The sequence below is a fragment of the Pilosibacter fragilis genome (assembly GCF_032490495.1).
Classification (GTDB): domain Bacteria; phylum Bacillota; class Clostridia; order Lachnospirales; family Lachnospiraceae; genus Pilosibacter; species Pilosibacter fragilis.
In genome coordinates this window covers 1-57,671 of record NZ_JAVYJB010000002.1, presented here as the reverse complement: position 1 = coordinate 57,671, position 57,671 = coordinate 1, and the positions used below count along the sequence as shown (strand labels likewise).

At 44.1% G+C, this 57,671-nt stretch carries 44 protein-coding genes (1 of these 44 running past the window's edge); 37 read left to right on the top strand and 7 right to left on the bottom strand.

The window, feature by feature from the left end; all coding sequences use genetic code 11:
* Together ABCW45_RS01585 and ABCW45_RS01580 are read left to right on the top strand one after the other, a co-directional pair.
* Positions 1–301 carry the 3' portion of a hypothetical protein gene (locus ABCW45_RS01585; RefSeq protein ID WP_343220108.1) on the top strand. Its footprint begins 89 nt before the window's first position, so only the last 301 of its 390 coding nucleotides appear in the window; its start codon lies beyond the left edge, outside the window; its stop codon occupies positions 299–301.
* A 425-nt stretch (positions 302–726) separates the two neighbouring features.
* Positions 727–1,764: a hypothetical protein gene (locus ABCW45_RS01580; protein WP_343220107.1), complete on the top strand. Its 1,038-nt coding sequence runs from the start codon at positions 727–729 to the stop codon at positions 1,762–1,764.
* Between the two features lie 84 nt (positions 1,765–1,848).
* Here ABCW45_RS01580 and ABCW45_RS01575 read toward each other — a convergent pair whose 3' ends face one another.
* The 3 genes from ABCW45_RS01575 to ABCW45_RS01565 all read right to left on the bottom strand — a co-directional run bounded on the left by ABCW45_RS01575 (position 1,849) and on the right by ABCW45_RS01565 (position 3,693).
* Entirely contained in the window at positions 1,849–2,499 is a 651-nt protein-coding gene (locus ABCW45_RS01575) for a hypothetical protein (RefSeq protein ID WP_343220106.1), read from the bottom strand.
* A gap of 226 nt (positions 2,500–2,725) precedes the next feature.
* Complete coding sequence (locus tag ABCW45_RS01570; RefSeq protein ID WP_343220105.1) at positions 2,726–3,298, bottom strand: hypothetical protein; 573 nt, start codon at positions 3,296–3,298, stop codon at positions 2,726–2,728.
* A gap of 65 nt (positions 3,299–3,363) precedes the next feature.
* Positions 3,364–3,693: a hypothetical protein gene (locus tag ABCW45_RS01565; protein ID WP_343220104.1), complete on the bottom strand. Its 330-nt coding sequence runs from the start codon at positions 3,691–3,693 to the stop codon at positions 3,364–3,366.
* A 222-nt stretch (positions 3,694–3,915) separates the two neighbouring features.
* On the opposite strand from ABCW45_RS01565, the gene ABCW45_RS01560 reads away from it, so the two are divergent.
* The 3 genes from ABCW45_RS01560 to ABCW45_RS01550 are packed head-to-tail and all read left to right on the top strand — an operon-like array spanning position 3,916 to position 7,453.
* Positions 3,916–5,616 carry a single-stranded-DNA-specific exonuclease RecJ gene (locus ABCW45_RS01560; RefSeq protein WP_343220103.1) on the top strand — a complete coding sequence of 567 codons (1,701 nt, stop codon included), beginning with the start codon at positions 3,916–3,918 and terminating at the stop codon, positions 5,614–5,616.
* Positions 5,617–5,633: 17 nt separating this feature from the next.
* Positions 5,634–6,365 (top strand): hypothetical protein, encoded by a 732-nt coding sequence (locus ABCW45_RS01555; protein ID WP_215630837.1) that lies wholly within the window; start codon positions 5,634–5,636, stop codon positions 6,363–6,365.
* A gap of 14 nt (positions 6,366–6,379) precedes the next feature.
* The gene (locus ABCW45_RS01550; RefSeq protein ID WP_215630838.1) at positions 6,380–7,453 is read left to right on the top strand and encodes a hypothetical protein; all 1,074 of its coding nucleotides are present in this window, start codon (positions 6,380–6,382) and stop codon (positions 7,451–7,453) included.
* A gap of 320 nt (positions 7,454–7,773) precedes the next feature.
* Here the strand turns inward: ABCW45_RS01550 and ABCW45_RS01545 are convergent, their stop codons facing one another.
* Positions 7,774–9,288: a hypothetical protein gene (locus ABCW45_RS01545; RefSeq protein ID WP_343220102.1), complete on the bottom strand. Its 1,515-nt coding sequence runs from the start codon at positions 9,286–9,288 to the stop codon at positions 7,774–7,776.
* A 200-nt stretch (positions 9,289–9,488) separates the two neighbouring features.
* Here ABCW45_RS01545 and ABCW45_RS01540 point away from each other — a divergent pair, with 200 nt between their 5' ends.
* The 9 genes from ABCW45_RS01540 to ABCW45_RS01500 all read left to right on the top strand — a co-directional run bounded on the left by ABCW45_RS01540 (position 9,489) and on the right by ABCW45_RS01500 (position 25,236).
* Positions 9,489–13,529: a zinc ribbon domain-containing protein gene (locus ABCW45_RS01540; protein WP_215630840.1), complete on the top strand. Its 4,041-nt coding sequence runs from the start codon at positions 9,489–9,491 to the stop codon at positions 13,527–13,529.
* Positions 13,530–13,591: 62 nt separating this feature from the next.
* Entirely contained in the window at positions 13,592–16,726 is a 3,135-nt protein-coding gene (locus tag ABCW45_RS01535) for a phage tail tip lysozyme (RefSeq protein WP_343220101.1), read from the top strand.
* A gap of 98 nt (positions 16,727–16,824) precedes the next feature.
* Positions 16,825–17,904, top strand: a complete 1,080-nt coding sequence (locus ABCW45_RS01530; RefSeq protein ID WP_343220100.1) for a hypothetical protein — start codon at positions 16,825–16,827, stop codon at positions 17,902–17,904.
* A gap of 154 nt (positions 17,905–18,058) precedes the next feature.
* Complete coding sequence (gene mobV / locus ABCW45_RS01525; protein WP_215630843.1) at positions 18,059–19,036, top strand: MobV family relaxase; 978 nt, start codon at positions 18,059–18,061, stop codon at positions 19,034–19,036.
* Positions 19,037–19,117: 81 nt separating this feature from the next.
* Entirely contained in the window at positions 19,118–19,843 is a 726-nt protein-coding gene (locus tag ABCW45_RS01520; protein ID WP_215630844.1) for a hypothetical protein, read from the top strand.
* A 169-nt stretch (positions 19,844–20,012) separates the two neighbouring features.
* Positions 20,013–22,442 carry a type IA DNA topoisomerase gene (locus tag ABCW45_RS01515; protein ID WP_215630845.1) on the top strand — a complete coding sequence of 810 codons (2,430 nt, stop codon included), beginning with the start codon at positions 20,013–20,015 and terminating at the stop codon, positions 22,440–22,442.
* A gap of 47 nt (positions 22,443–22,489) precedes the next feature.
* Positions 22,490–22,909, top strand: a complete 420-nt coding sequence (locus ABCW45_RS01510) for a hypothetical protein (protein WP_343220099.1) — start codon at positions 22,490–22,492, stop codon at positions 22,907–22,909.
* Positions 22,902–24,578: a hypothetical protein gene (locus ABCW45_RS01505; RefSeq protein ID WP_343220098.1), complete on the top strand. Its 1,677-nt coding sequence runs from the start codon at positions 22,902–22,904 to the stop codon at positions 24,576–24,578. Before ABCW45_RS01510 ends, ABCW45_RS01505 begins: the two co-directional genes overlap by 8 nt.
* A gap of 52 nt (positions 24,579–24,630) precedes the next feature.
* Entirely contained in the window at positions 24,631–25,236 is a 606-nt protein-coding gene (locus tag ABCW45_RS01500) for a hypothetical protein (protein WP_343220097.1), read from the top strand.
* A 54-nt stretch (positions 25,237–25,290) separates the two neighbouring features.
* On the opposite strand, the gene ABCW45_RS01495 is transcribed toward ABCW45_RS01500, so the two are convergent.
* A complete protein-coding gene (locus ABCW45_RS01495; RefSeq protein WP_343220096.1) occupies positions 25,291–27,423 on the bottom strand; it encodes an ATP-dependent helicase in 2,133 nt (710 codons plus the stop codon).
* 153 nt (positions 27,424–27,576) lie between these two features.
* On the opposite strand from ABCW45_RS01495, the gene ABCW45_RS01490 reads away from it, so the two are divergent.
* From ABCW45_RS01490 to ABCW45_RS01450, 9 genes are all read left to right on the top strand, one after another.
* A complete protein-coding gene (locus tag ABCW45_RS01490; protein WP_215630850.1) occupies positions 27,577–28,869 on the top strand; it encodes a hypothetical protein in 1,293 nt (430 codons plus the stop codon).
* Positions 28,870–28,900: 31 nt separating this feature from the next.
* Positions 28,901–31,693: an ATP-dependent helicase gene (locus ABCW45_RS01485; protein ID WP_343220095.1), complete on the top strand. Its 2,793-nt coding sequence runs from the start codon at positions 28,901–28,903 to the stop codon at positions 31,691–31,693.
* A 155-nt stretch (positions 31,694–31,848) separates the two neighbouring features.
* Positions 31,849–32,394, top strand: coding sequence for a hypothetical protein (locus tag ABCW45_RS01480; RefSeq protein WP_343220094.1), 546 nt, complete (start codon positions 31,849–31,851; stop codon positions 32,392–32,394).
* Between the two features lie 41 nt (positions 32,395–32,435).
* Positions 32,436–32,585 carry a hypothetical protein gene (locus ABCW45_RS01475; protein WP_215704212.1) on the top strand — a complete coding sequence of 50 codons (150 nt, stop codon included), beginning with the start codon at positions 32,436–32,438 and terminating at the stop codon, positions 32,583–32,585.
* A gap of 101 nt (positions 32,586–32,686) precedes the next feature.
* On the top strand, positions 32,687–33,337 hold the full coding sequence (locus ABCW45_RS01470; protein ID WP_215704213.1) for a hypothetical protein: 651 nt from the start codon (positions 32,687–32,689) through the stop codon (positions 33,335–33,337).
* A 10-nt stretch (positions 33,338–33,347) separates the two neighbouring features.
* Positions 33,348–34,919 (top strand): hypothetical protein, encoded by a 1,572-nt coding sequence (locus ABCW45_RS01465; RefSeq protein WP_343220093.1) that lies wholly within the window; start codon positions 33,348–33,350, stop codon positions 34,917–34,919.
* A complete protein-coding gene (locus ABCW45_RS01460; RefSeq protein WP_215704215.1) occupies positions 34,907–35,707 on the top strand; it encodes a mechanosensitive ion channel family protein in 801 nt (266 codons plus the stop codon). The genes ABCW45_RS01465 and ABCW45_RS01460 overlap by 13 nt, the downstream gene beginning before the upstream one ends.
* Positions 35,708–35,860: 153 nt before the next feature.
* Positions 35,861–36,709: a replication initiation protein gene (locus tag ABCW45_RS01455; RefSeq protein ID WP_215630856.1), complete on the top strand. Its 849-nt coding sequence runs from the start codon at positions 35,861–35,863 to the stop codon at positions 36,707–36,709.
* A gap of 165 nt (positions 36,710–36,874) precedes the next feature.
* Complete coding sequence (locus ABCW45_RS01450; RefSeq protein WP_215630857.1) at positions 36,875–37,777, top strand: single-stranded DNA-binding protein; 903 nt, start codon at positions 36,875–36,877, stop codon at positions 37,775–37,777.
* Between the two features lie 605 nt (positions 37,778–38,382).
* Here the strand turns inward: ABCW45_RS01450 and ABCW45_RS01445 are convergent.
* Positions 38,383–39,138: a class B sortase gene (locus tag ABCW45_RS01445; RefSeq protein ID WP_343220092.1), complete on the bottom strand. Its 756-nt coding sequence runs from the start codon at positions 39,136–39,138 to the stop codon at positions 38,383–38,385.
* A 190-nt stretch (positions 39,139–39,328) separates the two neighbouring features.
* On the opposite strand from ABCW45_RS01445, the gene ABCW45_RS01440 reads away from it, so the two are divergent.
* The 9 genes from ABCW45_RS01440 (at position 39,329) to ABCW45_RS01400 (ending at position 51,323) form a co-directional block, all read left to right on the top strand.
* Positions 39,329–41,731, top strand: coding sequence for a DEAD/DEAH box helicase (locus ABCW45_RS01440; protein WP_343220091.1), 2,403 nt, complete (start codon positions 39,329–39,331; stop codon positions 41,729–41,731).
* A gap of 124 nt (positions 41,732–41,855) precedes the next feature.
* Positions 41,856–44,312 (top strand): hypothetical protein, encoded by a 2,457-nt coding sequence (locus tag ABCW45_RS01435; RefSeq protein WP_343220090.1) that lies wholly within the window; start codon positions 41,856–41,858, stop codon positions 44,310–44,312.
* A 238-nt stretch (positions 44,313–44,550) separates the two neighbouring features.
* Positions 44,551–44,754, top strand: a complete 204-nt coding sequence (locus ABCW45_RS01430; protein WP_343220089.1) for a hypothetical protein — start codon at positions 44,551–44,553, stop codon at positions 44,752–44,754.
* Positions 44,738–45,826, top strand: a complete 1,089-nt coding sequence (locus ABCW45_RS01425; RefSeq protein WP_343220088.1) for a sigma-70 family RNA polymerase sigma factor — start codon at positions 44,738–44,740, stop codon at positions 45,824–45,826. Before ABCW45_RS01430 ends, ABCW45_RS01425 begins: the two co-directional genes overlap by 17 nt.
* Before the next feature lie 108 nt (positions 45,827–45,934).
* Positions 45,935–47,968 (top strand): PhoH family protein, encoded by a 2,034-nt coding sequence (locus ABCW45_RS01420; protein ID WP_343220087.1) that lies wholly within the window; start codon positions 45,935–45,937, stop codon positions 47,966–47,968.
* A gap of 50 nt (positions 47,969–48,018) precedes the next feature.
* On the top strand, positions 48,019–48,723 hold the full coding sequence (locus ABCW45_RS01415) for a hypothetical protein (RefSeq protein ID WP_215630579.1): 705 nt from the start codon (positions 48,019–48,021) through the stop codon (positions 48,721–48,723).
* Between the two features lie 126 nt (positions 48,724–48,849).
* Positions 48,850–49,563, top strand: a complete 714-nt coding sequence (locus ABCW45_RS01410) for a hypothetical protein (protein ID WP_343220086.1) — start codon at positions 48,850–48,852, stop codon at positions 49,561–49,563.
* A gap of 112 nt (positions 49,564–49,675) precedes the next feature.
* Positions 49,676–50,602 carry a sigma-70 family RNA polymerase sigma factor gene (locus tag ABCW45_RS01405; protein ID WP_343220085.1) on the top strand — a complete coding sequence of 309 codons (927 nt, stop codon included), beginning with the start codon at positions 49,676–49,678 and terminating at the stop codon, positions 50,600–50,602.
* 61 nt (positions 50,603–50,663) lie between these two features.
* Positions 50,664–51,323, top strand: a complete 660-nt coding sequence (locus tag ABCW45_RS01400) for a hypothetical protein (RefSeq protein ID WP_343220084.1) — start codon at positions 50,664–50,666, stop codon at positions 51,321–51,323.
* A gap of 421 nt (positions 51,324–51,744) precedes the next feature.
* Here ABCW45_RS01400 and ABCW45_RS01395 read toward each other — a convergent pair whose 3' ends face one another.
* Entirely contained in the window at positions 51,745–52,200 is a 456-nt protein-coding gene (locus ABCW45_RS01395; protein ID WP_215630573.1) for a helix-turn-helix domain-containing protein, read from the bottom strand.
* Between the two features lie 120 nt (positions 52,201–52,320).
* Here ABCW45_RS01395 and ABCW45_RS01390 point away from each other — a divergent pair, with 120 nt between their 5' ends.
* The 5 genes from ABCW45_RS01390 to ABCW45_RS01370 all read left to right on the top strand — a co-directional run bounded on the left by ABCW45_RS01390 (position 52,321) and on the right by ABCW45_RS01370 (position 57,027).
* Positions 52,321–53,007, top strand: coding sequence for a glycosyltransferase (locus tag ABCW45_RS01390; RefSeq protein WP_343220176.1), 687 nt, complete (start codon positions 52,321–52,323; stop codon positions 53,005–53,007).
* Positions 53,001–54,491: a hypothetical protein gene (locus ABCW45_RS01385; RefSeq protein WP_343220083.1), complete on the top strand. Its 1,491-nt coding sequence runs from the start codon at positions 53,001–53,003 to the stop codon at positions 54,489–54,491. Before ABCW45_RS01390 ends, ABCW45_RS01385 begins: the two co-directional genes overlap by 7 nt.
* A 402-nt stretch (positions 54,492–54,893) precedes the next feature.
* Entirely contained in the window at positions 54,894–56,264 is a 1,371-nt protein-coding gene (locus tag ABCW45_RS01380) for an O-antigen ligase family protein (protein WP_343220082.1), read from the top strand.
* A 34-nt stretch (positions 56,265–56,298) separates the two neighbouring features.
* Complete coding sequence (locus tag ABCW45_RS01375; protein ID WP_343220081.1) at positions 56,299–56,424, top strand: hypothetical protein; 126 nt, start codon at positions 56,299–56,301, stop codon at positions 56,422–56,424.
* Between the two features lie 54 nt (positions 56,425–56,478).
* A complete protein-coding gene (locus ABCW45_RS01370; protein ID WP_215630569.1) occupies positions 56,479–57,027 on the top strand; it encodes a signal peptidase I in 549 nt (182 codons plus the stop codon).
* The last annotated feature ends 644 nt before the right edge of the window (positions 57,028–57,671 follow it).

Genomic DNA, 57,671 nt, shown 5'->3' with positions numbered 1-57,671 from the left:
GAATAATGACCTTGGAGAGTCAGAAATTACAGTTGAAAATGATGCTGGATTTAGAGCAATTATTATTGGTAATACAAGTGGTGTAAAAAAATCAAGAGGTTACATGTATTTGTTTTATACCAATGATGACACAGAATTATTTCCGACTATTAAAGAAATAGAACATAGATTAAAAGTAGTTGCAAATCAAGAAATTTTAACAGATAAAAATGCGGGTTATTTTGATTGGAAACAGTATGGTTCTTTAGAAGAACAGAGAAAATATTTTTCAGAAATAATTTTAAATACAATGAAACGATGATTTCGTCAGAAGAATGGAGGAACATATATAAAAAGCCTGTTGGAATTAAGTTATATGTGTGTGATTTAAAAGAAACGAATATAAAGTGATAAATCATGCGTGACGACAGAAAAAGAGACCTCATAATGGTCTCTTTTTTATGCAAAATAAGGAGAGCTGTAAACTGTTCGAGCATTTAGGGTAAATCTAGTAGAACCAAATCGCACCTTATATTGATGGGTTTGCATTTCTTGACGGCACCCGGTATTTTGGAGCTGGGTTAGCACCCGACGCGCTCCATCGTTTTGCGAATGCATCCGGCACCATAATTACAACGTAACAATTATTAAGGCACTGAGAAAAGCAAGCTGTCACACAAAAAAATGCTTTCCTTTGCGTAAATCATGCGCCGATGTGCCAAATACATCAAAAAAGGAGAAAACAATATGAGAATCAACAGAATGAGAACTGGAATCATTGTCGCAAACAAGGTAGATGGCAAGTATTATAAGGTAACCAACGTGTCCGTTCAGGATGGCAACCAGGTTGGTACCGCATATAAGTTATGCGACAATCCGGACAATCCGGGCACTCCGTTTGGCTGTGACGAGGAACTCGGTGAGGACTGTGTGTTCATTACTGAAAAAAACGCTTTGGCATTTCGCTTGGTCAGCGATCCAGAGCCCTACCCGGTACCGGAAGGATACGGTGTATCCAATGGCAAGATCGTGAAAAACGGAACGCCGATCTGTGAGCAGGGTACAATCGTGGTAGACAGTATCCTGGCAACACAGCCGGATCACCTGATTTTAGCCTGCAATAAGACTGAGAATGGACATGTGGATGTAATGTCCTACCAGTTATCCAGAGACCGTTTTGTAGAGCTGTGCAAGGACTTTCCAGTACCGAAGTACGTAGGCAATGTTGCGGACAAAGCATTCCTGGCATATTCTGAAGTCCTTGAGAAAGAAACAGAAACTGATGGCGGCAAGACCACAGTCAGAGAATTCCAGGAGGCCGGCCTGCTGACCATCAAGGATGGCAAAGTATTTGACAGCAGACACTTCGACGAGCCGGTATGCGTAGAGAACATTAAAGTGATTGCATGCCCGGACGGATACGAAGTCTTTGTACCGTCGGACGAAATCAGAGATGCCGATGATCTCGTTGAAAAGCGCGATGTGCGCAAGTGGTACGCCGTTAGATCTGATGAGGAGTTCCAGATGGATGGCGAGCTTCAGATTTCCTGGAGCCACGCGGAAAAAGACTGGGTAATCTGTAACGATAAGGAGCTGCTTGTTCTGAACAAGAATTTCCATGTTACCAGCCCGGAGATTGCAAAGCTGAAGGGATATAATCATCTGATCGATATCACCAAAGGCGAGTATCGGTATACTCTGACTTTTAGCAATGACAATTATGAGTTCAAGACACTCGTAAGCAAGTCCACGAAAGACAGAGGCTACATTATCACCGTGGAATAATCAATCAATGTGTGACAGCAGGAAAGGGAGATCGCTTAGCGGTCTCTTTTTTTTGCGCAAAAATAAGGAGCCATCAAAGGCTCCTTATAAACCGGATTCATCAAAAAATGCATCCAACGCATCAGCGTAATACTGAGATATGGCATCGACTGTTTCCGATGTCACGTTCTTACACCATTTTGCAATATCCGCAGACTGCATGTAGTGATCCGCAACCTGTTGAATTGCTTCTTTATTCCAACGCTGACCAGCAACAATCTTGCTGCGGAACGATCTGGATGGATGCGTGGTCCCGTCATGCATAGCGTTTTTCTCAAAAGTTTCACGATCCGCCATCATGTCACCAATTTCTTCTCGCGTTACACCAAGTAACATCAGATCTTTTGTCGCCATCATGTCACAGTAGCATTCTTCACAATGCCGTACAAACCATGCGTTCGGCCAATACCATTTGTGACAGTAATCCCACTTGCCGATATCCAAATGATGCTTCTCATGCAGGAGCGTAAACAGGATATGAAGACGGTTATAGCGCAGGGATTTATCTGGAAACAGTTTTCCTGCGGCAGCAATCCAGTAAAGGCCGGAGAGAGTAATATGTTTGCCATTCCGACCGCCATTTGGTTTTGCCGCGTCTGCTGGGTCAATGCGAAGATCATATCCATCCGGCAGCACACTGGCAACCTCAGGCCCATGCATATAGGCGTCAGCCATAGCAAATTCTTCCGGAGTCATGTTTTCCGGTTCCGTTTGCAGCGGGAAGCACCACTTTTTTCTCCATTTTCTGTAATACCGTGTTCTGATAAATTTTTTCCACATTTTTTCAGTTGTATACATATGTTCCTCCATATTCTTGATCCGGTATGTAAACTCGGATGCCTGTATTCGTTGCAAAGAAATTATGGAAGCGGATTTTAGACAAAAAAGAAGAGGACTCAAAACGAATCCCCTCCTATCAGTGTTACTGGTTGTTATTGGCTTCACACCATGTTTTATAGCCTGTTTTTTCCTCTTCGGAAAAACCAAGCGCCTCCATTGCTGATGTTTCAGAAATATTCTGATTTTTCATCAGCATTTTTAATGACTGGTATCTGCCATGTGCAGTACCCTCTGCCATGCCCTTTTTGATTCCATTTTTTTCAAATTCATCCAATAAAGTACACATCATAACCTCTCCTTTCTTGGACGCCTCAACCATGAATTGTTTGTATTTTTCAAAACGATGGTCATTCGTAAATGTTTTGAAAAATTCCATCAGTTCTTCGACGTGTTTCCATTGCTTACGATAATTATACATCACTTCCTTTTCTTTGCCAACAGCAAGCGCGCAGAAATATTCCGCAACAATCCTGAAATCGCTTTTGAGTCTGGCGCGTTCCTTCTCATCGAGAAAAGCAACCTCTATCAGATTGATTTTGTAATCTGACACAAGCGGTTCCAGTTCTTTTGGAAGGTTCAGCATCTCATGCAATGTCTGTGGACCATCCCAACGTTTGGTGCCGAAATATAACACCACAGTGACAACCGGATACAATTTCTGGTCCGCTCGGATTTCTTCCGCAAACGGTACCTTGATACCATTTGCGTCATTCTCTGCCTTTAGGTCGCGTACCGCCTTTTCATAGGTTGCATAGTCATAACCCATGCTTCTGACCGGCAATTCACTGCAGTCTGGTTTTCCACACCATACAAGGCATAAATTATGCCACGACGCTCATCAATTTTGACGACATCGCGCTCTTTCTGACGGAAATTCCCTTCTGCAGCTTTATACATACTTGCAGTTGACCCGTCCTTCAGATCTTCCGGCTTGACCACGTTTTCTCCGCGGTAAACAAACGCATTAATGATATCCGCAAAAACATCCGCGTGATCTTCCAGAAGTTTTTCGACCTTATCAGGCTGGCTCTTTTTTACCTTTCTCCTCATGTTTTTTGCACCTCCTTTCTGACGGAGATGCATGTGGCACCTCCGCTATTGTCGCAGAGGCTTTGTGCCTCACATAAACCAGATTCTCTGATTACTCGGATTCCTCTGTGTTTACAAAAGAATTATGGAGCCGAATGTGCAGTGGACTAATCGGAACTGATTCCATTCCATAATTTTTCCGAAAATATATCAGGCATTTATGAGAATGCAGAAAGGAAAACTATGTTGAGACAGAAAAATGCAGAGCTGCACAGCATCGCTGATGTTGTATGCAGCAATACAGGAATGACAAAAGAAGCTCTGCTTCACGACACACACACATACCGCATTGACGGTCTTGAAACAGCGGCGCAGATCATCCGCGACGGAATCAGAGCAGGCAAAATCTTTTACATCATGGGAGATTTTGATGTGGATGGTATCATGGCATCCGCCGGCATGGTGATGGGACTGGGCCGATTACATGCAAAGAAAATGGTCCGCCTGCCAAGACGTTTTACGGAGGGGTACGGACTGCAAAGAGAAACTGTAATGGACTGCCGGGACGGGCAGATCCTGATTACTGTGGATAACGGCATCAGCTCGATTGATGCAGTGGCACTGGCCAAAGAAAAGAATATGACCGTCATCATTATTGATCACCACCTGGCGTCAAAAGATCCAGATACCAAAAAACCGGTGTATCCGGCGGCAGATTGCATCATTGACCCCAATGCCATCCCGGGCAGTGCCGATTTTAATGGGTATTGCGGAGCTGGTTTGGTATTCAAGCTGTGTCAGGTACTACTGGGGAATGACCCTGCAATCAGAAAGATTCAGTCATTGGCCGCTGTGGCGACCGTAGCAGATTCTGTTCCGTTAACGCATGAAAACAGACGGATCGTCAAACAGGGAATGAAGGACATGATCACACAGCAAGGTTCCACGATCGGACTCTATGCGTTGCTGACGGAACTCGGATTGGAAAATCAGATTGACGAGATCAAAATCGGGTATAAACTCGCTCCGGTTTTAAATGCTCCGGGGCGTATGCAGGATAACGGTGCTATGAAGGCGCTCGTTTTGATGATCTATGAGGGCAGCTACGGAAAGGCGCAGGAGATGGCAAAACAGCTGGTAGACATCAACCAGATCCGTAAAGACGAATGTGCCAAGTGGACTCCGTTGACGGAGGAGTATATCCGTGAACATGACATGACTATGGATTATCCGCTGGTCGTACATATGTCCGGAATCCCGGAGGGTATCATCGGTATCATTGCCGGAAGAATGTCGGAAACTTTTCAGACACCATGTATTCTGTTGGGAGACAATGAAGAAACCGGGCAGTTAAAAGGTTCCTGTCGTTCAGACGGATACACGGATTTGGAAGACCTGTTGAATCACACGCAGGAATTTCTGACAAGGTACGGCGGTCATGCCATGGCTGCCGGCGTTGCGCTCAAAGAAGAAAATCTGGGTGCGTTCCGAACAGCGGCAAAACGCTGGCTGGATGGAAAAAGGCCGGTAAAAAGCGATGAAACCCTGTACGATCTTGAGGTAGTTCCAAAAGATGCAAAGAATTTTGCATACGAAGTGGAGCAGTATGCACCATACGGTATTGGAAACCCGGTGCCGACCTTTTTCATGAAAGATTTGACACTGACGCCAAACGGATCGGAATATTACAAATTCATATCCGGAGAGGAAGGGGTCAAGCTGTTCGGAGAGGATTTTGACGCGGTTTCCTTCCACGGCGGACAGGAGTACCGCGACCTTGACTGCCCAAGACACGTTTCGCTATACGGAACACTGTCTGTAAACCGTTATCTTGGTTATGAAAAGGCCCAGTTTGTCTATTCCATGATCAAACCGGTGGAACAGACGGGATGCCGCAGCGGTCTGCTTGCCGCATTATCAGAAAGCGCGCAGTCCAGGCAGTGATCAGAAAGGAGATATTTATGCAAACAGAAGAAAATATCTATGCCAACCCAGTGCCGTTGCCAGACGAACCCATTTTGGAATCTTTCAAAAAGTTCATTAAAAAAGATGATTCTGATGAGCGGCTCCTTGCGTTTCTGGCAAAGGAAAGCGAAATAGTTTTAAGAAAGCGCGAACTTCGTGGCCTTACAGCAGAAGATGAGAAAGAACTTGCAGCGTTTTATCAATGCTTCACGGAACATTACGGGGAGAAAACAGAAGGACTCATGTTGCGTCTTTGCGAAAAGAAAGAGACTCTGGTCCTCTGGATGGGTGAAGTATTTTATCATAAGGAATGCGAACGCAAAACTATCGAGCAGATCATGAACAGTGCTCGCCAGGAAGCAGAAAACCTTTTTGCGATGCTTTCGAGATATTTTTACGGGAATCGGGAAATATGTTTTCAGTTCAATGTCCCGTATGATGACTGGGGACTTTCTATTTTCGGAAAAATGTCACACAGGCAAAGGGCAGAATTTAGACGATGCTGTATCACGTCTTTTGTCAATGTCATTTTATATAGCGGAATGATGACAATACTCATAATCAATCAACACACGAAGAGCAAAAAGATGATCGGAGTCAGAGGAAACGGAACCACATGGCTACCTGTTTCCAAGACTGAAATGCTGCAGGAAGCCGCTTGCATGCCGTATAGAAGATCACCTGCGGATCGCTTCGCGGAGTATATCGAAATCAGCAAGGAACAATAAGGAGATTAAAAAACATGGAAGAGAAGAAAAACAAAACATATGCTGGACAGGTGGCGGATATCGCAAGAAAAGACGTGCATCTGTCATTCACAGACCGTTTGAGCAGAATGACGGAAGAAGAGGGTGATCCCTTCCTGAATATTTTTTCTGCAAAATCAATTTATCTGGCCAGGATTTCCCATTTTGACCAGGGTGATAATAACAAGCCTGCCGGACTGAAACAGAGCCTGGTGGCCAATATTCCGCTCAAGGATCTGCCGATGATTAAAAAGCGGACAGACTGCGCAGAGGATCTGATGTTTCGGGCATCGTTTGAAAAAGTTGAGATGCCGAAGCAGGCACAGTCGCAGAGCGCGGGACAAAGTGTTTCGCCAGCCTTCACTCCATTGAGAATGGGAGGAGAACACCTGAAAGGGAAAGCGCCGGGAGACATTTTGCTATCTGCGCAGAACCTGGGACAGGCCATAGGAATGTTGCAGAAGCAGCTACAGTGGCTGAAAAGTCACCTGGGACAATATCCGCAGAATCAGAGCGATGTTGACGCGATCGAGGATGCCCTGAACTGCCAGAGTATGGGGGTACTCGCCTCCATGAAACCGGATGCCGATGCTGTTCCTGAAATGGATAGTGTGCCGGCGGGCCAGTATATTATTTATAAAACACCGGTAAAGCACCAGAAATCGGTGGATAAAAGAACCGGAAAGAATAACTGTTACTCAATCGAGATCAGTTGCCTGCCGGACAAGGACCAGCCGTACCGCGTACAGATCATGAACTGCCTTGCGCCGTTAAAGCAGATGGCGAACGGACTGAAACCGATCGACATGAAAAATGCGGAGGATATTAAAAAGGAGTATGTGGATCTGACAGAAGCGGAGTGGTTGTATGTTCTGGACCGTTTGGATGAAAACATGCGGATGACCAGGGCAATGTGGTATCCGACGCTGAGAAAACTGGATGAGGCAAACCGCTGGTCTCCAAATAACGGGAATCAGAATGGAAACCAGGCCGGCAATATGCCGGGACAAGCGTATGGGAATGGATATCGCGGACCGCAGTCCGGTGTCATGCCGCCGTATGGAAGATAAACTCAATGTGAATACTTTCAAAAGAAAACCGCCGTTCCTGTAATGGGAATAGCGGTTTTTGCGTTGAGGGGGTGGTAGCGTTCCCACATGCGTGGAATAAACCGTGGAGCGGGTACGCAGAGTTCAGCAACCGTCGAATCATTCCCACATACGTGGGATAAACTCTATAAATTGCATGTGTGAAACCATACATATACTATATCTTGATAGGTTTCGGGGCTCTGAATGATTCCGCGATTTTTTTGTACCACCTCGATGAGATAATTATGGAAATATTTTTCTGTAAAATCGTACAACAATTCAACGATTCTAGCGTTTTGTCAATGACGCAGTTCCGGGCGTACAATCATGAGTTTTTTTTCAACTGCTTCATCGATCGGAATGCAACGAGGCGTTAAGGATGGATCAATATCGGCACTGACAAACTCTTTCGTCGATAAAGTACCATCCATAGATAATATATGGCCGCGAAAATTTTTCTTACCGCCATATGCCGGTTGATCGGACGTGACATATAGACTCTGCATATGATCAGCGGGATATCCCATTTTTGCGTATTGGCGAGTCTCCTGAGTTGAATCCCAATCGAGTCCATACCAGTGAACATGATAGTAAGTGGACTGAGCAAGATGCACTAGCGGTAAAACGCGCGGCATTTCGTTGATATCTGTGCACAGCCAGATATAATTAACTGTCACTAGATTTTTTGGGTAATCGCAAGGATAGCCGAATTGAATATTGTGGTTGCGCAAAATATCTATTACCGATTCCAGGGCATTGCTGGACACACAGAACATATATGTCGCTTTTTCAGGTTGATAATATAATTTTGCACCCAATGCAGTTTCAGAACCTGAAAATTGAGCGGTTATAAACTGCTTTTGCCAATAGATAAATGCACCGATATCTCCTGAATTTAGCAATAAACTAACTGTCTCGCCAGCATTTGCGCGCAATCCCGTCTGACGAAAAAAACGATTTTCTTTTTGCATGGTTTGTGAATAGCCACGCACAGTGGAAATCGAGCACGGAATGTGCATCAAACTCATCCCATGCATAATAAAGTTTGCTTCTTCCTTAGAATTTACAGTGCGAACGATCCAGGGACGCATATAATGATGCGCATCAAAATCATCTTCATTAAGGTTATTTTTCCACCAGCGTGGTGAATTGTAAAGGCTCCGTGCTTCAGAAACAGTCTGGCACTGATATGCATAACGGGACTCCTGAAATCCAATAAATCCCGGACGCATTCCATTAGGCTGAATCGGCCATTCTGGGATTAAGCGATCTTTGTAATATTGTGCTTCCTGTGCATCAAACGATCTTCTTCCAGGAGAATCAATCACCCGCTCATTATCTAACAATGCTACAAAATTTTCAGTTACATCATTATCTGCATCAAAAACACAATACATTGGCGTGACAATCCCGTGTTTCATGCAACGAGCTGTAAATCGGTCCATCCAAATCATCAAACGTATAATTTTATCCAAGCTTTCAAATGAATTATTTGTTAATTTGCGCGTTTCACAAAACAGACATACAACTTTTGCATCTATTTCTGGCACAAAATATCCACATTTCTTAACGACCGACTCGGGGATCATTGTTCCTCGTGCCTCAATGAACTCCCCGTATACCATCGCTTCATCATAACCGAAGGCTACATACACGTCTTCCTCACCAACAATAAAACGGCAGTACATGCCACGTAACGCCGCCATATCTGGAAGATCGCGGATAAACGGATTCTGAAAAATCTGATCAACAATAGAACGATTTTGCGTCTGCTGTTTCTGCATATCCTGCAATATTACTTTTTCTCTATTCATAAAAAACCTCGCAATCTTAATAGTCCAAATGTATCTGTTTTCTATATTCATCATATCGCATTCAACCATAAATGACAAATAGGAGTTTTTGCGGATAACCAAAAACTTATTATTTCTGTGTTTGCGTATGTTGTTCAATTACCCGTTTTGCCTGTTTTTCTTTCCATAATTAAACAAATCATGGAAAGGAGACTGTTTTGATGAAAGAAATGAGTGGCGTCCAGATCACAATGGCATTCTGGAAAAGCATTATGAGTACCATCCCAGATTTCTTTGAGGTGATGGAACGCTTTAAAAATTATTCCTATTATTATGATACCGTCATGCGCGATTTGAAACATACTGATGAAATGATTGTCATTACTCCGCCGGATGAGTTGAACCAGACGTTGGAGCTGGCATTACAGGAGAAAAAAATCCCGTTTGTAAAGGGAACAGCAGAAACTGCGACAAATGATATCAAAGCATCAGGTTTTTTTGTGTATTATGCTAGAACAGTAGATTATGATCGTATCTACAAAGTTGTACAGGAAATTAATGAAAAGATTCTCGCTGATGCAGAACAGACAAAAGAACAGTCAGAAGAAGATATAGACGCTGATGCGCCTGAGCATTCCAGGGATGAGGAAGAACCCAAGGGAATCAATAATGAAGAAAAAAACTCCGGCTCCGAAAAAAATCCAGAGCAGGAAACCACGGAAGAATCAGAAGATACAGACGAATTAGAAGATGAGTCAGAGTCTGACACTAAAAATAAAAAGAAACGGAAAAAGACATCTAGCGAGGAGCGCGCTTCAAATCACGAAAGGCAGGAGCAGCAGCGGTATAGAGAGCGTGAATCATATGAGCCATTAGAACGGGAACGCACTGCCGATACAGAATCTCGTGAGGCGATAAAAAGACAGGAACACAGAAATCAGGAATCAGAACGTTATTCCAGGTTCGAATCTGAGCGTCTGAAACATGCCGAACACGAAAAAGCTCGCCAGCAACCGGAACGCGGCGACAGGGCAAAACGCTCGGACGGCGCCGAATCCAATGCCAATATTTCTGCCGGCTTTGGCAGTCATGGAGGATTTTATCATACAGATGAAAATATTCAGAAGAATGAATCAATTCGGGAGAGTAATCGAGAAATCAGAAGATCGAATACCGACACACATACGCAGAATAGTTCTTCACCAATCTTGCATACATCTGAAAATTTTGAGACCAAAGAGAGTTATGCGATTGGCGCTCAACGCCCCTCCAGAGGATATGAAAGCCAAGGGTATACAGAAATTTCTGACGTATCTCACGAAAATCATGATTTTGAACATCAGACTCCATGGGCACCCACAGAACAAAAGGATGCGCGAGATGATAGACAAGAAACGCGACGTGATGCTGAATCACGAGGCTATGTAGAACGCTCGGCTTTAGCAGGCGGGAATCGAAATGCGGAGGTGGATTTTACCCATCGCAATGCGGAAACTGCGCAATCTGTTTCGGATCGTGGCCCTTCTGGCGGTGTACAGATTCTTGGCACAGCAACGACATGCAGCAATGAGATTCCGACTCATACGCATAGCGGAATTATTCGGCAGCCGTATGAACTGAACACAAGTAACGATGCCATTGCAAATAACGCCACTTATTCACATACATATACCCCGCTATCAGAGACTAACGTAATCGGCATGACCAAGATAGCTGAGGACCAGGGCCTTTCTGACGAAAAAGGCAGAGAGATTCTGCGCAACCGAACCATCAACGATGCTAAAAATATCCTTTCTCCAAAACATTTCAAGCAACTACAGAAAGCGACGCGGCGTGTAGTTACCCAGACCGTCATCAGCCGTGAAACAGACGGCGGCCGCGTTGCCAACCAGGTGATTGACAACACTTCCCCAGTCGCAGCCGCCATGTTTGCCACTATGCTGTCGAACGGTGCCATGAATCTGACCAGGGAAACTAGGATCAGCAATGACACTCTGATTGCGTTCCATATGGCCGCAACCGGCTGCAGCAGGCAGGATGCGGAAGGAGCGCTGCGTTTCCTGACCAAGGCAACCATTGACGGCGAAAATGCCGGAACCACCGCGATCAGCATGTATGCTTTTGACCAGGCATTCCACGGAAACGCGGAAGAACTTGGGGAGCGCATCTCCATGTTAAACGAACGAATCGCACACCTGCAGGATAAGCGGACACTGACGGATGCGGATAAGGATACGATTGCCGAACTGACCCAGGAGCTTGACCGGTTGAAGGGACAGCAGTTCCTTGCGCAATTCCAGAAGAATTTCCTTGCCGACGGCCCGGATGGTTTCGGTCTCCGTCAAGGGGAGTCCTTTTCAGACTGGTTCGGGCGGGCTTCTACAGAAGATATTCTAAAACTGACCGCAAACTTAAATATTTCAGACGGGTTACAAAAGGATCTTGCCGAAATTAATATGTCTTCGGAAGATATTCTGTCCAAACTTGCGCAGCTCAAGAAAAAATACGGCGGGAATCCGGCGGATGCCGCGCTGCTTGACAACCTCACGGCCGGCATCACCCAGAAAAAATTCCATGTCGGACCCGGAGGCGTTGCTCGGATGATCCGCAAGGGCTTCCAGAAGAACCTGTTAAAGACAATGGCGGGGCAGTCCGATGCAGGCCGGGCGCTGGGAGAAGTCAATATGTTTGTCACCAGCACCTACATGGCATACCGCGCCGGTATGAAGCTGTTCCTGCATACGCTCAGACAGTTCGGAGCCATCCGCGTGGATGCCGCCGGAATGGCGTCCATGTTTGGAAAACAGGTATCACTGGATACGATCGTCAATCCGTTTGGCGCAGCAAACAAAAAAGCACGGGAGCAGACCGCCAAAGCCATCGGTAAAGCACTGGATAAAATTGGAGTGAAAAATTCCCTGGTACAGACCAGAAGAGCAATCATCAACCATGCGTCCAGCGCATTGAAATTCCTGACGAAACCGATCACCAAACCGGTTCAGAAACTGATTGTGAAACTGGGACTTGATAAGGTGGCTGCAACAGCCAGCAAGGCCATGATGTCCTTTGCGGCAAAAGCTGGTGCAGTTCTTGGCTGGGTCCTGGTTATTGTCCTTATCATCCTGCTTCTCGGCGAAGCAGTGGACAGTCAGCGTAAAGTAGAAGATAGCGGGCCGGCAAACGGAATTTATACCGAAAATGAAATCCTCCAGGAAATCACCACAGAACTGACGCAGAAAAACAATCAATTCATGGCAGATATCAATGACGCTGCAAACCACCGTGGAGAATACAGCGTGACCACAGGCCTTGTAACAAACGAAAACGCAACAACCTACGAATCCTATAACGTCATTTTCCGCGATGCCATGACAGGTGTGGAACTGACCCCGGAACACGTGGACTTAAATAACACCAAGGCGATCCTTGCCATGGCCCAGAAATTTATGCCTTATCCGCTTACCAAACCGGGAGAAAATGCCACGGCAGAAGCCAAAAAAGAATATGAGGACATGGCTCAGCATTTCAAGGATTACTGCTATTATCTGTGGGCTGCCACCCACCAGATTTCGATTGAAGAGTATCATCCGGGCAACAGCACCATTGATGTATGGATCTGTAAAAACTGTGGTACCAGCAATGCTTCGGACGCAAGCACCTGTACCGGCTGCGGAGCAGAACATACCGACGAGGCAATTGTAACGAAAGTGGTAGAGGGAGCTGTGGATACATCGGAGATGCAGACTACCTATGACAAAGGTAAATGTGATAAGGATGGCACAACCATTTGGCTGACAGATGGATTTGAAAAAAACATCATTCACTGGGGTGATACGGACTGGATTTGTGATTCCTGTGATGATGTACCTTCCAGTGGATACGGGGAAGATGGCAGCGATCTTTGCAATAATGGTAAAAACAACGAGCATGGCGGCTGGAAGCGGACGGGTAATAAGCGGAAGGTATACAACTGCCAGGCAGATCATAACAAAATCAAACATGATGATGAGGTGGAATATTATGACTGCGAGGAATTGCAGAAGGATAACCACTGGCATTACGAATACGAATGGAAATATGAATGTGCTGGACATATGGCAGCGGTTGTATACGTCACAATCGGAGATCTTTCCAGAGATCCGAACTTCCCGGCGGCAAAAGACGTAAATTACGACAAGGTTGGCAACTATGATTCCGTTAGCGACAGCGAAACCACAGAATCCATGGAGAACCAGGAGGAAACGGAAACAGCTGCGGAATAAGTCACAAAAGTATTGCGTGGCTCAGGTTTGATGCCTGAGCCATGGCAAAGAGAGGAGAACATATGGGCGCTATAAAGAATAAGACTACCACTGTCATCTGCTTTATCGCTGCATTATTCTGTTTCTGGTGCATCTTTTTTTCAAAAACAGTTTATGCGGACAGCAGTGATCTTACTAAAACTGCTTATCTCTACTTTTACACGGTGGATGGAGAAGAAATTACGAAGCTGCAAAAACAGGTGGGCTCCAAAAAGACATACACGTTCAAAAACCCGGACGAGTGGAAATACCTTCCGGTTGACTCGGATAGCAAGGAAAAAGTCTATCCAGAACTGTATTACCAGGTCACCGGTATTCATTGGGCGGAAGTGAATGAAAATGGAGACACGATCAAAGAGTACAAGCAGGGAGATACGTTCCAATGGTCGGCGGGGAACCATTATTTCTATGTAAAAACGGATAATCCGGTACTGACTGGTGAGAATACCGTGACCATATCTTTTGACCACCAGGTACACCTGTATTTTCAGAATGTAAATGGCGATGAAATCTATTCCCTGACCAAATCCATTGCACCAAAGGATGAATATACCTTTGAGGATCCAGCGGATTATGCCTACCTTTTTGAATCCGGTGACGATGCGGACGCAACCAGTGAAATCATCGAGTCCAATGAAGGGTTGACCGGAAACGGAATCGGATGGTACTGTATGGATGAAAATGACAAGGAATATTTCTTCAAGGAAGGCATGAAGGCCAGATTCAAAGAAGGAGAATATTATTTCACATCCGTAACGGATGATCCAGTGACGATCACACAATATTATCCGATTGACGTGCCGACCTACTATGTGACGGAACAGGAAGGCGGTGTGTATTCCACGGAGACCGTTATTCCGGGCGAAACCGTTACATTGAAAAAGTCCCTGGGAGCGCTGATCTGGGAAGCGACCATGAAGGGCTGGGAAGAAGAGGAAACAGGAGAGCTTTATGACTGTGGTGATACTTATAAGGTAATGCGGAACAAAAATGTCAATTTTTACGCATATTATGAGTATGATGAAGACTGGGATCCGAACGCAGTGGATGAAAATACCGGTGAAAAGGCCGGTATGAAAGAGGAAATCAATGTTGCGGATATCGGTGCCATCAACGAAGCTGCTGGTGCAGGATACAATGTAACGATCGATGCGGCGGGACTCTTAAAACGGACGGGAAACCGTACAAAAGTTAATTCCGATGTGGCAATCGAGGGGATTCCTGGCAAGATCAAAAAAAGAAGTGCAAATTCTTCCTTGAAATATGGAGGAGATGAGAAAAACCCGGAAGACTATACAAAGGACAAATACGGAAACAATATAGAGGATTCCAACCTTCCGGTTGAAATTAACAGCGTGTTAAAACAGGATGACTCCGCACTGTATATGGACGTATATGGCAATTCCATGGTATACTATTCAGACCTGACAAGAAAAAATAACCTGCTCCTAGCTCTTGATCGGTTATCGCTTGGTAAAACAGATTCCTGGGTCAATAATGTTTCCAACTGGGACAGTGAATCCATAAAACGGTTTGAGGCAGTGGAGTTTGCCTTGTTGTGCGGAGCTTACCCAGATACGCAGGAAGTAAAAGATGCACTGGCAGAAGTAGGAATTGAATGGAACGATTCCTATTGTTCTAAATCCGCCTTCAATAAAATGCTCCCATTTAAGAAAATATGGACCGGATGGTATGATACTTATACAGATGGACTGCATGAAAAATACAAATCACAGGATGAGAATGGTACCGTTATAGTCGGCTCTGCAAAAACAGTTCCTTCCTCCAAACCTTCTCATGGTCTGTTTGGTATCACGGCTTATGCAGGACAGCAACAGACATTCGCTAAGGCAAAGGAACCACAAAGTCTGAAGGATCGGATTCTTAGTCTGTTTTGTGTGAAGGCCTACGCTAAGAAATCTGAACAGAAAAACCCAGTGGGAGAAGCGTTTCAGGTCAAGGGAAGGGTGAACGTAAGTCTTGATGTAAACGGCATCACGTTTACGCCACAGTACTATGATCCAAGCAGGATGACAACTTTCGGAACGTATTCGTTTGGTGGATTGACGGGACTGACGGAGGAACAGATCACGGTCATGACGAAAGTATACAACGCCTTAACCGGAGCCGGATATTCCCCTGAATTTGCAGCAGGTGCCTGCGGAAACCTTTGGCAGGAGTCTCATTTTAATACATCACTTGTCAGTAGTGCCGGATATATTGGACTGGTACAATGGGATTCAAAGAGCAGAGGGCCAAAGCTTAAAAGTCATGCCATAAATATGTGGAAGGACTGGACAGATCCGGATGCACAGATTTCATTCATGTTAACGGAGCTTGAGGGCTATTCAGGATATTTTTCTTCAGCCTTAAAGAAATACAACGGCAAAACCGATTATAAATCCGTTGATGACGTACAGCTGGCCTGTGATTTATGGGCAGCTGTATATGAGGGATGTGTTTGCAGCAACGCAGCCCATTCCATGGATGTGTGCCCTGCGTTTAACGGCAAGAGATATCAGGAGCTTGCGCAGAGAAGAAAATATGCACAGCAGATCTATCAGGCAAAAAGAGGAAACGGACTTTTAAGTATCGATCCAAACGGATACAGTGTACCGAACAACCAGAGCAACAACAAAGTGCCGTATTATGCACAGAGCGGTGGCCAGCCGTGGTCCGACCTGCCTTTTGGAGATGGAACAATCGCAACCAGTGGATGTTCCTTAACATCCTTGTCCATGCTGATTTCTTATCAGCTTGGCAGCTGGGTCTATCCAAGTGATGTGTATAATAAGCTGATCGAAGTGAAGGGTGACTACAATGCCTTCCACGTCAAAGGAACTGGACAGAACTGCTCAGGGCTTTACAGCACAATGGCTTCGGCCTACGGACTCAAATATAAGTCATTGCCTTCGATGGACGCTGTGTTGACAGAACTGAGAAAAGGCAATCCGGTTGCCATGTCCACTAAAAAGGGCACAGACGGTTATTTCACAAAGAGTGCGCATATTATCGTTCTGACCGGTGTGGATGCCGCCGGAAACATTTATGTGAATGATCCGAACAGCAGTCACCAGGCATACAGCTATCAGGCGTATTCTTCTGCGTTTATCAGCAAGTACCTAAACTCGGGTTATTACACTGTATACAAGGATTAATGACTATGCCGCCACAGGGAATGCGGCGGCACAATCTATACAATCCAATCCCATAATTGACAAAAGAAAAAATATTAAGACAAAAAGGAGAGAGAATCATGAAGAAAATAAAGATTGGACTAATCAGCTGTGCAGCACTGGTCCTGATCATGTGCGTTCCATGCTATGCTAGAAGCACGGATGATTATTTAAAGGAGATCACAGAAATCAATGAGCAGGCCAAAAACGTTACCATTCAGGTAAATGTGCCGGAAGACTTTGATCAAAGAGTGGATGTATATCTGAATAAAGAAGCTCACGGGATCACCGCAGGCGACGGCTATTCCATTACCATTCCTGTGGACGCAGGTACTTATGCGATTCATGTGATTTTGCCCAAGGATGCGATGGAGCAGTATGTGGCAACCGCCCAGGAAGCTCTGAATGTCCGCACTGATACAACGCTCATTGTAAACGTATCTGCAAACCCGGATTATGGGAAAAACTCCGACGGCCAGGTGGAAGAACCGGACAGTGCGGAGACAAATGAAGTGTATGAGAATTTTGAACTGGAAGATGAGCCGGCCGTATACGATTATTCAGATGGCAAAGAGAGCGGCACAATCCATATCCAGGCAAAAAATTACGGGGTCTTTGAAAGCCTGACCTATCATCTTGTGGGGAAAGATGTGTATGATATTGTTCTCGATATGGATCATGACTTTGAAGCCATCGTCACGCTGCCGGTCGGGGAGTATTATGAAACTGGAACCATGGAATACAAAACTTGTGACTGGGTGCCGGAGAGTCTTGACGTGACTTTTAAGTGGGAGCATAAAGATAATATTGGCGCATTCGGTCAGTACTTTACAATTAAGGACAGCACAACAGTCGAGGATACAGATCTTATCGTTTATATGGTAAATAGCGCAGAAACCACAGAGGTGGATGCCAATCAGATCAATAGTGGGCGTGTGATCGAGGATCAAATCGATGCGGAACAGAAACATGAAAATGAACAGCTGAAAAAAGCGTTCCCAGATGAGTTCCCTTCCGAGACTGCTACAGCGGAAACCATCCCAACCGTTGAAATAACGGAAAAGGAATCTTTTGATTTTGCGAAGGCAGCAAAAATCGCAGGTGCTGTTATCATCGGCGCTGCTATTGGAGTCTGTGTGTATTACAGAAAAAAGAAATAAGTTCTTCCAGGTTTTGAAAGGTCATCCATAAGGGTGGCCTTTTTCTTATGATTTTCTATATATGCATGTAAATGCTATCTATTAGCAATCTGTGATGTCTGCATACATCCCCATCCATAATTTTATCGCCGAAAATGTGGAAAGGAGGAAAAAGATGGGGAAACAGATCATGAGAGTGGAGCCGATTCATTCCATGCAGGCGTTCTCTGCAAAATTCAAGCATAACTATCGAATCGGCGCCATTCCAAATGCTAACGAAGCATACAGTCACATGAATGAACAGATTATCCGTCTACCGGCAGGTGAGACTTATAATACATTTTTTGAAAAAAAACTCATGGAACTTCCGTATTACGAGACGCACAAAATAAGAAAAAATGCGACTCTTGGGCTGGAGTTCATGTTGTCTTATGGAACAAGCGGTCTTCCCAAGGATTTTTCCGTGAAAGAATGGATGGAGAAATCCAAGCAGTTTCTTATGGACCAGTTTGGCAAGGAAAATATCGCATCCGCCGTACTCCATATGGATGAAGGAACGCCGCATATTCATGCAGTAATTATACCAATCAAGGACGGAAAACTGAGCGCGCGCGCCTTTCTTCCGGATCGGCAGGCCATGCGAGATCTCCATACCAAATATTACCAGTATACAAAAGAAGTTGGACTGGAACCGGAAAACCGTTACATGCATATCCAGCACCAGAAAGTCGGTATGTTTTATTCCAACATTAACCTGGCGCTTGAAAAAACGCTTCCGGGCCCGAGGGATGATGAGACTTTGTATGATTATTCAAAGCGAGCAAATGAGTTTTATCAGCAGCAATGCCTGCGCATGTTAGGTAAGGACTATCAGATCGACCAGTTGACCAAGGAAAATAAAGCCTTAACGAAAGCTAATCAGACCCTGGAAGCGGCAATTGAAAAACGTTACCAGCAGTATGTGGATGAAATTATGGATGAAATCGGAAGTGTAGAGAACGCCGTACATGCAATCCATTACCGTGATAACTTGCAAAAAGGCATCGAATGGACGGCGCAGACGAATCCGGAACTTGCTGAGAATGTGACGGAGATCATTGATAATGTTCAGCGCAATTATGAAAGGGTCATGTTGCAGGAAAAAGAAAAGTAGGTCGACATCGTTCATACAGGAAAATGACGGAAAAATTCCATAATTCCAGTATCACAAGCAATCATCAGAGGAGGAATGATTTTGAAAAGAAAAATTGTAAAAACCGCGGCACTTGCACTTTGTTTGATGTGCATTGGAGGTCAGGTTTATGCCGCACCAGTAGAACAGGAAACGGAGACAGTAACATCAGAAGTCCTTGCGCAGGAGTCTGTTGCCGAATCAGAGCCTGGCACCGTTCCGGGTGAAACCGCCCAGGAAACAGAAACAGGAACTGAAACAACAGAAGATCTTGAAGCAGAAAGTGAAGAGGAAGCTGCAGAATCCGAGACAATGTCGGAAAAATCAGAAGAGTCGGAGTCAGAGCCTGCAACAGAGGAGGAAACCAAAAAACAGGATGACGAAAAAGAAGATATGATTGATATTCTGACACCGGATAACGGGCCGGATGAGGAAGGCTATGTGACCATGACGATGCGGACGGCAGATGATGTTGCGCTTCCGGTCAAGATTACCATGAAGAAAAATGATGAGGAAACAACTATGTCAATCACATACCAGGGGCAGCAGATCCGCATCAAGCCAGGCACTTACCGCCTGACCAGTGTTGTGGATGGCAACGGTAAGAAGCTGGATGACGGAGCAAGACTGACGATTCCGGAAGAAAATGGAAATGTTTATCTGGATTTTAAAAAGCCGGACGGAACGGATGATAATATGTTTCTGCAGTTTTTGAGATCTAATTTTTTATTCATTCCGATTGCCGGACTGATTTATCTGTTGTATCAGTATCTGATGAAAAGGCGCTAAATAGGTGTATTTTACATATCCGCAGAACCATGGAAATCGTAGATTTATCACGGATGAGGTAAAATCTGCATAAGAACTGGCGTAGACCGGTTGGTTTCACGTCTCTGTAAGTATCTGGCCCGTTTCATATACGGGCCTCGAATTGAAATGAATAGAAATGAGGAAAGACATGCTAAAATACCTGTTTATCGCCGAGAAGCCATCCGTAATGAACGCGGTGAAGGATACCTATCACCGCCACAAAGCAGACATTGCAAATAAAATCGGCGAAATTGAATTCACCGCCTTGTCCGGTCATGTATGCAGATACCTTGATCCGGACGAATATTCAAAATGGAAGGGACAGCGGTGGGATGAAATCGACCTGCCAATGATCCCGGATCCGTTCCTGATCACAAACATCAGTCAGCCTACTCAGAAGAAGCGTGTGTTTAATGACATTCGTGACACTTTAAAGAATGGAAATTTCGACGGTATCATCGTTGGCACGGACTCGGATGTGGAAGGCAACGGAATCTATTATCTTTTAAGTGAATGTTTAAAACTGGGACAGTACAAAACACTGCGCTATTTTGAAGCCTCCCTGACCGATGCGGAAATTTTGAAATCACTGTATTCCATGACGGAATTTTGGAAGGATCCAAGGGATGTCCATATGACACAGGCGTATCTGGTGCGTTCCCATGGGGACTGGCTGGTTGGAATGAACGCGACCCGTTCCCTGACTGTCAAAATGGGAACTTTGATGCGTGTCGGAAGAGTCAAAGCGCCAACTCTAAGGCTGGTATACTTAAATTCCAGGGCGATTGATGAGTTTAAACCGCATTCCGATTTCCTGGCGCAGGTCGTGTATCAGGAAGGATTTACCGGTATCTATGTGACAAAGGATGGCCCGGTTTTATATGACACCAAAGAAAAGGCAGAAGCATTTCTTGTAACTCTGAGAGGTGCATCAACAGCGACTGTGACCGACATCAATCGAAAAGCCGTAAAAACAGCAGCGCCGAGACTGTATAAACTTTCCACGATTCAGGGAGAGGCCGGAAGTAAATACAATTATAGCCCACAGAAAACCTTGGACACGATACAGACATTGTACGAAAAGAAACTGGTGTCTTATCCACGTACGGACGGCGAGTATGTTTCAACGGATAAAGCCAAAGAGTTTGAAGCACTGTTAACATCCGCTTCCTTCGTGCCAGCACTTGCACCTTATATTGCAAATATCACAGCGTCAGACATTGCGCGTGTCCGTGGCAACAAGAATGTGGTAAATGATGCGGAAGTACAGAAGAAATCGCATGATGCGCTCCTCCCTACGGAGAATCATCCTGATTTCGATTCTTTAAGTGATGCCGAAAAAAACATTTATGACATGATCTGCAGAAGACTGACAGCGCAGTTCCTGCCGGAGCTGTTAGAAGAGAAAACAGTTCTAATTACGGATATCAAAAACTGTATTTTCAAATCCAACGGAACATCCATAAAGGAAAAGGGATGGTCGGAATTATACGATCGTCAGACCAAAGGGGAAACCATTCCGGCTAATATTAACCGCGGCACCGTCCTGAATATTAAAAATATGCAGGTTCATGAAAAGAAAAGCACTCCGCCGAAGCGTTTAACAGAAGCATCCCTGATTACCGCCATGGAAAACATCGGAAAATATATTGACGATAAAATGCTGAAACAGACCATGGACAAGGCGCAGGGACTTGGGCAGCCGTCCACAAGAGCTGCGATCATCAAAGCCCTGCTGGATACCGGGTATATGGAATCCAAAGGAAAAACAAACCAGCTTTTCATTACGGAGCTTGGCATCCGGTATGTGGAGGCCATTGCAAACTTTACCATTTCCGATCCGGTACAGGCGGCACAGTGGGAAAACCTGTTCCAGAATGTGCGCGAGGGAAGTGTGGCATATGCGGATGCGGAGCAGCAGTTTATCCGTTATGTCCATGATTTTGTACGGGAAGTCGGGGCAATGCAGTGTGCGCCAGCTCCAAACAGTATTCATTCCTATACATCGCACACATGCCCGTACTGCGGGAAACCCATCTTAAAGTTTAAGTGGGGTTATGCATGCGAGGCATCCAAAGATGGCGGATGCAATTTTAAAGTCGGGAATTTAAACGGGCAGGTCAAAGATTCAGATATGGATGACCTACTGACAAAAGGCGAAACACGCATGTTTAAAAATGCGGTCAAATCCCAGAAGACCGGGAAAAGCTACGATGCAAAAATGAAGCTGGAACCGAAGGGATCTCAGTTTGCCGTGCGCGCTGATTTTGGACAGTCTTCCGGCGGCGGAAACGTAGATGGTATTGCGTGCCCTTATTGTGGGAAAACGGTACATACGGCATCCTGGGGTTATGCATGCGAGGATTATAAGAAAGGCTGCAATTTCGCCGTTTCTTCCAATAACGGGAAACTGAAAGAAAAAGATTTAAAAGAACTTATCACAAAGAAGCGGACAAGAGTATTCCGCTCATGGGGAAAATCCAAGAAAACCGGGAAACCGTATGACGCATATCTGGAGCTGCAGCCAAAGGGATCTACATATGCAACCCAGATGAAATTTCCGGAACGCGAAAATTAGAAAGGAGGCAGGCGGTGCCGGAAATCCTGGTGCCGCCATAAAAAAATATGACAAATAGACCGATTCGTATTCAGATTGACGCCAAAGTGAAAGGCATGGATGAAAAACATGTAGAAGTTGACTGTGATGATTACATCTTGCTCTATTCCAAGGTGAATGGAGCAGCTTTTGATCCGGAAGGAAACAAAGAACCGTCCTTGACCAGAGAAGTCTCTGCTGGTATCGCGGGTTTCAAAGAGGCGCCGGATATGTTTAACCGTCTGACTCAGGGCACTCTTGGCTTAATCAACATTTCTGATGATGAGAAAGTCAACCACCATAACCTGATCAATTTCATTATGCATCTGATTCATTACGGTGGGTTGGAAGGAGACGTCAAACTTTCCGTCAGTGAAAAATATCTGTCCAATGCCGGTAAGAGTCCGGTGCCGTTAGAAAATACTGCAAGGGAGGAAAAACATGAATAAAAGCAAATTACTTGTGTGCAGCACGGCGATTGTTGCGATCGCATGTGTGCTGATGTCCGGATGCAAAAAGAAAGAAGTGCAGGAGGGACCGGTAGAAGAAACACTGACCGCCATCACACTCAATGACTTGAGTGCCGGGAACTTCTATGTGAAATCCGGTGATTCATTTTATCTGCTTCCATACGAAGACCAGAACTTTGATATAAGCAAAGAAGTAAAATCTACGGAAGATTCTGAGAATGGCATGATTAAACAGGACGATAACCGTTTGCTGGATTTTGTTTATAAGGACTCGGCGATTCCAACCCTGTATAAAAATGATCAGCTGATTTATGTGTCAACGGATCCGGTTAATTCCTTTTCCTGGGAGCGCTTTAAAGACTGCGGGTATTCTATTGGCATATCCGGGCTGATAATGACCAACTCGGGGAAAGCCAAGTCCGGAGATGGTACCAGACTGGCAAATGGTTCTTCCTTACAGGCGGCCTTATCCGGGGTACAGATGCCGGAAGGCTCCGATCTGACCGTGGACAAAATCAATGGAACAGGAATTTCCAAACAGTATGTCAATGAAGCGGGAATCATCACAGGTATGAGCAAAGATGCGACAGCCCAGATTGATTTTTATGTTGGCACAGTGCCACTTCAGCTGACTGCACTGGCTGACACACGTTATTTCAGTTCCTTTGAACTTTATCAGACAGACCGCTATACGTTGTCTACAGACGGTTATGCCGTTGTTGAAGTACCATCGTATTTCAAATCCGGTTACTATCTTTTAAATGGAACCGGACTTGTGAAATTCCTAAACGTAGACCGCGGCGTGGATGAAAGCGGTATCAGTCTGGAAACCCCTTATTATTATAAGGGCTCGGATGGCAAGACCATGACTTTTTATGAATGGCAGGAAGCGAATGGAATCATAAGTAATGATGGGGTGACCGCCACAGAACAAGCCGGCTTAAAAATAAATCCGGACGATTATGCGGAAAAACAGAAAATTTCCATCGACCAGACGCAGAAGAACATGGATCTGACCGTTGCATACCGTTATATCAGCGACGAAAACCGCACGGAAGCAAATAAGAACGGTAAATTCCCGAAGGCATATCTGGTTGATCCGGTTGGTAAAGTCACCAGACTGGAAGAGGATAATAGTAAAACTTATGACAGCAGCAATCAAAGCGGTAATACTTATCTGAGCGCAAGCATTCAGGATGTGATCGCGGGAGACTGGTATCTTCTTTACGAAAATTTTGAAAACACCTATAAAAATGCTGAAATAAACATCAGCAGCGGCAATGCGACCAGCTATTATCATAACAGCAGCCATGGTAACATTTCCATTTACTATGATGCATCTGCAACTCCGCATGATTTTACCATCACATGGGAACAGACTGACCGTGTTTTGAAAAATATTCGCCTGACTGCGCCGGATGGAACGGAATATTCCGCTGCAACCACCCCTGGCAACATCATGGCTAATGAGGGCGGTAAGTATGTCATTAAGGTACCGAACCTGGTAGCTGGAACTTATACATTTGACATTGAGGGCGATAAGCTCGGACGTGTATGGGTAAACTGCGAAGAGTCTGTTGGCTTAAATATCGCACAGGAAACAGAGGTAGAGCCGGAGGTGGAAACCGAAGCGCAGCCGGCATCATAACGAAAGGAGGGATGACGTGCGCGGTTAAAGATGACCGCGCACGGATTGGCGTATGAGACGATCAAAAAGAATGATTCTGACTGGTTTTGCTGCAATGATCTGTCTGACCGCCGTCGGCGGAACGGCAGCACTCTTCCGGGCAAAAAGCATCGTAAATAACCAGCTCTCAGTCGGATATAATACAATTACCATCAAAGAAGATTTTACTCCGCCAAAAGAAATGAACACCGGAGAAAATACATACAAAAAAAATGTGGAAGTGAAAAATACCGGGACAGTTCCGTGCTATGTACGCGTGTATGTAGCATTTTCAGACTCAAACGTTGCAGATGTTTCGGAATTATCCCCGGATGGTAGTAGCTTTTTTTCGGCGGAAAGCTACGCGGATCATTTACCGGAGCATTGGACATATATCGAGGAGCCCGATGATGCGGAGTTAGGAGGATACTATTACTATACAGAACCGGTGGCTGCGGGTAAAACGACAGATGCTTTATTTAAGAAGGTAAAGACGACGTTTCAGACTGCGGCGGATGTACAGGATTATGAAATCATTGTTTATGCAGAATCCGTACAGACTGCTGATAAGGATGGTACCGAATTTACGGGCAGTGATCCATGGAAACAGGCATGGACAGAATTTCTATCAAGAAAATAAGCAGTAACAAAAACTCCCAGGACAACCCGGGAGTTTTTGTTTGATAGGAGAGGATTACAGATTCAGAAAAAACATTTTGCTTTCATTACCAAAATTGATGATTACAAATGCAGGAGTTTTGCGTATAACGGTGCCAGTGCCAAATTCAGAATGATGCACTTCCATGCCGGTTGCAAATGTGGCTGGAGAGCCTTCGAGAAACGCATCATGGATCGCGCATACACTTTCTTTTCTGTTTTTCTCATCCAACTCTATTTTCTTTTTCTTCGCTTCCAGATCTTCCTGCATTTCCGCTAAAAAGATGGAAGGAGCAACACCAGTAAATCCTGGATTTTCACCGGATTGTCTGCTTTTCTTCTCGCGATATGCGTAATTACATAGATACAGGGATTCTCTTGCACGCGTCATGGCCACGTAGAACAGACGACGCTCCTCCTCAATCTCAGACGCTGATTTTTCAGAACCATTTTTATCTTGTGCGGTTGCTGGATTTTTACCAGGCATAATATTCTGGCAGCAATCCAAAATAAACACATGTTCCCATTCAAGCCCCTTGGAACGATGCATGGTAGCGAGGGTAACGGCATTATCATCCTTTTCACTTAATTTCCTGCGGTGTGCGGCAACATGTCGTTTAGCTGCTTCCATCCATTCGCTGACGGAACGATATTTCACAGCTTCGCGTAAAAAGAAATCCAGTTTACTAAAAAACACGCCAGGTTCCATGCCGATACTGTCTGCATAATCACATAAAAAAGCGCGGTAACAGCATTCGTTACAGATAATTTTTATTATATCAACAAGGGGACACTGACGGGAACCACACAGTATTTTATATAATCGCCTGACCTCTTCCACGGCTTTTTTTTCATAAGGCTTATGAAGCATAGCAAGCTGAATCATGGCTTTTTCATCAAACCCGTCAAGAGTGGAAAATAATGATTCCTTCAACCATCTGACCGGACGGTTCAGAATCCGTAAAAAGCATTCTTTATCCCAGTTTCCCTCCATCAAAGTCAGATAGGAGATAAGGTCACGGAAAATAAAATGTTCATAGTCATCATGTATGGACTCACCGGCCGTATAGGGAATCTGTAAAATGTCAAAGGCACATGCAAGATCTTCCAACTGGAGATTGGTTCGCGCCAGAACAGCGATATCGCGTGCGGAAATGCCATCAGAAATCATGGATTTGACTTTTGCAGCGATCCATGAAAGCTCCTCGCTGCGTATTTTTAATGTTTTGACAATCACATCACCATGTCCATCCCGTGCAGCCTTAATGTCTTTTCGGAAACGTTCTTTATTATGCCCGATAAGGTTTCTGGCTTTTTCAATGATCTCCGGTCTGGATCGGTAATTGGTATCCATGGAAATAACTTTTGCATCCTGGAAATCTTTTTCAAAATCCAGCATGATTCCAGGTGTAGCGCCGCGAAATCCATAAATGGACTGATCGTCATCTCCGACCACACAGAGATTTGCAGTATCACCGGCAAGCATGTATAAGATATCCTTCTGTACCAAGTTAGTGTCCTGGTACTCGTCGCATAAAAGATAGGGATACCGTTTCTGCAATGTGGTCAGAACGGTGCTGTTGGAGCGAAGCAGATCTCTGCATACGCAGAGCATATCGTCAAAATCAAGGTATCCGGCTTCGCGTTTTGCTTCCTGATATGCCGCAAAGAGCGCCGGAAAAATGTTCTTATCAACGGAAGCCGGATGAAACATGCTTGGTTCATAACCGCTGTTGGCGCAGGCGCTAATATCTGTAAATGCACCCTTGAGCATTTCCGCGTTTCGGTATGGTACGCGGATTTTACGAAAGCACTGTCTGAGCAATCCATATTGAATTTCCGCAGGTATAACGTTGACAGGCACGTCAGAATATTCTTTTAAAATGCGAAGGCACATGGAGTGTATTGTACAAAATGCGACGCAACATTCGCCATATTCTTTGATATAACGGGCTTTCATTTCCTGCGCAGCAGCATCTGTGAATGTTACCATCACAATAGAACTCGCCTGAATTCCGGACGTGATCATGGAATTGATACGGCGGAGCATAGTTGTAGTTTTGCCACTGCCTGGGCAGCTTACCAATAATACCGGACCGTTATGAGTCTGAACAGCTTCTTCCTGAGCTAAATTTTTCTGGAACATCATTATTTCCCCTTTGTGTTTCATTCATTGACCTTATTATAACCCCGCATTTGCGTTCGTGCATGGAGCGAAATGCTGCGGATATGGTAAATTGCGATATTTCACGCCATTCACTATATTGATTCATCAAATCCCATAATTTCTCTGAAAGAATCACAAGACATGAAGGAGGATATCATGGAAGATTTACTGAAAAATGAAGAAAAGAAAGAGATCCCGCGTGAGTATGTGGAAATGGCGTATGTCAAAGAAACCGCAACCGGACGTGGGCACAATGAGTTTTTTATCATGGAAAACTTGAAAAATGGTTCCATGAAAATCACAACTGGAAGAGTAGGTATCACAATCGGGCGATATAAACCGACCAGCCAGATCTTTCCGATTGAGGACTGGGACAACGTGTATGCCGCTAAAATCCGTAAGGGATACATGCCGATCAAAACTAAAAAAATGGACAAGATCGAGGTTACCAAACGGAATGGCGGTGTACAGGATGGTTCATTTGCAGAAATCCCGGATGCTAAAACCCAGGCTTTTGTGAATGAGTTGCTTGCATTCGCAAAGCACATCTTTGAACAGTCATATACCGTCAAGGTTGATGACATTTCAGATGAAATGATCGCGCTTGGCGAACAGACAATCAAAGATCTCGTGGCGGGACAGGATCATATGAGCGTAGCAGAATTTAATAACAAGTTAAAGCTGCTTTATACTGCCATTCCAAGACGAATGGACAAGCTCTCTCTGCATCTTGCGAAGCACAAACAGGATTTCGCGGGCATCCTGGTAGACGAGCAGGATCTGTTCGACATCATGGTTTCCCAGGTACGTGAAAATCGCATGGATCACAAGGATGAAAAAACAATCCTGGATGCCAATGGTATTGAAATGCGCCCGGTAACCGATGAAGAGGAAGACTATTTAAAACAGATTTTGACCGGGAATGCAGGAAAGTATATCGAGGCATTTAAAGTATGCAACCACGCAACGGAACATGACCTGGAAGAATTTGCTAAAGCAAATGATCTGACCATGGAAAATGGAATTAAATATTTATTCCACGGCACTAAGCATGAAAACGTCTGGTCTATCCTGACAACAGGCATCAAGAACCGCCCGCCGAAAGATACTGTCCTCACCGGTAAGGCATACGGATATGGTTCCTATTTCGCACCGGATGCTATCAAGTCCTTGGGATATACATCCAGAGTCGGAGCGAAGTGGACAAGCGGTGGACAGAGTTATGGTCTGCTTTTAGTCTGCAAGGTTGCGGTCGGAAAAGACGGCACTTATTATGACGGGCATCTTGGATTGGACAGCGGTCTGTGCTGGGAAAAACTGAAATCCATTGCGCCGGATGCATTATGCACCTGGGCGGAGTCCAGATATTCTGGATTCATGATGGATGAGGTCATTGTCTATCAGGACTGCCAGGACAGCGTGGAGTATGTAATCAAGGTTTCCGCGTAAGCGGGAACCTGAATGATCAAAGGAGAACGGCATGAGAAAAAATGAAAATGGCTATATAGAAAAGAGAAGTTCGGAATTCCGTGGTGCAGATCGTTGTAAGGTGCTTCGTAATTATGATGGTCTGAACGGCATTCTGGATACTGTAAAGGAATCCAACTTTGATGAAGCGATCCTGATGAAGGATCTGATGAAAGGCTACCTTGCCGGAAAATATAAACCGGGCGAGTTTATGGGCCTTGTGGAAGAAGGACTTGATGACGAGCAGATGCTTCTGCCGGAACAGAGAAAAGCTAAGGCAGAACGCCTTTGTAAACTATTCCTGCGCGCGGCAAATTCTGAGAAGCGCCAAGCAACCTTTGTCGGTCCAAAGCATATTGTGGAGGGAGAATACCAGGTGACGGTATTCCCGGACGCAGCATTTTTCGAACAGGACAGCGTGGAAGTGGTGCTGTACCGTCTTGGCAAACCGACAGTTACCCAGAAAGGGCGCAAACAGGATGCATCCGTCAATAACTGTCTGGAGTTATATTTCCTGCTCCGCTATGCACGCACGCTCGTGCCGGCAGGAAAAATCTGGAAGGTGAAGGCTTCCTACTATTTCATGCGTAAAACCACAGATACAGCTGATACGCTTTCGGACATGGATTTCTTTTCCGGAAACGGAGGCAATGTGGTAACGCTTGAAGAAGTATGGAGTGATACCATGGGAGATACCCCGAATGATGAAATGTTCCGTGATCAATTGGAGACTTACACAGAGGGCTCTGATATGTGCGGAGAAGATAATTGCCGATACTGCAAGATGTATACGCAGTGTTTCTGGCAGAAGCTCCCAGAGAAGTACGAAGAAAAAACATTGTCAGGCAAACAAGGGAAAATCGTGCCATCCGATGCACAGCAGCGGGTGATCGATTTCCGGGAAGGTTACTGCAAGGTCAACGCAGGCGCCGGAACCGGAAAAACCGAATGCATGACTGAGCGCGGAGCCAGGATGTTTGAAGCCGGGACCGACCCGCATAAGATGCTTTTTATCACTTTTACGGAGGCGGGCGCTACGGAAATGAAGGAGCGCCTTGCCAAGAAAGCATCGGCAAGAGGTTTAAATATCGGGACGGATGACATTCAGGCCATGACATTCAACAGCTTTGATTTCCAGATCGTGAAGGAAAATTACGCAGAGCTTGGCTTTACAGCCATGCCTAATGTTATTGATCGCGTGCGCAATTACGTTACGATCACAAGACTGCTGGAAGAGAAAGAGATTCCTGGACTTGATTATTTGAACTATACCATGGACCACGGGGCGCTCGCCTGCGTATCCAAGGTGATTGAAGTGATTAAAGCGGAGAACCTTGACCCGGATGATCCCGCGTCGGTGAACAACCTGCAGCATGCCATCATAGACTCCGGTTATATCAGCAGTCTTGATACCAATCAGCTTCGTGATATTCTGGCACTGTGTAAACGGTATAACGAGGAACTTAAGAAAGATAACCTGGTACAGTTTGCTGATCAGGAACCGCTTGCCAACAAGTTCCTGGATGCACACCCGGATTACCTGGAGGAACGCTACGGTTTTGAGCATATCGTGGTGGATGAATTTCAGGACAGTAATGATGGCCAGCTTGACAAGATCAAACGTCTTTGCGCCTGCCCGTCATTTAAGAGTCTTATGGTGGTTGGCGATGACGCTCAGTCCATTTACTCTTTCCGCAATACATCGCCGGATAATATTATCCATTTCTTTACGAAAATGGGTGTAAGCGGTACGGAATTGTTTCTGACAGAGAATCGCAGAAGCTGCGAGGAAGTCGTGGAGCTTTCCAATGCGGTCAATGACCTCAATACGGAAAAAGTGGATAAAACCATGGTTTCCACAAGAGGGAATGGCGGTAGCACCAGAGTCAAGGGCTTCTTTAAGAAGCAGGATGAATACGCGTGGATCGCGGATCAGATCGGAGAACTGATTGATAGCGGTGTGCAACCGGAAGAGATTGCGTTTATCGCGTTCACAAAAAATGAGATCAGCGAAATGTCCGCAGCTCTTTCCAAAAACCGCATCCCGTGGGTAATGAAAAATCCACTGCGTTTAATGGAAAACAGCCGTGTAAAGGCGGCGCTTTCGTTAGCCATGGCATTCTATGAACCCGACGCGACTAAGTGTTATTTTGACTATCTGGTTGCACAGCATGATGGCGATCTGATTGCGGATATGGATGATGATGCCGTAACAGAGGCAGTAGAACAGCTGAAGGATTCCTTTGAATCCATGGAGGACCTGCCATTTGATGTGCAGCGTGTAATCTTCCACCAGATGCTTGATGATATCAAAGGTGACGATGAAATTTACGCTCATTTCCTTGATCTGGTATACGCCAATGAGGATCTGCAGAGTGAACTGGAGTATATCCGCGATTTTAAGCGTTACGGCGAAAAGGAAGAAAAGCGAATGGAACAAAAATACGAGGGGGTCACCCTGGTCACCGCACATTCTTCCAAAGGATTGGAATGGAAATATGTGTTTAACAGTGTTTCAAAATACGATTCCGAGTACCTGCACAAAAACAGCCGGAATTCCAAGAAACGTTTAGAGGAAACCAGAAGACTTCTTTTCGTTTCAATGACAAGAGCCAGGGATTCCCTGACTGTAACCGGGCAGTACATTGCCTATGGTACAAAAGAAACCGGTTATGAGCAGAATCAGTTTCTGCGTGAAGTTTACCAGATTCTTGGAGAAACCTATGATCCGGTTGACCATGAAGCGGAAAAACGTAAAGCAGAAAAAGAGGCTGCAAAAAAGAGTCGAAAAAAGAAAACAGCGTAACTTCCAAACAACGCCCCGTTCATGCAGATGCGTAGACGGGGCTGTTTTACAATATACAAAAAAGGAGAAAACATATGGGATGGACAAGTTATCATGCACAGTATTACACAAAATCAGGCAGAGTGGACCGGAAGCGGGAATGTGATGCGTACTGGTTGGAAGGACTGAATGCGGGGCATTTCGCCGTGGTCAAGTCCAGCATGGTCGGAGCTACATACTATGCGGCAATCCGGCCCCTGTTAAGACGCACTGGACACAACGATGAATTTGAAACGATTCCGGAGGCAGAGCAGGATGTTTATGCAGTCATCTTTTTAACGCAGACTAACCAGCGGGATTATTACAACTTTGCTTATAAAGATATGGATGAAACCATGGGACCAGAAGCGCGTTGCCCGGTTGGTATTCTGAAATGCTTAAGTCAGACAGAAAATAAAACCGCACTCGCCTGGCGCGAAAAATGCAAGGAATATGCAGAGCAAGTAAGAAAATATCGGAAAAGCAGAGAAAAACTGAATGCACTGCCATTATTTACATGGATCAGTTTCGTTGCTGATCAAAATTATGGCAACGGAGTGGTCCACGCCGGTGATACGGTAACAATTCAGAAGCGCTGCGTCGGCTCGCGTACTTTTTGGAGTGATGGACATTATCGCTGGCCATCGAAATTTATACCGACTGATTTTACGGTAGTGCAGTAACAAAAAAGACGGCAATTTGCAGAAAAGCAAAGGAGAATCTTATGGGCGAAAGTGCAGAAAAGATTGTGAATACCAACATGGGTGCGATGCCGCTGGAGGATTATCTGGATATTGTCGCATTGCAGCATGGTTTCGATAGTTATGAGGAAATGAAGACAGCAGGATATTGGATCAATACAGATAATTTGTAACGAAAAAATAATATGAGTACAGAATGTAAACATGTGAGAGACTTGGATTGTGACGTGACACGGTCCAAAGAACTCTCGCTGTTTTAACAAAGGAGAAAAATATGGGACACTTATTAGAATGGTACACCAATACAGAAAAATTTCAGGGAGAGGTAAATCTTAAGGTTATCAAATTCATTGATGAAATTACAAATTTCCCTGACCGAGACGGGAAATCCGGGGAGCAAATTGATCATCTATTTTCCGCCGGATACTGTTATTATTTCGCCAATATGCTTAAAACTGCTTTTGGCGGACAGTTATGCTGGGCGCAGGATAGAGGGCATATTGTATGGGCCGATATCCAGGAGGGATGCACATTCGATGAGCTTCAGAAAGCCCGTGCTTATGATATCAGCGGTATATTTGACGATTACGAAGTGCTCTGGCCGGTTTCCTACCTGGGTGATGCGATTGTCGATTATCTGCACAATGAGCAGACCTTTCACGTGAACGATCGCTTTAAAGCCTGGTGTGATTTTTGCCATGTTACCGAAATGTATGCCGTCGACATGATCTGGTGGACGATCCCGACGAAAGAAATCAAAGCTCAGTATCACAACGGTTCCGATTACGTACAAACTGCTTATCAGTATTGGATGGAATATGCATCTGAATTGCAGCAGATCATCCGCTATTATCACAAAAGCCATAAGTTTTTCTATCCGGATCATGCCGGTATCGAAGCATGTATGGCAAAACTCGAACAATAAGGAGAAAAAAATGGAAAAGAAAGTGAAAAAACAAGCGACATCGCCGCTGAACAGAATGTCAGCGTGGATGTCAGGATTTGTACAGACGGCTGATAAAGTTCTTTCAGCTGAAAAAGGTGAATCCAAAACAGGAAAAGATGCCCTGGTAGATTTTTTAAAAACAACGCCAGAAGCGCTGGATGCATTTGAAAAAGCTTACCGCAAGGAAGTGATTGACGATAATGACTATTCTTACGACGGAGTACCGAATGCAAAACAGGCGGCGGCAGTTATGAACCGTGAAACGCCGGAAGCATTGGATGAATTGGTTTGCAGAATCGTGGAAGAGTTGATCGCGCTGACTCCGGTATATCGTTATGATGGAGAAAACATCTCTACCCTCAACCCACTTGCATTGCCGGATCATGAAATGGTTACAAAAGAGGAGGTAATGGCTGTACCTGCAGCATTTCGGCCTGCCTGCACCGGTAATTTAATGAAAAAAGACTGTAATACAGAAGAAGGTGTAAATGGCAGGATGTTACTGTCCATGTACATGGATTCTCAGTCGCAGAAACGTTCACGGACTGCGCGCAAGCAGGCATATGACCGATTTCGTTCCGGGCTTGATCTTCTGGATCTGGATGGTCTGATGTATGCCATGATCGACAAAAATCCAAATTCTATGGGATATTGGCTCCCAGCACTGGTTGAAGCAGTAAAAAAACAGGATTACTTCAAGATCCCGGCAACCACCATGATCAAAGTTCCGCTTACATTGCTTCAGCTTACCAGACTGGATTATGGAACACATACGCCAACCACATTGAAAATTGTGGATGATTACTGTTACAGGGTATTTGGACTGGATGAAAACAAAACGTATTTCGTACGCACTGGAACATGTTCGTCCAAATTTGATTTCCGGAACGCAAAAGTATCTGGGGCAAAGGAAGTGCATGAACTTGGAGAGTATTTACTGTACAACCATTCCCGAGGGGCAGCAATGGCCGGCCCGCTTTGCCAGCCGTCTATCTATGGTATGCAGACTACTGTGGAATGGGCGGTGCGTGAGTATATTGAGCCCAAAGAAAAACTTCCGGAGATTTACTTGGGCTTACCGCTTCGTTTGGAAATGCGCGTCTTCATTGACGCAACAGAAAAGCGCGTCCTTGGAATTGCGCCGTACTGGGACCAGGAAACGATGAAACGGCGGTTTTCCATGGAAGATGATTTTCGCAATCCGGATAAAATCCATGACTATGTTACATACAGTGCGTATGAACACACTTTAATGGAAAAATATGAAATATATAAAGATAAGGTGGCGCGTAAAATTGAAGCAATACTTCCGAACCTTGACCTGAAAGGGCAGTGGTCGTTAGATGTTATGCTGAACGGAACCAATCCAGATGGAAGCGATGACATTTACCTGATTGATATGGCCTTGGCGTGTAATTCTGCGCTGCAGGAGTATGTGCCATATGGGCTATTAAAACCATATACAGAAGACTGGATTCCTGAGATTCGGAAGATACAGGATGAGGATGAGGACGAGGACGAGGAAGAGCAGAGCGAGGAGGCGTTACAATGCAGACAGTGATGGAAAATGTGGCATTACGCAGCGTAATCATTGTACTGATCGCGCTTTCGTGTTGGTATTTGGCAGATTTGATCGGAGAAATTCTGATTCAGCGTAAAAAATCCCTCCATGTCCGCTTCTTTATATCATGTGCTAAAGGAATACTCGTGGTTTTGACAATCTTGGTTTTTGGAATGCAGTTTTCGATTACACGAGAACTGACCTTAACTCTGTTTCAGAGTGCAAGCCTCATGGTAGCCGTGATCGGTTTTGCAGCACAAGCGGTATTGGCGGATGTTATTGCCGGCATGGTTTTAAGTTTTGCAAAACCGTTTGATGTCGGCGAACGAATCGTTCTTGAGAACATGGGAATTGCCGGAATCGTGGAAAACATCACAATGCGTCATACCGTAATCCGTGCATATGACGGAAGCCGTGTTTTGGTTCCAAACAGTGTGGTGAATAAACAGGTGCTGCGAAACAGCAATTTCGATGGTAATGTGATCGGAACATTTCTGGAAATATCAGTCGCTTATGAAGCAGACCTTGAACGGGCAATTCAGGTTGTCAAAGAAGCTGTTCTGGCAGAACCTGCCGTGGTTGATAAAAGCAAGGGAAATGGAGAGAAAGAAATATCCGTGTTGCTTTCTTCGATGAATGATTCTGGATGCGTAATCAAGACAACCATCTGGACAGAAACTGTGGATGAAAGTTTTCGAGCTGCCAGCAACATACGGCTCAGGATTATCCGTGAGTTTACAAAGGAACGAATCGAAATCCCATATCCGCATGTTTCTATCGCACGGTAAAAATTGTTATCCGCAGACATAACAGTATTGCTTCCATATCCCCGGCAAATTGCCGGGGATTTTTTGGGATTTAGACAGTAACCAACTTGACAAGGAAATTCGCCATAATTGTAACAGTCGATCCAATAACAGCACAGGCATCTAGGAGGCTATATGTACAACGATGAGTTTAAGCTATTTACTGCGAATACGATTGCAAAATACGGAATCCTGCCACTGACTGGCAATCTCAGTCCGATAGAAACAAAAGCTTTGCTTTATATTATCTGGAAGTGCAACGCTATGACACCAGGCTGTTTTGAAACAGTAGAAATGAACATTTCTGAGCTTTGCAAAGCACTTGGGTATCATCATGATAAAAACAACAACTTTGCCCGTGTAATGAAGTTTCTTTCCGATGCAGTAACCGGACTGACTATTCCTTTCAAAGTCAGTGCAGATTCAGGAAAAAAATTTCTCAGCATGGCATGGCTGCAGACTGTATATGCGGATTATGATGCAGATTCCCTGAAGGTTCGGTTTAATTCGGACATTGGACATTATTTTGGAAAGGAATTGGAAAAAACATTTACCGTGGTGAAACTGAAATACCTGAATCGGTTAAAAACTTCTGCGGCGGTTACGCTGTACCCATTTTTTTGCCGATATCGAAACATGGAGTCATTCAATTACAGTCTGGAAGAGTTGATCTGTCTCGTAGGTGCCAGCAAAACGTGTGATTACAAGCATTTAAAACGCAACTATTTGGCTCCGGCCATTCAGATAATTAATGAAAAAACAGATATCAACGTAACGTTTACGGAAAATAAAAAAGGCCGTAAAGTAACCAGCCTTGCCTTTTCCGTAAAGGCATTCCCGGCAACACTGGAAATGGAAGAATTTCTCACCTGGAACGGGATGGCTGAGACAGAAGAAAATAAGAAGCAGTATGATGAGGAGTGGATGGAAATGCGTGAGTATGATATGTCACGCCAATGTTATCATGATGTGATTTTCACATAATGATTTTGGTTGTGCTTTCGCACATACAAATTTGTAGGTTGCCCCATGCGTGTGAGAATGCTAATATTTTTGCAACTTTCATAAAAAAAGTTTCCATAATTGGCACAGAAGAAAAAATAAGGAGGAACGGCGGGACTGGAAAATCCGGGAACCGCTATATAACTTATGGCAAGACATAATGAAGTAACGCTTTATGGCACCGTTATGGAATCTCCCAAACTCCTGTATAATACAAGCGACGTGCATGATCCGAACAGAAAACTTGTCCGTACCATTGGTATATTGTCTGTATTGCGCGGTATTAGGGATTTTGGAGCTGTGGACAAACGTATCCGTATCGACCTGCCAATTATTCTGAGTCAGAATGAAAAAATGATGAAGGCAATCAGCGCGTGGAAGACGGGAGATGTGATTTTGATGCGCGGTACCTTGGCTACTGTCAATTATACGCTGACCTTAAAGTGTCCACATTGTGGGGCACCGGAAGCCATACCAGCTACCATGACCTTTGTGAATCCAATTTACATGAAAAAAGAATGTGAATCATTAGCGCCGGAAGAATCCAATCGGGAAATGCGACGGAATGCTGAAATTTCAAACCGAGTAACCATTATCGGCAAAGTCTGCACTCCACCCACCTTGTTTATTACGGATAAAGGGCAGCGTATTGCAAACTATCAGTTGGATGTTATGAGAAAATACCGCATCAAGGAAGATCAAGAAACGAATAAACACGATTTCCCATTTGTAAAATCATATGGTGTAGTAGCAGATAATGATGTTTTGGCAATTCAGGAAGGTGGCATGGTGTTTGTGGATGGAGCGATTCAGACGAGGGAATACTTGAAAAATCATCAGTGCCCGACTTGCGGAGAGACATATCAGTATAAAGATACCGCAACCGAGATTGTGCCGTATTCAACGGAATATCTGACAGGATGTAAGACGATGGAAGAAATCGAAGAGATTAAGCAGCAGCGGGCGATCGAGGAAGGAAAACTGGCCAGAGCAGAAATTTTTGGAGAAGATGATAATCTTGATGCAGATGACGTGGACGTTGACGAATAAGATTTTGTTGACGCACGATACGCAATTTATAACCTCATGTACACATAAAAATCAGTTTTCATTTTGTGACTATTAACCAAAAACAAGTATCATTAATTATGCGTATTTTTCACTGTCATTGTCTGCAATGGTAAAGAAATGCATCCAAATGACTATTTGGATAAAATCAAGATTTTATATAGCGGAATTTTTGTTGAATTTCGCTGACCCGCCTTACGCGCGGGTCTGTATAGAAACTCTCGTCCAGCTCGCTCCCGCGCCTCATCCAGGGACCCGCCTTACGCGCGGGTCTGTATAGAAACATATATCAAACTATACCTTAAAGACCTTATGTATAGACCCACCTCATGCGTGGGTCTGTATAGAAACTGTACAGCGCAGAGGAGATTCAGGAAATTCTCGGACCCACCTTATGTGTGGATCTGTATAGAAACCATATCCGTCAATTATGAAAAACGAGGCGATACCGACCCGCTTTATGTGCGGGTCTGTATAGAAACGATATCTAAAATTGTATTATTTCCAAATCGACGACCCGCCTTATGCGCGGGTCTGTATAGAAACTAAAAACTAGAAACTAGAAACATAACACAAAAGAGGAGGGACTAGCCCTCCTCTTCGCATATGAGATACGTACGTTCATCGTTCCCACCATATGAACAGGTGATGAAAACGAATACATTATCAGATATAATATCCTTTCCGCATTTGGTCTTGATGAATTTATGTAATTCATCTGTGGTCTGGAAATTTGTCCGATAACTTCCATCCGCCGGACCTGCATAACATGCAATCGGTTTTAATTTGATTTCACGCTTGCCGGTCCAGAGTGTAATGTCCTGATGCTCCGCCATATACTTCGTGGAAGTAAATCGGGATACATCCTTAAACATTGTTCCGTTCTTCATATGATGTCCATAAACCACGTGAAGACCTTTGGCATTAATATCCTGTATACTATCAAGGTATATACTGCCAGCTGTATTTTTCTGACCGTTAATGTCACGGTGTAAAAAATACTCGTTATCGGATTTATTCTGACAAACTGGATAATCGATTTTTGTATTACCGATAGTTAACCATCCAATCACATTTTGATTAGATGCCATCAAGTCAGCCAATCCCGCTGGAGCTACATAAGACTCTTGCTTATTGTCAGCAACAGTTTCTACAACTTTTGTTTCAGTCGGTGCAACGGTTGTAGGTTGAACTTCCAGATCATGAATCTGGACTGTTTCGCGAATTTCTTCATAAGCCGCTTCATCAGCCATTTTTTTGGTATAAGCATTTACCCATACGGATCCACTGATGACGCAGACCAGTGCAAGTACAAGCATTGTTATTTTTTTCATTCCATTCATATGCTTCCTCCTGATTTCTTTTATGATTTTAGAAAATTATGGAAGCGGATGAAATCATTTTGAAAACTGTATATTTTTAAATATCCGCAGAATCACGAAAACAGTAAAATTCATGCGAACAAGATATACTAAAAAGAAGAATACATTGTCGATAGTCCATATTACGAAAGGAGACTGTCTCAGGCGAGCTATGAAACTGGAAGAACTTGGAATCGAAAAGAAACAGATAGAAATCCTGGAAAAGAAAAAAATCGTATCAGCGGAAGCACTCCTGCGACAGGAACCGCTGCATTATTGGAATTTTACTTCCCTGATGCCGCTAGACTTTACGGATCCGGATGTCGTAAGGCACATGACGCATCGCATGCCATTTGCCATAACCGGCATCTGCATCTCGTATACGGAAGAAACGCAGAGGCATGCCAATCTTGCAAAAATAAAAATAAAAGATGACCGTACGGGTAATATCCTGCATGTAAATGTTATGGGTGTGGAGGCATTTAAGTATACATACCTGGAAAACAGCGCAAAAAATCCCTGTGGACAAAATATTACTATCCCAAAGGAAATTAACAAGATCAGCCCCGTAGTCATGGAGGATATCAAGCAATCCTGCAAGAAGAAAATTGAAGAGATCAATGCATTGAATACGCCGTCGCTCAAAATGCTTGGAGGATTAAAAACTGGCGGCGTGGATGCGTGTTCCAAGGTGACTTTCGAAAACGCGAAGCGGATGCTGCCGGAAGAAACGATTACCTGGATCAAAGCAATTACACACGCAATGAAAGATTCTTCACAGGCCACATTACAATGCATCCGCTGGTATCTTCGCGGATTAAAGCTGGATCTGTGCATCCGTAAGGTGCAGTTAGACGAAATCCGGTTAGGAGAAGTGGTGTATAACAAACATCTGATTGTTGGAGGCTTTATCCAGTACAATGATCTTTATGGAAGCTATTCGGTTATGAACCCGCCGGTACTGTCGGATAATATTGCAATGTATCATCAGTTTTACGTGCAGTACAGCGCCATAAAAGGATGGTCCAACATGGATCATGCCAGCTTTGTCAACAGGGCTATCCGCGGAATCAGTGCATTTGATATTATACCGTCGGAATTATTACAGAAAGCGAAGCTGCCTTCATTTCAACAGGCGGCAATGTTCATGCACCATCCTTTAAACTGGAAACAATGTCAGATAGCCAGAAAACGGATGATTTTCGATGACTTGGTCTATTTGAACATGAAGTTGGAAGCAAATCGAACAAATATCAGCCAGCACAGTATCTCTGCAATGCCCACTGTACGAAAAATGCGGCAATACATTCAATCGAGGCCATATGCCTTGACAAATGGTCAATGGAATGCCATTCAGAGTATTTCAAAATCCATGGCTGACGGAGCTGCGGTAAATACACTGGTTCAGGGAGATGTGGGAACCGGAAAGACCTGCGTAGCTTTTGCGTTGCTCATCCAGGCTGCGGAAAACGGGTTCCAGGGTGCACTCGCTGCCCCGTACACAACCCTTGCCTGGCAGCATTACCGGGATCTGCAGCCAGAAGCGGAGAAACTTGGCATTCATATTGCATTTTTAACCAGCGAAACAAAAGCATCCGAAAAGAAAAAAATATGTGCAGCAGTCAAAAACGGCGACGTCAGCATTCTGGTTGGTACCCACAGTATTTTCGCGGATGCTGTGGAATACCAGAGCCTTGGCCTTGCGGTTATTGATGAAGAGCATAAATTTGGAGTCATGCACAGGGAGCACTTTCTTGAGAAAGGCGTTCAGAACTGCCATAAAATCACCATGTCGGCCACCCCCATTCCCAAATCTCTGGCCTCCACCATTTATGGAGAGCAAACCGGGATCCTCACAATTACGGATAAACCGGCAGAACGTTTAGCAGTGAAAACGACACTGACATGCAAAGACACAGAGGCTGCTGACTGCATTATCCAGGAAGTACGAAAAGGACACCAAGCATACATTGTATGCCCAGCGATTGATACCAACACAAAAAAGCAGGAAATTGTCTCCATCGAGGAGAAAGAAAAGATATACCGTTCGATTTTTGAACCGGCGGGAATTCATATGGAAATACTGACCGGAAAAATGAAGGCGGCCGGGAAAACTGCAGTGATGAGAGATTTTGCGGACGGTCTTATTGATGTGCTAATGGCAACCACCGTGATCGAGGTAGGAATGAATGTGCCGAACGCAACGGTAATTGCGATCACCGGCGCTGACCGGTTTGGATTCTCAACCTTACATCAGCTGCGCGGGCGAGTAGGACGTGGGAAAGACCAGTCATACTGTATTCTGCAGACGGAATCCCCGAATGACAAGCTGGCCTTTTTAACACAGACAAATGATGGATTCGAAATTGCTGAAAAGGATCTGGAACTGCGCGGTCCTGGAACTTTATTTGGTGACAGACAATCAGGAAACAACTACTTTATAGATCTGATGCTTGCATATCCAAATATGTTCCGCTGGATCCGTGAGGAAACAAGAAAATATTGCGGGACGCAGACTGGAAAAGATATTATCCGGCGTTATGAAGAACTGTTCCTGCCGGAAGAAAAACGGTGAGTATGTGCCTGGACACGCTTGTGCTGTGTGCAAATCATGAGCATTTTGTTTCCATAATTATAACAGAAAAAAATGATCTGCCAGTTCCATGCGGCAGGAACAGTCAGAAGGAGGACATGGAGATTTGAGTAAAGAACTTTTTTATGCACCACAAACCTATGCCTTGGCATTGGAGTGCGGACGTAAACTGATGGCGAATGAATCAGAAGAAGATAAACTGGTGCCGGTCATTCATCAGATGAACACGCGCATTTATAACAGCGCTTTCTGCGGTATTTTACGCACAGGCTACCCATTTACCATTGAAAAAGATGAAAACGGCAACCCGACATTCATCAAGATGGAAATCGATGGGATGCAGCATGCGTGTCCGTATACAAGCGTCTCAAATACACTGAGAGGAGAGTTTGCTGCTGTTTTGGAATGCGGCGGGTATCCGGAACTTGCGGCAACATCCCCAAAGAAAAAACAGACGAGCAAGCCGAATGAAACAAAAGTCGAACAGGCGACAAATACCGCGGCGCAGGCACTAACGGAAGATGGAGCAAGGAAAACCAAAGTAGAAGCAAACACCAAGAAACGAGATGCAAAAAGTGTCGGGATCCAGCCAACAAAACCGGTATCTGCCGTTCACGACATTCCTGTTAGCAGGGTAATCCCGACATTTGGTTCTGTACTCCCAGATATTCATGCAAATGTTCCTATACAGGAATCAATTCCGGAAGCAACAACGGCCACACCAAAGAAAGAAGCGGAAGAAAAAGTCACTAATACCGCAAAAACAGTTGTTGTACCGACTGCTGGACCGTTTGCAGAAACAATACCCTCTACTCCTCTGGAAGAAAAACCAGAGCTGGATCTCGATGCTATCGTAGCAACCATGGACAATTCTGCAGGAGGCACCTTTGCAAGTGGAAAGGTCCCGGAAAACAATAACGCTTCAGTGGCCTTATCACAGACAGAGCAAGATGCGGATGCACATGAGTTACCTGTAAATGCAAATCTGGATAGTAATACCCCGGATAAATCGAAAACCGTGGATGATTTATCTACACCGGCTCATACCTACGACGTGGAATCCAAGCAGGATGCCGCTATGCACGAAAGCGAGAATACGCCCGAAAATAAACCGGTCACTTCTTCAAAATTAACGATGGATCAGAATACACCAGATACCAGCGCACAGGAGAAAGACAGCACTTCGGAAATCCGTTCCTCGGAATTACATACTGAGGATATGACAGTCATCCAGGATGCTTCGGAGAAAACTGTGCCTGATGGTATGAAGAGTGAAAGCGACGTGCCAGAGGAAGCAAACGAAGACGCCGGTATGGATGATTACAGTGCTTTTGATGCACCGGTTCTTGATGATGAAGCCGAATCTACACATCAGGATATCAAAGTGACGCAGGAAAATGAGATGCCGGACAAAGATACAGAACAGAGTCAGACTGTTGCTGATCAAAGCAAGCGCACAGATGTTGAGGATCCAATGCCGTTCGAACCCAAAAAGAATGCGAATCCTATTCAGTATGAGGAAACAATGCAGAATACAAATGACGCTGCTTTGGAAAAGACAAAACCTAAACATGGCTTTATCGCCAGTCTGCTTGGCATCGGATCCAAAAATGCAAAAACAGAACCGGCTGAAAATGGATCTTTGCCGGAATTTCAGCCAAATACCAAAGAAAAGGCGGTGGCATCCAATGCAGAACCGAATGAGCAGACTCCAATGCAGAACATGACGGAGGCATTTGACAAAAAGGAAGAAAGGGCAGGGGAAGCCGAAACCGAAAAAACCGGGGAAGAAGTAAAGGATAAGGCAAACCATAATCATACAGTTGCGGATAAGGCACCAACACCCGCATCAACATCGGAGCCTGTGCAGAATAATACAGAACCTGCTAAACCGGACCACAGCCAGGATGGAGGAGCGTTATTTCAGCATGTCCATCAGGTTACGGTGAAACCGAAATTTGGTGACGCAGTTTTAAGCCAGGTTAAATTCATTATCTGGCCTACCCGCATCGTTGAAATGTATCCGGGAAGGACTTTTGCAGATCTTCTGATTTATGTCGTAGACAAAAACGGTGTGGAGCGTTCCTATTGCACGGAACGCGGTCAGGACATGATCACAATTACAACGTCAGACAATAAAGAATTCAATGTGTACGGCATCTGGGATAATGGTCATTTCACATCCTATGTGACACTGACAGGCAGAACCGAAAGCCAGAACCGCATGGAAGAAACGATTGAAAAGGCAGAGCCGGAACGCACGGACTCTGATGCGTTTCTTGATCAGTTCCGCCTGGAACGGAAGGGGCAGCCGGCGCATTTTATCGTGCCGTTCAAAGATCATAACTGCGGTGAACAGAATATCCCGATTACCGGATACGTGGAGCTGCGGGGCCGCAAGTACCCGCTTGAAAGACGAGAAGGCAATATGTTACGGTATCGCTACAATGCAAATGAAAAAGTAATCCGCGGACACTGGGAGAACGGATCTTTTAAATTTGGTCTGAGTGATGTAACTTTGATTGACTGGAGCAGGGAAGAAGAGGAGGAAGGCCGGCATTAATTGTTGATTGCTATTCCTGCCTTTAATAAGTCATTGCAGCCACAATAACAGGGAACCAACGCAAAATCTGGGACCCTGTTGTTTTTTGTTCACAAAAATTTCAGATTTTTTCAAAATACATGCAAAAACGATATCCGCAGAGAAAGCTGATTGGAAAATTTTGTCAGAACCGAATATAATATGCCCATACAAAGCAAACCGATAGGGTTCGACGTTCGGACCGTCAGGAGAATGAGATATGACCCACGATATTGAACAGATACGCAGTCTGATGAAATTTATTGAATGCACAGACTGTACCAAAGAATCATATGACGGAATCCTGACTCGCTGGATGAAAGAAACCGGGAACGCGGTGAGAGATCCAGATACCATAGACTATTATTTACAGCTGATTCCGCTGATTGAAAGGAGACTGCATGCATATGTTATCAGTATATGATGAAGCAAAATTAAAAGAAGAGGATGCGTATGATGATTCTGAATACCAGGCTTATGAAACCATGGACTATACATCCGAGGATGAAGAAACCAAGGAGCAGCAGGATGAGGAAAAAACTCGTGCACTTCGCAAAAGACTGATGAACCAGGAAGATGAGCTGTTTGACTTTTATAAAACAGACGCAAAAATCAAAAAAGGTATGGAATCTAAGGAATTTTATGCTCAGCTTGCAAAAACAGTCAGGGAAAAAACCGGCAATGAAAGAAAAGAGGCCATGGAATCTGCGTGCTTTTATATGAAAGGCCTGGTGCGTGATTTTATTTTCAAAAGATATATGACCTATATTGAACGCGATCCGGAGTACAAAGAAGATCTGGAGCATGAAGCCTATAAGGCTATCATGGAAAACCTTCCGCGGTACGATGCAACCAAAGGTGCTCCATCCACATTTTTTTATTATCATATCAAGTCTGCCCTGTCACATACAACAACGACAAATAAGCATCAAATGACGCAGGCTGATGCAGTATTAAAGAAAAAGATTCTTAAAATTCGTGCAGAATATGAGAAACTTGGAAAAAAGCCGACAGAAGCGGATTATATGTTGGAAACGGATGAGACGTTATCTCAGATCCGCAATGCATTACGCCAGCTTAATATGGATTTTAACACTCATCTGGAAGCAATCCCGCAGCACGAACAGTTGATAGCGGGAAACCCGGAAGTAAACACAGCATTCGAGACTCCGGAGCGAGCGACAATCAGCAAAATGATGCTTCAGGCAATCGTTGCACGCATGCATCAGCTTTTTACGGATGAAGAATGTGAAATTTATCTTCGCCATACTTTAGGAGAGGAAACAGTACCGACTATTGTAAGATCCTATCATGACAACAAAAGCGATGATTGCATACGTCGTATTATTGAAAAAATTGGCAATGACCTGAGCAGTGACCCAGTTATTCTTTCCTTACGTGGAGGTAAAGGTGCACCGGATCTTAATGTGATCCAGTTCGTTCCAATGGAAGGCACAAAACAGAATGTGGATACACTTGCAGCATTACCATTATAATGTTTGTCAACATAGACCTTCTCCGATCCTCTGGAGGAGGTCTTTTTGTCTAAAAAATACAGAAAAAACACCATAATTGTAATACAAAGAAAAAAGGAGGCCATTATATTGGGAAGAAAACTTTATATTCTCGACACAAATGTGTTGATCAGCGATCCGAATGCCATTCATGCTTTTGACGATAATATTGTGTTAATTCCGACACAGGTTTTAGAAGAATTGGATAATCACAAGAATGACTCCGGGGATCGCGGGTATAACGTCCGCCGGGCAATCCGTAATCTGAATGCTCTGAAAACAAAAGGGAAACTGAATGACGGCGTCCCTGCCGGTAACGGAGGAAAGCTCTTTATCCGCAATATCAAGCCGGATCTTAAAAAGGAAGATTATGGGTTATCCGTACAGAAAACGGATAATGAAATTTTACTGGCAATCGCGGCGCTGAAGTCGAATCCGATGTGTTTGGGAGAAACAGTAAATAAAACTGTTCTTGTATCCAATGATCTCTGCATGGCTGTAAAAGCAGATCTGCTCGGCGTGGAAGTACAGGTATATACTCACGAAGCGGTAGATGCAAAAGATTTGGAATACACTGGCCGTGCAGATGTCACGGTTTCAGATGAGCTGTTTAGCGCACTGTGTAAAAACGGTTCGCTGACGCCCGAAGAAACAGCTGTATTTGAAAAAAGACATGGAGAAAAAATACATAAATGTGAATTTTTCTTAGTCCGTCATGAGGTGACCGGAGGGACGAAACTCGCCAAAGAGAAAAACGGCGTGATTGCATGTCTGGAATATGAAAATAGCCAGCCATTTGGTATTACTCCACGCAATGTTGGTCAAAGATTCTGTATTGAAGCATTGATGGCACCTGCCAATGAAATCCCGCTTGTAGTAATCCATGGAGATGCCGGTACAGCCAAAACTTTCCTGACTCTGGCATGTGCGCTGCAGCAGACATATGTGGAGCATACGTATCGAGAAATTACCGTGACAAGAGCGAATGTGGAATTTGATCATGCGATTGGAGCCCTGCCAGGGGATGAGACGGAAAAAGTCGGCCCGTTGCTGCGTGGCTGCATGGACAATCTGGAAACCCTGGTAGATCCGGCATATGTCAGTGGAAAAACAAAGGATGGGTCAGAAACAGATGTCAGCGATAAAGTCATGGAATTATTTGAACGAGGATGTCTGTCCGCCGAAGCCCTGAGTTTCCTGCGTGGCCGGTCTTTAAAACGTAAAATTCTGTTTGTGGATGAAGCACAAAATACCACGGTATCGCAGATGAAGGGAATCCTGACCCGTGCAGGAGAGGATTGTAAAATCATCGTTGCCGGTTGCCTGGATCAGATTGACACGCCGCACCTCACGAAACGGACAAACGGCTTGGCCTATGCCCTGAAGCTGCTTGGAGGTAAATCCGGTTCGTGTGCTGTTTGTACGTTTCTTGAAAATGAAATTACCCGTTCCAAGCTGGCAGCTGAAGTAGCTGTGGCCATGAGAAATCAGAAACAGGAAGGTGTTACGGCGCCGCTTACGTACAGCGCTTTGGATACATCAACTGATGAAGTACGACACATGCAGGATGTGATGATTTCACAGCTGGATTTACGTCCCAATACAGAAAAAGTGCTGATGCAATTCCTTCTTAGCGAAAATCTGCCATTAACAGCATGGAGCGTGGCGCATTCCTATGGATCCAATCTGTTCGATCCATTTAATGAAGACCGTGGGCTTGTGAAGGAAATTGTTGATGAGATGGAAAGAACATTCGGGCAATCAATCTCTGCGTTGCATGAGCTTGCCTTGGATCCTCCGGAACGTAGAAGCAACGAGGACGAGATACATCTTGCGGAAATTTTAAAAGCAACGCCATTGAAAGACCTCGGCTTGTCAGTACGCCCATACAATGTACTGAAACGCGCTTTTTATTCCCGTAATTTACCGTTAACTGCATATAGCATCGCTACTTTTTCGGCTACGGATCTTCGCTGTATCCGGAATATGGGCACCCACGGACTGCGTGAAATCATGGAAATGATGTGGGAGAAATTCCGAATTAACCTGAATGAACTTCCAATCTTTTCAAGAGATCTGTTGGCACACGGCAGATCTCTTTCCATACAACATCAAATCCCATAATTTTCATGAAATAATCATAAGGCATAGATTCATGAAAAGGAGTGAAAACAATGGATATCAGAAAATTGTGTATGGAAGCAGACACGGAAGTTGTTGCGGATTATATCCAGATGGATACGAGGCGAAAAGGTAAATATACGTATATTTTATGCCCCGGACATGAAAAACGGCTTGGGCATCCGGATATGAATATCGGAAACTGTGTTTTGAAAGAAAATGGATATTACTGCTGGGCTTGCGGTACATTTGTGTCAACGCATGATATGGTCATGGAATATACGGGATGTAGTTCTGATGAGGCATATACGATTATGGCAGAAGCTATGGGAGGCGTTGATTTATTCGGTGGCTCCGAAGCCTCATCTTCATTGGATATGCCAAAGTGCAGACTGACTCAGGAGGAAGCAAATATTATTGGATTATATTCCAAATACACGGTGACTTTAAGAACATCATCCGGTCAGAATATTCAGGATGGTTTATATGTTCTGTACCGCCAGAATCCGGCAGCTTATTATGGCATGATCACCAAACAGGCCGCCGCCAGTAAAAAGCGGTATGAGTACTGTCTCGAACATTATGCATCGGCCACGGCGGACTTGGCATACAAGCTTTATGATCTGCTTGGCAGTAGTTTCGATCATTCTGTCTATAAGAAATTGGAGCGCGAACTGAAAGACCGTATCGAAACCTGCGATCGTATTTCCAGGATTTTCTCAGCATCCGCTGTAAAAAACGTGCACAGAACCACATAATCATTTTTCTGCATTCATGCAAAAGCTGTCCGTATGGGCAGCTTTTTTGAGGGGCTTATCGGAACCTTTTCCCTTCCATAATTTTTATAGTTCTATCAATAGAGACATTGAGAAAGAAGGAAGAGAATGAAGAAAAAATTTAGTTGGGATGCATTCAAAAAGAAAACAATCATGGTCAGATGTACTGGTACTGATGTGATTCGGAATTTTATGGCGCAGGCAGAATATAACGGTGTCATGACATCCGCCATTCAACATCAACTGGAAATTGGCAAGCAGGAAGTATTGCTTTGTTGCAAAATTCTGGATGGCGTTGTATACGTAGCCGAACCAACACCGATGTTCACCACAGAAGACGCTCCGTGGCTAATCGACTGGGCCAAAGATGTGATGAATCAGGCAGACGAAAGTCCAATCGTTGTGAAGCATAAATGCGTTGAATCCCCATTTTTAGGAAAGACAGCAACATTAAATCAGGACAATAAACCCAACGTGCAGCAAACAGATTCAAAAGACAGCAGTGCGAATGAAGCGTGGGATCTGATGCGTCACATTTACCTGATGCAGCCAGAAGAAATTATAGCTGTATTTGGCGTACCGTACAATCTTGTATTGGCAATGGAATATGCCGAAGTCAAAAAAAGATACGAAGAATGGCACAAATTGCAAAGAAAAGATATTGTGCGAACAATACCAAATAACAGGGTTGGTATCATCATTGGTGAACCGATAACAGGTGAACCAGAATTACGATATCTGGTATTATTTGGTGATTACAGCACCGGGATCTTTTACGGTCATGACTTGCGAAAGCAAGGAACCAAGGCTAAAGATTTCTGATATTCCTAAACACTCTCCATTTTGGGGAGTGTTTTTTCTTGTAAAACATCGCCGTATTGTCATCCATAATTGCTCTGAAACAATATCAGACATTGAGGAAGGAGAAAGAATCATGAGAACAGTGGGTGGACAGAAAACTCTGTATACAGAGTGCCAGAACAAAGTTGCACGATTACAAAATGTATTGGAGGCCGTCCTGGTCAATAGGCTTCCAGTCAGTCAAGCATGCAAAAGAGAAAACATCAATTACCTGTGGTTTATGCGTTTTGTCAAGCAGAATATTGATGCTGTGACAAACCTAGAAAAAGACCGCGTAACCGTTACGCAGAAAGACTGGGAAACCTGGAGAGAGGATTTTTTGCGTGATCTGACTAGAAAGGAAACTGTGGTGCCGGCAGATTTTGACGAGGTATATGCGCAGATTATCATGGAACTTGATGATGTGGAGCGGGAGGTTTTGCAGTTGCGCTATCAGGAAGGTTTGTCGCTGAGAGAAATTGCAGAACACAAGCATTTGTCTTCCGAACGCATCCGTCAGATCCTTGCTAAAACCATGTGTAAACTTCGGCATCCGCGATACCGCTGGCAGCTGTGCCTTGGAACAGGATATAATCAGGCCTTGGAAAAACTGCATTCCGCCCAGGCAGAATACGATCGAGCAGTGGCATCAAAGGAACTGGAAGTGCAGGATCTGCTCAATGAAAAAATCAAGGAGTTATCGAAAGAGGCAGAAGGCATCCGGGCTGAAACAGAATGCGTGTTGGTTGATACCAAGAAACTGCGTGAAAATCCTGGTAATACCAATTTGTACGAAGCACTGGCTGAAAAGCGCCGTAAAACAACATTGGAAGAGCTTGGTTTATCGGTGAGGCCATATAATGCGCTCTACAGGTATTTTGCCTGCAACCATCTTGAGAAAAATGCAGAGAGCGTAGCTTCTTTGCATGGGCGCCTTGATTTGGTTCGAGGCATTGGAAGAAACAGCGAAAAAGAAATCGTTGCTGTGATGAAACAATTTGGCATCAATATGGCAGAATAGAAACTTTCGTAAATGGACGATACAAATTTCGCAGATAAGGACTTGTCCGGAAAGGAACAATATGGCAAATCGAAGCGTAACGAGATCAAATGATTTCCGTGTAACAAACGAAGAAAAATACAAAGAACTTATCAGTGGCCTATATTCAGATGATCAGGAAATTAAGTTCTGGGCAAAAACGGGTGATGGCGGTTATATCCGTCATGGGTTTGGTGCTTTCAGAAAAATCAAATATGCAGAACAAATGACAGTAAAAGAGTACATCCTGGACTACGACCTGGAAAAGAGAAATGAAGATCTGACAGTCTGGTATTATGTTTGGAAAACGTGGCCAGAGAAGAGCACAAAGGACATTGTTTTCTCTCATCCGGAATGGTATATCGACTGCATTGATTTCAACGGAAAGACAGTGACTGTTTATGTCAAAACAGAAACGGATGATGCCGATCCGGTTGAAAGAGATATGGCAGATTTCTATGAAAAGCTTCAGAAGATTCTTCCGGAAAACGAAGTTTTTGTTCTGACAGAAATCAGCCACGATCTGCTGGAATATGTAACCGGCACTATTACGGTGGTAACGCCGGATGCTATAAAAACATCGTCCATGCATGATATGGCTTTGCAGCTGGCGGGGAGGCAGATGAATTACCCTGAGCCACCATTAGGAAGTTTGCAGCTTGAGAAGATACCGTCGAATACTCGTGACTTCAGTCATAAGTAAAACGCTGCAAATGTCGACAACCGGCATGTTTTTACCATAATGACCATAGAAAGGAAAACACTGCATGAGATACAAAAGCGGGGATTTATGCGTCATTCACAGTAAAACATCTTCCCATAATGGAAAAGTCGTGGAAGTGGTTAACTACACAAAGGGAAAATGTAAAGATATATTGTTAGTAAAAATACGATCTCATAAATTCTACATCAAGGAAGATTCTTTAAGAATTGCTTCGAGATACGATATTATCCGGAATTTATCGGACAAACAGTTAAAAAGATTGTTAAACTAACAATGCAATTATTGGGTATGAACCCAATGCAGAATGGCACTTGATCGCAGGCCATGACACAGTTAAAAGATTCATCTCAAGATCTCTTCGAGCTATCGGAGAGATCTTTTTTTGTGGATGAGAATGCAATCACAAATCCAGAGGGAGAGATAATTGTACCATTGAAATTTCATTATCTTCCGTTCGAACAGTTCTGGTCTCGACTCGATTCTTGATTTTTTCAACAGCGTGTTCGTATTCAGATTTTGCGCATTGAAAAATCTTTTCTCTGCCGTTCTGTAAGGAATTCTGATACCAGAATAAAAGGAAACATTCATCCGGAGAGAGAAGTTTGGTCAACGGCTCACCAGCTTCGTCTGGACGAATAGCAGATAAAACAGCATTTTCCGAAGCTGTTTCAAAAATCGCGTGGATGGTCGTGCCCAAGGCCGAGGCAATGGATTGCATATGGCTTTGCTTAATATGCTTAACCTTATTTTCAATAATACGGCTCAAGGTAGACGGCGCAATGCCTGTAAGTTTAGATAATGTATTTTTATTTACCCCGCGGGCTTCCATTAGTGCCAGTAATCGTTCGTTTTTCATGTAAATTCCTCCGTTAATAACAAAATCCATTGTATCGAATACGGATTGAAAATGCAACGTGTTTAGAACCATTTTCCACCAGTTTCTTGCCATAATTACGAAAAGAAAAGGAGGGATTTGATGCAGAAACACACTATCGCAGTAATTATTCCATGCCTGGATGAGGAATTGACCATTGCGTCCGTGATCCAGGATTATCACAAAGCACTTCCGGAAGCGGAAATCTATGTTTATGACAACGATTCAACAGATCATACAGCACAACAAGCCGTGAAGGCCGGAGCAAAAATCCGTTTTTGTACAATACCAGGAAAAGGGGCCGTGCTTAGACAAGCTTTTCATGAGGTCAACGCAGATATTTATGTTCTGACGGATGGAGATGGCACTTATCCGCCGACCATGGTGCGGGAGATGATCCGCTTGTATATGGAAAATCCAAAGTCCATTGTGATTGGAAAGAGAAAGAATGCAAAAAAACACGCAGTCATGTCATGCTCTCACGCCATAGGCAATCGTTTTCTCAGTGTCATGTTTCATGTGTTGTATGGGTTCGAAAACATTGATGTCCTAAGCGGTAGTCGGATCATGGGACGTGATTTTGTAAAAAGTTTCCCGGCATTGTATGACGGGTTTGAAACAGAAACTGAGATGGCGCTTCATGCCTGGATGCAACATTTTGACATACAGTCCTTGGATGTACCATATCTTGATCGCCCACATGGAAGTCAGTCCAAAATCCACACAGTGCGTGATGGTATTCAGATTGTCAAACTGGCACTGGCAGGCAGAAAGGGGACGGTATGTTAGTGCGAAAAATTTTATCTTCACACTGCCTTTTTTGGCTTATTCCCGTTATTCTGGTTTTGCCATTTATTCTACGTATCAACACAGATAGTTATTATATGATAGCAACAGGGAAATATATCATAGAACACGGGATACCGGAAACCAATCCATTTCTTGTTATGGATGGAATGGATATCGCCATTCAGAATTGGCTTTATTGCGTACTGCATTATTATTGCAGTCGCGACATTGGCTTGATAGGAGCGCAGCTGCTTAGCGTTGTACAGTATATTCTTTTCAGTTATATCTGTTTTCGGCTGTTGCATGCCCTTGGACATACGGATATGGAATCCGGAGCATTTACATGCTTGTCCGATATCTGCATGGCGCATGTTATGAAATCGGCACGCCCAGCACTTCTGACATTTATTTGGCTTCTTTTGATCATATATGGGCTGGAACAGTATCGGAACAACGACTCGAAAATGATTCTGGCAGTTTTGCCGGCGGCATCAATTTTTACCGCAAACGTTCAGTCCTCCAACCTGATGTTTTTATTTTGCCCGATCATTGCATTTATGGCCGCATGGGCAGCAAACAGATTCAAAAAGAGGAGCACGAATACATATATATCGTCACTAGGGATAAGCACGGCAGCCGCCGGCTTACTGGCTTTCGTAAACCCATATCAAGCTGCAAACGTATTTTACCTGTTTCAATCACTTGGGCATGTGGAGGCGCCGGAACTCCAGCCTCTTTCCTTGGAAACATGGGACGCCCCATTCATTGTATTGGGGTTGGTGACTGTATTCATCATTTTTTTAATCATGTGCATTTCGCCTGAAATAGATTATTACCGACTATTTCTTTTGATGGGATTTGGTTTTTTGGCTTTTACATGCAAGCGAAATATTATCTTCCTGATACCGGCCATGATGCTGGTCTGGAACGAAGTCTGTAGAGCGGTGGCATGGATTGCAAGTCGGATTAAAGATAAATGGACACAGAGCATTCCAAGGATACAGAAGATGCATCAGTTGGCAAAACTTGTCTTAATTCTTACAATGGTGTTCCTGGGATTTTTCTGGGAAATAAAACTGACTGAAAACATATTTTTAACTGGAGATATTCGCAAACAGGTCTATGCCATGAAAGATGACGGAGATTTACTACAGTATTTTGACAATCATGGCATTGATTTGGATGGAACAACAATATGGCCCGGAAATCCCGCTCTTGAAATGTTCGGGGCAAAAGTCCTTTTGGAACCACGTCTGGAAATCTCAGACAGCGCTATCAACCATCATGCAGATTTATATACAGAATTCAAGCAGGTAATTGGATCATACCGGCAGGAGCAGATTGATGATTACTTCAGCCGTTATCAATTCGATTATTTTATAGTGGATAAAGGCAGTAAAATGGATCTTTATTTTCAGACACATTCTTCTTATCAAACATGCATGGAAACAGATGAAATTATATTATATCGCAATGCCGAATGACCAGAAATACCATGATCGGCACAGCGCAAACCAATTTTTCAGGCTTTCTTCCCATAATTTGCACAACAAACAAAGGGAAGGAGAAGGGTGTGGCCATCTCTGGCCATACCCATACAAAGTATGCAATTCATAGATCAAAAAAAATCCCCAAACTATTATGACATCATTACATTCATTTATATTTTTGAACTGGTATGCGGATTGCCCGTGATGACCGGACGGCATTGGAACACGTTCTCAGGATTCCCATTTTATTTCACAGACAGGTATTTTCACGTTCTTGGAGACCGCGTGAGTTATTTCCAGAACCTGACAAAGATGTATTTCATCACCATGTCATTCTTATACGTTATCCAGTCTTGCCGGCGACATCAATATGAAATTCGCGTCCCAGCAGGTAGGATGAATAAACAACCGTGGCGAGATCGGATATTGCCGGATCTGTTTTTGTGTGTATTTCTAGTAAGCACGATGATTCCTCTGCTGTTTTCTGGTAATGCAAAAATGATTTGGACTGGGGCAGGCGGAAGATACCAGGGATTAAAAATGTGGCTTTTTTATGCAGCTGCGTATCTGATGATCAGACATACCGTCAGCGAGAAATCTATCCGACTATGCATATGTTTCATGCTTTTGGGTGGTGGAATCTCGGCAGTCTGGGGAATTGCAGATTTTGCCGGGATAGATCCAATGGGGTGGATCGCAGCGATAAAAGAAAGCCAGCGCGGCATGTTTGTTTCTTCCTATGGCAATATCAATACATATACCGCTGCCATGACACTGTTTATGGCTATTGCCGGCGTCCTTTCCGTTCAAAACAGAACTGCGGATAAGGATTATAAAAGAATTTTCAAACTTGTGTACCGAACGCTGTTTTTTTTATTCTGTATCGCCATGATCACCGGACTTTCAGACAATGCCGCAATCGGTATTCTTGCTTTCTTTGCAATTACAGCATTCATCTGCCGGGATATTACGGAAATTCTCGCTTTGTTTAGACTGGTACAAATCCTCCTTCTGGCAGGAGCAACACTGTTTTGCTATGTCAATCTTTTCAGTGGCCCGGTTTCCCCGTATATCAATATTCAATCAGGAATCCTTCTGGCTTTAGCATTAAAAAAGGAAATATTCCAATGTTGCATTTGCATCATTGTATGGCTTGAAATGGTCCGTCAGATTTTGCATCGCATGAGAACGCAAGAAAAGCGGGTTCTGCGCTTATGGCGAGGATTACTCATAGGTACCACCATTTGCTGTGGACTATGTGTAATTGAGATCCTGATCCTGGCTAATACCGGACACGTGGCATCAGAAGCAATACAGAAATACACACGATTTAACGACCAGTGGGGAACATGGAGGGGATTTGTGTGGAGAATAGCCGCAGAAGAATATGCCAACCTTCCAATATGGCAAAAACTATTTGGAACCGGTCTGGAAACATTCGGAATCGTGATGAAGAGCACACGATACGATGAAATGCTTTCGGTAGCAGGCCAAGTATTCGATTCCCCGCACAATGAAATCCTACAGTATTTGTTTACATCCGGCATGATAGGGTGTTTCAGCTTGTACGCATGGTATATCCTCACCTGCATTTATGCCATACGCAGTCAGGACAAATCAGCGGTCTGCGCTGTAGCGGTTTTAGTATATATCTGTGTTTCTTTCGTGAATATTTCCGTTCCAATGACCCAAGTGTACATTATCGTGTTGGTGGCACTCATGGGACAGAAGAGTGCAAGACCAATATCTGACTTAAAAGTTCCATAATTCTCTCAGCAAAAAAACAGGAAGGAGAATATGTGTGGAAATTATCATCAAAAAGAAAACCTGCAGACCAAGCGAATCGTTGTCCATTCTCGCTCTTGCCACAAGAGGAAGCAGCGTTTTTACTGGCATGGAAAAATTTTTAGAACATGAATTTCATTGACCCGTCTTACGTGTGGGTCTGTATAGAAACAAGTATTAGGAAGGAGATATTTTCATGAAAAAAGCGATTCAGACATTTAGCACTATTGTTACAGCGGTCACTTTCTTATGTATTGTGATTGCTGCAATTTTCATCTTGCCAAAAGCGGCTGGTTTTACTCCATATATCGTAGAGTCTGGTTCAATGGAGCCTACGATTCATACGGGCGCTATCGCATTTATTAATACAAAAGACCGAGATGTTGCAGTGGGCGATGTTGTTACATACCGCATTGGAACAGAAGAAAAAAACAAACTGGTTACGCACAGAATCATTCGCGAAGACGGTGGAGTTTTCATCACAAAAGGAGATGCCAATGATGTTGAAGATATGAGCTCGGTTTCCCAGGAACAGATTGTTGGAACCTATGCATATTCTATTCCAAAGGTTGGATTTGTCATGGCAAAACTTGGGCACAAACAGTTGGGTGTTATTGCAGCATGGATCATACTTTTAAATCTTTGTTCTCTGATAATGACCCGTTATATCGAGAATGACGATGATGGAAGCGAAGATGCAAATGAGAGCAACAGCAAAGTAGAAACATCTGAACACGAACAGTGACGCACGCAGAGCCCTTAATGGGCTCTGTTTTTTTGTATAACTAGAAGATCGGCATCACACATAAACGGCCATATGATCCATATGTTATAACTCGCGCTGCGCCAAAGAATCGTTAATAGAGAATCCAGTTGCTAATACTTATTTAGCATTTTGAATTTGCTAGTAAGTTAATGTTCTTTATATAACAAAATCTATTTCGGTCACAATGTGGGAACGAAGCATTTTTCTTTTACAAAAAATTAAGAGTTCTATAAGTAAAACATGGTACATTCTTTACTTTCGGTATAACGTCCTCATTCCCATTTCCTAAATGCTACTCTTACCACGCTATCACCTCTTGTCAACACAGTGATTGAGTCATTCCATACAGCTGCACCTTGTCATATCGTCATCCATACGAAACCCAATCAGCGACGCACACGCCATCGCAGCCCACAGAATCATCCAGCATCGCAATATCCGCAACATCAGCATTCGCACTGTACCGTAAAACAAGATAGCGTCCTCCCCGCATTCAAAAAGAAAAACTAAAAAATAGAAAAGAAGATATGTTACAGACATTCACCCTATCACGGATACCGATATCTGTGGCAAGCAAAGACTATCACGGAAGCTGATAACTGCGGATATGGTTATTATCACGA

Bases quoted from the DNA above. Each gene is read 5' to 3' on its own strand.
- ABCW45_RS01510 (WP_343220099.1), top strand. From the start codon at position 22,490: ATGACAAATAGACCGATTCGTATTCAGATTGACGCCAAAGTGAAAGGC.
- ABCW45_RS01400 (WP_343220084.1), top strand. From the start codon at position 50,664: ATGGCAAATCGAAGCGTAACGAGATCAAATGATTTCCGTGTAACAAAC.
- ABCW45_RS01490 (WP_215630850.1), top strand. From the start codon at position 27,577: ATGGAAGATTTACTGAAAAATGAAGAAAAGAAAGAGATCCCGCGTGAG.
- mobV (WP_215630843.1), top strand. From the start codon at position 18,059: ATGGGGAAACAGATCATGAGAGTGGAGCCGATTCATTCCATGCAGGCG.
- ABCW45_RS01565 (WP_343220104.1), bottom strand. From the start codon at position 3,693: ATGAGGAGAAAGGTAAAAAAGAGCCAGCCTGATAAGGTCGAAAAACTT.
- ABCW45_RS01385 (WP_343220083.1), top strand. From the start codon at position 53,001: ATGTTAGTGCGAAAAATTTTATCTTCACACTGCCTTTTTTGGCTTATT.
- ABCW45_RS01540 (WP_215630840.1), top strand. From the start codon at position 9,489: ATGAAAGAAATGAGTGGCGTCCAGATCACAATGGCATTCTGGAAAAGC.
- ABCW45_RS01485 (WP_343220095.1), top strand. From the start codon at position 28,901: ATGAGAAAAAATGAAAATGGCTATATAGAAAAGAGAAGTTCGGAATTC.
- ABCW45_RS01440 (WP_343220091.1), top strand. From the start codon at position 39,329: ATGAAACTGGAAGAACTTGGAATCGAAAAGAAACAGATAGAAATCCTG.
- ABCW45_RS01500 (WP_343220097.1), top strand. From the start codon at position 24,631: ATGAGACGATCAAAAAGAATGATTCTGACTGGTTTTGCTGCAATGATC.
- ABCW45_RS01495 (WP_343220096.1), bottom strand. From the start codon at position 27,423: ATGAAACACAAAGGGGAAATAATGATGTTCCAGAAAAATTTAGCTCAG.
- ABCW45_RS01545 (WP_343220102.1), bottom strand. From the start codon at position 9,288: ATGAATAGAGAAAAAGTAATATTGCAGGATATGCAGAAACAGCAGACG.
- ABCW45_RS01555 (WP_215630837.1), top strand. From the start codon at position 5,634: ATGCAAACAGAAGAAAATATCTATGCCAACCCAGTGCCGTTGCCAGAC.
- ABCW45_RS01395 (WP_215630573.1), bottom strand. From the start codon at position 52,200: ATGAAAAACGAACGATTACTGGCACTAATGGAAGCCCGCGGGGTAAAT.
- ABCW45_RS01405 (WP_343220085.1), top strand. From the start codon at position 49,676: ATGAGAACAGTGGGTGGACAGAAAACTCTGTATACAGAGTGCCAGAAC.
- ABCW45_RS01380 (WP_343220082.1), top strand. From the start codon at position 54,894: ATGAATAAACAACCGTGGCGAGATCGGATATTGCCGGATCTGTTTTTG.
- ABCW45_RS01465 (WP_343220093.1), top strand. From the start codon at position 33,348: ATGGAAAAGAAAGTGAAAAAACAAGCGACATCGCCGCTGAACAGAATG.
- ABCW45_RS01535 (WP_343220101.1), top strand. From the start codon at position 13,592: ATGGGCGCTATAAAGAATAAGACTACCACTGTCATCTGCTTTATCGCT.
- ABCW45_RS01575 (WP_343220106.1), bottom strand. From the start codon at position 2,499: ATGACTCCGGAAGAATTTGCTATGGCTGACGCCTATATGCATGGGCCT.
- ABCW45_RS01430 (WP_343220089.1), top strand. From the start codon at position 44,551: ATGACCCACGATATTGAACAGATACGCAGTCTGATGAAATTTATTGAA.
- ABCW45_RS01580 (WP_343220107.1), top strand. From the start codon at position 727: ATGAGAATCAACAGAATGAGAACTGGAATCATTGTCGCAAACAAGGTA.
- ABCW45_RS01410 (WP_343220086.1), top strand. From the start codon at position 48,850: ATGAAGAAAAAATTTAGTTGGGATGCATTCAAAAAGAAAACAATCATG.
- ABCW45_RS01450 (WP_215630857.1), top strand. From the start codon at position 36,875: ATGGCAAGACATAATGAAGTAACGCTTTATGGCACCGTTATGGAATCT.
- ABCW45_RS01455 (WP_215630856.1), top strand. From the start codon at position 35,861: ATGTACAACGATGAGTTTAAGCTATTTACTGCGAATACGATTGCAAAA.
- ABCW45_RS01550 (WP_215630838.1), top strand. From the start codon at position 6,380: ATGGAAGAGAAGAAAAACAAAACATATGCTGGACAGGTGGCGGATATC.
- ABCW45_RS01560 (WP_343220103.1), top strand. From the start codon at position 3,916: ATGTTGAGACAGAAAAATGCAGAGCTGCACAGCATCGCTGATGTTGTA.
- ABCW45_RS01425 (WP_343220088.1), top strand. From the start codon at position 44,738: ATGTTATCAGTATATGATGAAGCAAAATTAAAAGAAGAGGATGCGTAT.
- ABCW45_RS01370 (WP_215630569.1), top strand. From the start codon at position 56,479: ATGAAAAAAGCGATTCAGACATTTAGCACTATTGTTACAGCGGTCACT.
- ABCW45_RS01460 (WP_215704215.1), top strand. From the start codon at position 34,907: ATGCAGACAGTGATGGAAAATGTGGCATTACGCAGCGTAATCATTGTA.
- ABCW45_RS01470 (WP_215704213.1), top strand. From the start codon at position 32,687: ATGGGACACTTATTAGAATGGTACACCAATACAGAAAAATTTCAGGGA.
- ABCW45_RS01515 (WP_215630845.1), top strand. From the start codon at position 20,013: ATGCTAAAATACCTGTTTATCGCCGAGAAGCCATCCGTAATGAACGCG.
- ABCW45_RS01445 (WP_343220092.1), bottom strand. From the start codon at position 39,138: ATGAATGGAATGAAAAAAATAACAATGCTTGTACTTGCACTGGTCTGC.
- ABCW45_RS01390 (WP_343220176.1), top strand. From the start codon at position 52,321: ATGCAGAAACACACTATCGCAGTAATTATTCCATGCCTGGATGAGGAA.
- ABCW45_RS01505 (WP_343220098.1), top strand. From the start codon at position 22,902: ATGAATAAAAGCAAATTACTTGTGTGCAGCACGGCGATTGTTGCGATC.
- ABCW45_RS01415 (WP_215630579.1), top strand. From the start codon at position 48,019: ATGGATATCAGAAAATTGTGTATGGAAGCAGACACGGAAGTTGTTGCG.
- ABCW45_RS01475 (WP_215704212.1), top strand. From the start codon at position 32,436: ATGGGCGAAAGTGCAGAAAAGATTGTGAATACCAACATGGGTGCGATG.
- ABCW45_RS01530 (WP_343220100.1), top strand. From the start codon at position 16,825: ATGAAGAAAATAAAGATTGGACTAATCAGCTGTGCAGCACTGGTCCTG.